This window comes from Streptomyces sp. NPDC003077 (assembly GCF_040611095.1).
GTDB lineage: Bacteria > Actinomycetota > Actinomycetes > Streptomycetales > Streptomycetaceae > Streptomyces.
Map to the genome: position 1 here is coordinate 1 of NZ_JBEXNM010000028.1, position 57,671 is coordinate 57,671.

Annotated in this window: 47 protein-coding genes and 2 pseudogenes; 32 read left to right on the plus strand and 17 right to left on the minus strand. The window is 68.7% G+C overall.

The features are described from left to right. Window positions 1–72: 72 nt before the first annotated feature. On the minus strand, window positions 73–1,113 hold the full coding sequence (locus ABZX96_RS19755) for a methyltransferase (RefSeq protein WP_355546074.1): 1,041 nt from the start codon (window positions 1,111–1,113) through the stop codon (window positions 73–75). 438 nt (window positions 1,114–1,551) lie between these two features. After that, window positions 1,552–2,679 (minus strand): hypothetical protein, encoded by a 1,128-nt coding sequence (locus ABZX96_RS19760; RefSeq protein ID WP_355546076.1) that lies wholly within the window; start codon window positions 2,677–2,679, stop codon window positions 1,552–1,554. A gap of 106 nt (window positions 2,680–2,785) precedes the next feature. On the opposite strand from ABZX96_RS19760, the gene ABZX96_RS19765 reads away from it, so the two are divergent. Beyond that, complete coding sequence (locus ABZX96_RS19765) at window positions 2,786–3,277, plus strand: MarR family transcriptional regulator (protein ID WP_355546078.1); 492 nt, start codon at window positions 2,786–2,788, stop codon at window positions 3,275–3,277. Window positions 3,278–3,550: 273 nt separating this feature from the next. Here ABZX96_RS19765 and ABZX96_RS19770 read toward each other — a convergent pair whose 3' ends face one another. Beyond that, window positions 3,551–3,982 carry a MerR family transcriptional regulator gene (locus tag ABZX96_RS19770; protein ID WP_355546211.1) on the minus strand — a complete coding sequence of 144 codons (432 nt, stop codon included), beginning with the start codon at window positions 3,980–3,982 and terminating at the stop codon, window positions 3,551–3,553. A gap of 59 nt (window positions 3,983–4,041) precedes the next feature. On the opposite strand from ABZX96_RS19770, the gene ABZX96_RS19775 reads away from it, so the two are divergent. Both ABZX96_RS19775 and ABZX96_RS19780 read left to right on the plus strand, forming a co-directional pair. Then, complete coding sequence (locus tag ABZX96_RS19775; RefSeq protein ID WP_355546080.1) at window positions 4,042–4,953, plus strand: NAD(P)-binding domain-containing protein; 912 nt, start codon at window positions 4,042–4,044, stop codon at window positions 4,951–4,953. Between the two features lie 184 nt (window positions 4,954–5,137). Beyond that, the gene (locus ABZX96_RS19780) at window positions 5,138–5,611 is read left to right on the plus strand and encodes a GNAT family N-acetyltransferase (protein ID WP_355546082.1); all 474 of its coding nucleotides are present in this window, start codon (window positions 5,138–5,140) and stop codon (window positions 5,609–5,611) included. A 109-nt stretch (window positions 5,612–5,720) separates the two neighbouring features. Here the strand turns inward: ABZX96_RS19780 and ABZX96_RS19785 are convergent, their stop codons facing one another. From ABZX96_RS19785 to ABZX96_RS19805, 5 genes are all read right to left on the minus strand, one after another. Then, the gene (locus tag ABZX96_RS19785) at window positions 5,721–6,791 is read right to left on the minus strand and encodes an NAD(P)-binding domain-containing protein (RefSeq protein ID WP_355546213.1); all 1,071 of its coding nucleotides are present in this window, start codon (window positions 6,789–6,791) and stop codon (window positions 5,721–5,723) included. A gap of 241 nt (window positions 6,792–7,032) precedes the next feature. Then, window positions 7,033–8,202, minus strand: coding sequence for an LLM class flavin-dependent oxidoreductase (locus tag ABZX96_RS19790; protein ID WP_355546215.1), 1,170 nt, complete (start codon window positions 8,200–8,202; stop codon window positions 7,033–7,035). Window position 8,203: 1 nt separating this feature from the next. Further along, window positions 8,204–9,271, minus strand: coding sequence for an ABC transporter substrate-binding protein (locus tag ABZX96_RS19795; protein WP_355546084.1), 1,068 nt, complete (start codon window positions 9,269–9,271; stop codon window positions 8,204–8,206). A 199-nt stretch (window positions 9,272–9,470) separates the two neighbouring features. After that, on the minus strand, window positions 9,471–10,268 hold the full coding sequence (locus ABZX96_RS19800) for an ABC transporter ATP-binding protein (protein ID WP_355546086.1): 798 nt from the start codon (window positions 10,266–10,268) through the stop codon (window positions 9,471–9,473). Further along, the gene (locus tag ABZX96_RS19805; protein ID WP_355546088.1) at window positions 10,241–11,152 is read right to left on the minus strand and encodes an ABC transporter permease; all 912 of its coding nucleotides are present in this window, start codon (window positions 11,150–11,152) and stop codon (window positions 10,241–10,243) included. The genes ABZX96_RS19800 and ABZX96_RS19805 overlap by 28 nt, the downstream gene beginning before the upstream one ends. A 537-nt stretch (window positions 11,153–11,689) precedes the next feature. Here ABZX96_RS19805 and ABZX96_RS19810 point away from each other — a divergent pair. After that, the gene (locus tag ABZX96_RS19810) at window positions 11,690–12,112 is read left to right on the plus strand and encodes a YjbQ family protein (RefSeq protein ID WP_355546090.1); all 423 of its coding nucleotides are present in this window, start codon (window positions 11,690–11,692) and stop codon (window positions 12,110–12,112) included. A 9-nt stretch (window positions 12,113–12,121) separates the two neighbouring features. Here the strand turns inward: ABZX96_RS19810 and ABZX96_RS19815 are convergent, their stop codons facing one another. Together ABZX96_RS19815 and ABZX96_RS19820 are read right to left on the minus strand one after the other, a co-directional pair. Beyond that, a complete protein-coding gene (locus tag ABZX96_RS19815; protein ID WP_355546092.1) occupies window positions 12,122–14,113 on the minus strand; it encodes a hypothetical protein in 1,992 nt (663 codons plus the stop codon). 8 nt (window positions 14,114–14,121) lie between these two features. Beyond that, window positions 14,122–15,330 carry a hypothetical protein gene (locus tag ABZX96_RS19820; RefSeq protein ID WP_355546094.1) on the minus strand — a complete coding sequence of 403 codons (1,209 nt, stop codon included), beginning with the start codon at window positions 15,328–15,330 and terminating at the stop codon, window positions 14,122–14,124. Between the two features lie 171 nt (window positions 15,331–15,501). On the opposite strand from ABZX96_RS19820, the gene ABZX96_RS19825 reads away from it, so the two are divergent. The 7 genes from ABZX96_RS19825 to ABZX96_RS19855 all read left to right on the plus strand — a co-directional run bounded on the left by ABZX96_RS19825 (window position 15,502) and on the right by ABZX96_RS19855 (window position 23,849). Continuing rightward, window positions 15,502–15,672 carry a hypothetical protein gene (locus tag ABZX96_RS19825; protein ID WP_355546096.1) on the plus strand — a complete coding sequence of 57 codons (171 nt, stop codon included), beginning with the start codon at window positions 15,502–15,504 and terminating at the stop codon, window positions 15,670–15,672. Between the two features lie 737 nt (window positions 15,673–16,409). Next, window positions 16,410–17,909: a type I-E CRISPR-associated protein Cse1/CasA gene (locus ABZX96_RS19830; RefSeq protein ID WP_355546098.1), complete on the plus strand. Its 1,500-nt coding sequence runs from the start codon at window positions 16,410–16,412 to the stop codon at window positions 17,907–17,909. Then, entirely contained in the window at window positions 17,906–18,457 is a 552-nt protein-coding gene (casB, locus tag ABZX96_RS19835) for a type I-E CRISPR-associated protein Cse2/CasB (protein ID WP_355546100.1), read from the plus strand. Before ABZX96_RS19830 ends, casB begins: the two co-directional genes overlap by 4 nt. Next, complete coding sequence (locus ABZX96_RS19840; protein ID WP_355546102.1) at window positions 18,454–19,803, plus strand: type I-E CRISPR-associated protein Cas7/Cse4/CasC; 1,350 nt, start codon at window positions 18,454–18,456, stop codon at window positions 19,801–19,803. The genes casB and ABZX96_RS19840 overlap by 4 nt, the downstream gene beginning before the upstream one ends. Continuing rightward, window positions 19,800–20,702, plus strand: coding sequence for a CRISPR-associated protein Cas5 (cas5, locus tag ABZX96_RS19845; RefSeq protein ID WP_355546104.1), 903 nt, complete (start codon window positions 19,800–19,802; stop codon window positions 20,700–20,702). The genes ABZX96_RS19840 and cas5 overlap by 4 nt, the downstream gene beginning before the upstream one ends. After that, a complete protein-coding gene (locus tag ABZX96_RS19850) occupies window positions 20,681–21,418 on the plus strand; it encodes a type I-E CRISPR-associated protein Cas6/Cse3/CasE (RefSeq protein ID WP_355546106.1) in 738 nt (245 codons plus the stop codon). Before cas5 ends, ABZX96_RS19850 begins: the two co-directional genes overlap by 22 nt. A 1,306-nt stretch (window positions 21,419–22,724) precedes the next feature. Next, on the plus strand, window positions 22,725–23,849 hold the full coding sequence (locus tag ABZX96_RS19855) for a hypothetical protein (RefSeq protein WP_355546108.1): 1,125 nt from the start codon (window positions 22,725–22,727) through the stop codon (window positions 23,847–23,849). An 86-nt stretch (window positions 23,850–23,935) separates the two neighbouring features. On the opposite strand, the gene ABZX96_RS19860 is transcribed toward ABZX96_RS19855, so the two are convergent. From ABZX96_RS19860 to ABZX96_RS19880, 5 genes are all read right to left on the minus strand, one after another. Further along, a complete protein-coding gene (locus ABZX96_RS19860) occupies window positions 23,936–25,156 on the minus strand; it encodes a DHHA1 domain-containing protein (RefSeq protein ID WP_355546110.1) in 1,221 nt (406 codons plus the stop codon). 90 nt (window positions 25,157–25,246) lie between these two features. Beyond that, the gene (locus ABZX96_RS19865; RefSeq protein WP_355546112.1) at window positions 25,247–27,460 is read right to left on the minus strand and encodes a hypothetical protein; all 2,214 of its coding nucleotides are present in this window, start codon (window positions 27,458–27,460) and stop codon (window positions 25,247–25,249) included. Between the two features lie 173 nt (window positions 27,461–27,633). Beyond that, window positions 27,634–31,401 carry an AAA domain-containing protein gene (locus ABZX96_RS19870; protein ID WP_355546113.1) on the minus strand — a complete coding sequence of 1,256 codons (3,768 nt, stop codon included), beginning with the start codon at window positions 31,399–31,401 and terminating at the stop codon, window positions 27,634–27,636. Beyond that, entirely contained in the window at window positions 31,398–31,871 is a 474-nt protein-coding gene (locus ABZX96_RS19875; protein ID WP_355546115.1) for a hypothetical protein, read from the minus strand. The genes ABZX96_RS19870 and ABZX96_RS19875 overlap by 4 nt, the downstream gene beginning before the upstream one ends. 296 nt (window positions 31,872–32,167) lie before the next feature. Continuing rightward, window positions 32,168–33,583, minus strand: a complete 1,416-nt coding sequence (locus ABZX96_RS19880; protein WP_355546117.1) for a hypothetical protein — start codon at window positions 33,581–33,583, stop codon at window positions 32,168–32,170. A 233-nt stretch (window positions 33,584–33,816) separates the two neighbouring features. On the opposite strand from ABZX96_RS19880, the gene ABZX96_RS19885 reads away from it, so the two are divergent. From ABZX96_RS19885 to ABZX96_RS19920, 8 genes and pseudogenes are all read left to right on the plus strand, one after another. Continuing rightward, window positions 33,817–34,044, plus strand: a complete 228-nt coding sequence (locus ABZX96_RS19885; protein WP_355546119.1) for a transposase — start codon at window positions 33,817–33,819, stop codon at window positions 34,042–34,044. Continuing rightward, window positions 34,044–34,703, plus strand: coding sequence for a transposase (locus tag ABZX96_RS19890; protein WP_355546121.1), 660 nt, complete (start codon window positions 34,044–34,046; stop codon window positions 34,701–34,703). The genes ABZX96_RS19885 and ABZX96_RS19890 overlap by 1 nt, the downstream gene beginning before the upstream one ends. Window positions 34,704–34,756: 53 nt before the next feature. Beyond that, complete coding sequence (locus ABZX96_RS19895; protein ID WP_355546123.1) at window positions 34,757–35,218, plus strand: hypothetical protein; 462 nt, start codon at window positions 34,757–34,759, stop codon at window positions 35,216–35,218. A gap of 286 nt (window positions 35,219–35,504) precedes the next feature. Then, window positions 35,505–35,930 (plus strand): DUF3592 domain-containing protein, encoded by a 426-nt coding sequence (locus tag ABZX96_RS19900; protein ID WP_355546125.1) that lies wholly within the window; start codon window positions 35,505–35,507, stop codon window positions 35,928–35,930. Between the two features lie 1,108 nt (window positions 35,931–37,038). After that, entirely contained in the window at window positions 37,039–38,208 is a 1,170-nt protein-coding gene (locus ABZX96_RS19905; RefSeq protein WP_355546127.1) for a hypothetical protein, read from the plus strand. Next, window positions 38,205–41,567, plus strand: a complete 3,363-nt coding sequence (locus ABZX96_RS19910; RefSeq protein WP_355546129.1) for a hypothetical protein — start codon at window positions 38,205–38,207, stop codon at window positions 41,565–41,567. The genes ABZX96_RS19905 and ABZX96_RS19910 overlap by 4 nt, the downstream gene beginning before the upstream one ends. Continuing rightward, entirely contained in the window at window positions 41,564–44,149 is a 2,586-nt protein-coding gene (locus ABZX96_RS19915; RefSeq protein ID WP_355546131.1) for an RNaseH domain-containing protein, read from the plus strand. The genes ABZX96_RS19910 and ABZX96_RS19915 overlap by 4 nt, the downstream gene beginning before the upstream one ends. 18 nt (window positions 44,150–44,167) lie before the next feature. Next, a pseudogene (locus tag ABZX96_RS19920) lies at window positions 44,168–44,461 on the plus strand (SAM-dependent methyltransferase); the annotation flags it as partial. An 88-nt stretch (window positions 44,462–44,549) separates the two neighbouring features. Here the strand turns inward: ABZX96_RS19920 and ABZX96_RS19925 are convergent. Continuing rightward, window positions 44,550–45,263 (minus strand): response regulator transcription factor, encoded by a 714-nt coding sequence (locus ABZX96_RS19925; RefSeq protein WP_355546133.1) that lies wholly within the window; start codon window positions 45,261–45,263, stop codon window positions 44,550–44,552. A gap of 706 nt (window positions 45,264–45,969) precedes the next feature. Here ABZX96_RS19925 and ABZX96_RS19930 point away from each other — a divergent pair. The 13 genes from ABZX96_RS19930 to ABZX96_RS19990 all read left to right on the plus strand — a co-directional run bounded on the left by ABZX96_RS19930 (window position 45,970) and on the right by ABZX96_RS19990 (window position 56,910). Continuing rightward, window positions 45,970–47,103 (plus strand): sensor histidine kinase, encoded by a 1,134-nt coding sequence (locus ABZX96_RS19930; RefSeq protein WP_355546135.1) that lies wholly within the window; start codon window positions 45,970–45,972, stop codon window positions 47,101–47,103. A gap of 146 nt (window positions 47,104–47,249) precedes the next feature. After that, complete coding sequence (locus ABZX96_RS19935) at window positions 47,250–48,152, plus strand: ABC transporter ATP-binding protein (RefSeq protein WP_355546137.1); 903 nt, start codon at window positions 47,250–47,252, stop codon at window positions 48,150–48,152. Further along, a complete protein-coding gene (locus ABZX96_RS19940; protein ID WP_355546139.1) occupies window positions 48,145–48,897 on the plus strand; it encodes an ABC transporter permease in 753 nt (250 codons plus the stop codon). The genes ABZX96_RS19935 and ABZX96_RS19940 overlap by 8 nt, the downstream gene beginning before the upstream one ends. A 112-nt stretch (window positions 48,898–49,009) precedes the next feature. Then, window positions 49,010–49,138 (plus strand): aborycin family tricyclic lasso peptide, encoded by a 129-nt coding sequence (locus tag ABZX96_RS19945; protein ID WP_355546141.1) that lies wholly within the window; start codon window positions 49,010–49,012, stop codon window positions 49,136–49,138. Between the two features lie 56 nt (window positions 49,139–49,194). Next, a complete protein-coding gene (locus ABZX96_RS19950; RefSeq protein ID WP_355546143.1) occupies window positions 49,195–51,018 on the plus strand; it encodes a lasso peptide isopeptide bond-forming cyclase in 1,824 nt (607 codons plus the stop codon). Beyond that, window positions 51,015–51,278, plus strand: coding sequence for a lasso peptide biosynthesis PqqD family chaperone (locus ABZX96_RS19955; RefSeq protein ID WP_355546145.1), 264 nt, complete (start codon window positions 51,015–51,017; stop codon window positions 51,276–51,278). The genes ABZX96_RS19950 and ABZX96_RS19955 overlap by 4 nt, the downstream gene beginning before the upstream one ends. Beyond that, window positions 51,275–51,706: a lasso peptide biosynthesis B2 protein gene (locus ABZX96_RS19960; RefSeq protein ID WP_355546147.1), complete on the plus strand. Its 432-nt coding sequence runs from the start codon at window positions 51,275–51,277 to the stop codon at window positions 51,704–51,706. The genes ABZX96_RS19955 and ABZX96_RS19960 overlap by 4 nt, the downstream gene beginning before the upstream one ends. After that, window positions 51,703–52,665, plus strand: a complete 963-nt coding sequence (locus ABZX96_RS19965) for an ATP-binding cassette domain-containing protein (RefSeq protein ID WP_355546149.1) — start codon at window positions 51,703–51,705, stop codon at window positions 52,663–52,665. Before ABZX96_RS19960 ends, ABZX96_RS19965 begins: the two co-directional genes overlap by 4 nt. Further along, window positions 52,662–53,534: an ABC transporter permease gene (locus tag ABZX96_RS19970; RefSeq protein WP_355546151.1), complete on the plus strand. Its 873-nt coding sequence runs from the start codon at window positions 52,662–52,664 to the stop codon at window positions 53,532–53,534. Before ABZX96_RS19965 ends, ABZX96_RS19970 begins: the two co-directional genes overlap by 4 nt. Before the next feature lie 52 nt (window positions 53,535–53,586). Further along, entirely contained in the window at window positions 53,587–54,039 is a 453-nt protein-coding gene (locus tag ABZX96_RS19975; protein WP_355546153.1) for a MauE/DoxX family redox-associated membrane protein, read from the plus strand. Between the two features lie 2 nt (window positions 54,040–54,041). Continuing rightward, a complete protein-coding gene (locus ABZX96_RS19980) occupies window positions 54,042–54,764 on the plus strand; it encodes a thioredoxin domain-containing protein (RefSeq protein ID WP_355546155.1) in 723 nt (240 codons plus the stop codon). Beyond that, entirely contained in the window at window positions 54,761–56,152 is a 1,392-nt protein-coding gene (mslH, locus tag ABZX96_RS19985) for a lasso peptide C-terminal Trp epimerase (protein ID WP_355546157.1), read from the plus strand. The genes ABZX96_RS19980 and mslH overlap by 4 nt, the downstream gene beginning before the upstream one ends. A gap of 83 nt (window positions 56,153–56,235) precedes the next feature. Further along, window positions 56,236–56,910, plus strand: a complete 675-nt coding sequence (locus tag ABZX96_RS19990; protein WP_355546217.1) for a response regulator transcription factor — start codon at window positions 56,236–56,238, stop codon at window positions 56,908–56,910. Between the two features lie 45 nt (window positions 56,911–56,955). On the opposite strand, the pseudogene ABZX96_RS19995 reads toward ABZX96_RS19990, so the two are convergent. Continuing rightward, a pseudogene (locus ABZX96_RS19995) lies at window positions 56,956–57,534 on the minus strand (IS5 family transposase); the annotation flags it as partial. Window positions 57,535–57,671 lie beyond the last annotated feature (137 nt).

A 57,671-nucleotide genomic window follows, 5' to 3' on the forward strand; every position in this document is an offset into this window, starting at 1 on the left:
GTCGCGGCGCTCACGCGCCCGCGACCGCCGCCCCACTTCCTCGCTTCCTCGCTTCCCGGCTCCCGCGCTTCCTCACTTCCGCGCGACTAACGCGCCGTTCGCGCCCGGCGCCTCGAAGGCGACCTTGCGGATGTCGGCGAACCCGGCGGCGGTCAGCCAGTTCGTGTACTCCCTGGCCGTGTAGTTCCGGCCGCCCTCGGTCTCGATCAGCATGTTGAGGCTCATCAGGGCGGCCGGGGCCGGGCCGGTCTCGTCGTCGTCCACCATCAGCTCGCTGATGATCAGCGTGCCGCCCGGCGGCAGCGCGGCGTGGCACTTGGTGAGCAGCGCGCGGCCGGTCTCCTCGTCCCAGTCGTGCAGGATCATCGACAGGATGATCACGTCGTGCCCGCCGGGCAACGCCTCGTCGGCCAGGAAGTCACCGGGATGGGTGCCGACGCGGTCGCCGAGTTCCGCCTCCCGGGCGTGCCGTTCCGCCACCGGGCACACCGACGGCAGGTCGTACACCGTGGCCTTGAGCTGCGGGAGGCGGCGGCACAGCTCGATGGCGTACGCGCCGGAGCCGCCGCCCACGTCCAGCAGGCGGGACGCGGTGCTCAGGTCGATCGCCTCGCCCAGCCGCCGCGCGGTCCACGAGGACAGCGCGTGCATCGCCTCCCAGAAGACGTCCAGCAGTTCCGGATCCTCGGTGGCGAACAGGTGCGGGTGCCGGTCGGGGTCCCAGGTGGTGGGCCGGTTGGTGCGCACGGCCTCGGCGAGCGGGGCCCAGCCGGGGTACAGCCGCCGGTCCAGCATCCGCACCCAGCCGCCGAAGTGGTACGGGCGGCCGGGCACCAGGTACGCGTCGGCGACCGCCGAGTTGACGTAGCGGCCGTCCGCCCGGCGACGCAGCAGGCCCAGCGCCGTGCAGGCGGTGAGCAGCATCCCGGCGGGCCGGACGCTGACCTCCAGCTCCTCGGCGCACTCCGCCGGCGTCGCGCCGCCCATCCGGTCGAGCAGTCCGAACAGCCCCAGCTCGTCGGCCGCGGCCAGGGCCTTGAACGCCCAGAAGCCGGTGGCCAGCCGCATCAGCGGCAGCGGTGAGACGTCGGGGGTGACGGGCGTGGACGTCATGTAGGTGGTCCTCCTGGATTCGGTGGTCGCCGCGGGCGGGCGGCGGGGTGGTCGCGTACGGCGTACGGACGCCGTTCCGGTACGGGCGCGGGCGCGCGTACGGACGGATGCGCGTACGCGGCGCGGGCGGTACCGGTACGGATCGCGTACGGGCACGGGGGCGCGCGGGAACGCGCCCCAGAGGACTTACCACCGGGGAAGGGGCGTCACACATGAGAGACGCCAGGAGTGCCACACATGAGAGGGGCGGGGGCTGTCAGGGAGGGCGGCGCGGGGCCGGGGCGAGGCTGGGAGGGGCCCGGACCGAAGTCCGTTCCTGGTCGGAGGGAGACCACTTCTGACCGGTGGCGGCCCGTTCCTCTTCCTTCAACGGCCGTAACCGGCGTCCGCGGGCCCGGGAGCGGACCGGTGGCGGCCCCGGCCCCTCGTCGTCCACGTCTACCCGCGGGCGCCGATCTGCGAGACGCCGCCTCCCTCGTCCAGCGGGGTGATGCGCTGCTGGGCGGCGAACGCCGCGGCCGGATACCGCGGGTCGGGCCGCAGCGCGTACTCCCGCAGGCACGCCTCGGTGAACTTGATGACGTGCTCGTCGCCGTGCTCCAGCGCCCGTGCGCTCAGCTCGGCCGCCGGTGGCACATCGGGCACCCGTTCCCGCCAGGCCGGGCCGTCCTCGTCGCGCCGGTCCGTGGTGAAGGCCAGCAGGAACGCGGTGTGCACCTGCCACAGCGCGGCCAGCGTCGGCTCGTACAACTCGTGCGGCAGGTGGGGCAGGACGAGGCGGACGGCGGCGGGCGCCGTGACGCCGTGGATCAGCGGGACCGGGAAGACCTCGGGGTGCCCCAGCGACACGTCGGCGAACCGCAGTGTCATCTCGCTCAGCAGCCGGGGCGCCTGTTCCGGGGCGAGCCAGTCCAACGCCTCCTGGTAGCCGGGTATCTCGTCGAGCGCCTTGAGGCGGCGCTGGGCGACGTGCGGTCCCATGGGGCCGTCCTCAGGAGCGCGGGGGAGGGCGGCGACGGCGGCGGCCAGTTCGTACGAACCCCGCAGCCGGGCCCGGCCGGGCAGCTCCGTCCAGCGCGCTGCCCAGTACGCCAGCCCCTTGGCGAGCTCGTCGATCTGGAGCCCGGTGGGGTCCGGCACGCCGTACAGGCCGCGTACGGCGTGCGCGGTGCGGATGACGCCGTGCGTCAGCCCGGCAAACAGGCCGGTGATCAGGCGGGGCCACCAGCGGACGAGCACCACGCGCCAATGGGCCTCGGCCAGCTCGCGGCGGAACAGCGCCTCCCAGTCCCCGGCCCGGTGGAAGGCCCCGAGCGCGGGCCGCCAGGAGGACTCGTCCGCGGGGTCGAGCGCGAACCGGGCGGCGGGCGGCTCGTGGTGGTCCATGGCGCGCCGGTACCGCTCCACCCAGCGGGCCACCTCGTCCCCGTGCCCGAGCACGGCCAGCGCCTCGGCGCCCATCGGGCCGTGATTGGCCAGGTCGACGCCCTGGCCGCGTTCGTATCCGAGGTCGGTCAGACGTTCCAGAGCGTCGTTCACCGCGTCGCGGTAGCCGGTCGTCGGCATGGGGGCTCCCTTTTTTGGGCGCGAGCGTCCATTTGATGAGTCCTCACCCGGTCCTCGCCTTGGAGAAACCAATGGTTTGGAGATCCGAACGATTTATACTCGCAGTATGCCGCACGAACACGAGGCCGGGAAGGCGCCCCGGACGCCGACTCCCGAAGAAGTCCGGGTCGTTGGCCTGGTGCCGTTGTTGGAGCCCTACTTCCGCAAGGGAGTGGTGCGGGAGCAGATGCCCGAGCGGCTGCGCGAGGCGATGGAGAGCAACGGCCTGACGCCCCGTCACGGAGCCGTGCTGCCGCAGCTTTTGGCCGGCCCGCCGCTGTCCGTCAGCGAACTCGCCGGCCGTCTGCACATCTCGCTGTCCACGGCGAGCGAGCTGGTCGGCGCCCTGAGCCGGGCCGGCATCGTGGAACGCAACGAGGACCCGGCCAACCGCCGCCGCACCCTGGTGTCCCTGGCCGCCCCGTACCGGCCCCTCCTGGAAACCTTCCTCGCCCGGCGGCTGGAACCCCTGCTGCGTGCCCTGGACGGACTCTCCCCGGCCGACCGGTCGGGCTTCCTGGCCGGACTTGAGGCGTGGGCGGCGGAGGTGCAGAAGTAGACGAGCCCGCGGCGGGGGGCGTGGGCCGTTCATGTGTGGCAGCGGACCGGTGGGGCGGGCGGGAGCTGGGGGCCGGGCGCTGTGGGGGCGGGTGTTGCGTCGGGCGGACGCGACACCGCCCGGTCCGTTCGTTCCTGTGAGCGGTCCTGTCTCGTTTCCGTGAGCGGTCCCGCCCCGTTCCTGTGAGCGGGCCCGCCTCGTTGTCGTGAGCGGACCCGCCTCGTTCCTGTGAGCGAGCCCGCCCTGTTGCCGTGAGCGGTCCCGCCCCGTGGGTCAATTCGTCCGCGTCTCCGGGCGATCCGCCGGTGCGGGGCCTTCCGCGAGGCAGAGCCCCGGGTCCTCGATCACGGCCTTGGGGGTGGTGGTGATGACGCGGTCCAACGCGCTGCGTGCCGTGAGGAGTTCGTCCACGGCCCGCGTGATCCGCTCGCGCTCCCGGTGCAGGCCGGCGAGGGTGCCGGAACACGCCGCCGCCAGGTCCTCCCCTTCATGGTGCTCCATGCACGGCAGGAGTTCCGCGATGGCCGCGGTGCCCAGCCCCGCCGCGAGCAAGGTGCGGATGTTCCGTACGACGTGCACGTCCTCCTCGCGGTATTCCCGATATCCGCTCGGCCGCCGTCGCGGAGATATCAGGCCCTGTTCCTCGTAGTAGCGCAGCAACCGCACGCTGACGCCGGTGCGTCGAGAAAGCGCACCGATGCGTATGTGATGACCGTCACGTGACGTTGACTCTCCCATGGATGTGAGAGTCTACCGTCATTCCCATGACGCATTCATCAACAACTGCGGGCGACCGCACGGCAGTTACCGTTGTCGGACTCGGGCCCATGGGCGTCGCGCTCGCCGAGGCATTCCTCCGGAAGGGACACCCCACCACGGTGTGGAACCGCTCTCCCGAAAAGGCGGACGCATTGGTCGGGAAAGGCGCCGTTCGCGCCGCGACCATCGCCGCGGCGGTGACCGCGAGTCCGCTGACGGTCGTCTGCCTCAAGGATTACGACGCGATGTACGCGGCCCTCGCCCCGGCCGGTGGCGCGCTCTCCGGCCGGGTGGTGCTGAACCACGGTTCCGGCACTCCGGCACAGGCCCGCGAGGCCGTGACCTGGGCGAAGCGGAACGGTGCGCACTATCTCGACGGTGCCGTCATGGTGCCGCCGTACGCCGTGGGGCTCCCCGATTCCGTATTCCTCTACAGCGGCCCGCGCACCGTATTCGACGCGCACGAAAAGACCTTGGCGAGTCTGGGCGGCTCCCGGTACCTCGGTGCCGATCCCGGCCTCGCCGTGCTGTACAACACGGCGCTGCTCGGCATGATGTACACGTCCCTGCAAGGCTTCCTGCACGCTTTGGCGCTGGTCGGCTCGGCGGACGTGAAGTTGACCGAATTCGCCGGCCTCGCCGTCGACTGGTTCCTTTCGGACGTGGTGAATCCGGCTCTCCTGCCGGCGGTGCCCGGGATCGAAAAGGGTGTCTATCCGGGCGATCACGGCACCATGGAGATGAACCTGACCGCGCTGGAACACATCGTCCACACCAGCCGGGAACAGGGCGTCGACACCGAAGTACCCGGGCAGATCATGCGGCTCGCCCAAAAGGCGATCGCCGCGGGACACGGCGGCGACAACTTCATGGCCGTCATCGAACTGCTGAAGAAGCGCGCGGAGCAAGCGGAGTAAGCGGAGCAAGCGAAGTAAGCGCGGAGTAAGCGGAGTAATCCGCCGTCGAGCCGGAACTCCGTGGGCGATCACCGTCCACGGACTTCCGGAACCATCGAAACGCCGCCGAAGCGGACCTTCGACGCCTTGTACGGGCACCGGAAACTCACTGGAGCGCGCCCTCGACGGCGTATAGGTTCCCGGCATGAGCGATGACGGCGAGACGCGGATCCGGCAGGCGCGAGAGGCGGACGCAGCCGTGATCGCGGACATCCACCTGTCCTCACGTGCGGCGACCATGCCCTACCTGCCCCCGCAGAGGCGCGATCACGAGCAGGTGACCCGATGGGTGCGGGACCTGGTGCTCAAGGAGTGCCGCACCTGGGTCGCCGTGCGGAACACGGAGGTCATCGGCTACGCGGCCCTCGACGGCGATGTGCTCGACCAGCTCTACCTGCGTCCGGACGTCCGCCGGCAGGGCGTCGGCACGCTCCTCCTCGACGAGATCAGGCGGCACAGCCCCGACGGGGTGTCCCTGCACGTGTTCCAGCAGAACACCGAGGCCCGCGCGTTCTACGAGAAGCACGATTTCACGGTCCTCGACACCAACGAGGGCGACCGCAATATGGAGGGCCTGCCTGATATGACCCTGCGCTGGACCCCGCAGCCCACGCGGTAGGGCGAACGAGCCGCCGGCGGAGGAGGACGACCGCGCCGGTTCAGCCCGGCGGCGCCGATCGCGGTGCGGCCTCGTTCCCCGCGCAACGGTGCCGACCACCACCGCGCAATCAGACGGACACGGCCCGCTCATGCTCCAGCAACCGGCGGATGTCCCGGACCGCCGCCCGCCCGGCCCGGTTGGCCCCGACGGTGCTCGCCGACGGCCCGTACCCGACCAGGTGCACGCGCGGGTCGCGCAGGGCGGCGGTGCCCGCCATCCGGATGCCGCCGCCCGGCTCGCGCAGCCGCAGCGGCGCGAGGTGGTCGATGGCGGCCCGGAACCCGGTCGCGTACAGGATGGTGTCCGCCTCCACCGTGCGGCCGTCCGCCCAGACCGCGCCGCCCGGGGTGATCCGCTCGAAGAGCGGCAGCCGCTCCAGGACACCGTTCGCGCGGGCCCGCCGCATCGCGTCCGTCATCGGCAGCCCCGTGACGCTGACCACGCTCTGCGGCGGCAGTCCCTGCCGGACCCGCTCCTCCACCAGGGCCACCGCGGCCCGCCCGCGTTCCTCGTCGAAGGGCCCCTCGCGGAAGACCGGTGGGCGCCGGGTCACCCAGGTCGTCCCGGCCGCGACCTCGGCGATCTCCATCAGGTGCTGCACGGCCGAGGTCCCGCCCCCGACGACGATCACCCGTTGCCCGGCGAAGTCGTCCGGCCCGGCGTACCGCGCGGTGTGCAGCTGCCGACCCCGGAACGTCTCCTGCCCCGGGAAGCGCGGCCAGAACGGGCGGTCCCACGTCCCGGTGGCGTTGATCAGGGCCCGGGTCGCGTACGTTCCGTCCGAGGTGGTGACCAGCAGCCGCCCCTCGTAACCCTCCCGCACGGCCGTCACGTCCACCGGACGGTGCACCGGCAGGCCGAAGGTCTGCTCGTAGGCGGCGAAGTACCGGCCGATGACCTCGGAGGACGGCCGGTCGGGGTCGGCGCCGGTCAGCTCCATGCCGGGGAGCTGGTGCATGCCGTGCACCCGCCCGTACGTCAGCGTCGGCCAGCGGAACTGCCAGGCGCCGCCGGGGGCGGGGGAGTGGTCCAGGACCACGAAGTCCCGCTCCGGCTCGTACCCCACCCGTCGCAGGTGGAAGGCCGCGGCCAGACCCGCCTGCCCGGCACCGATCACGACGACCTCGGTCTCGATCAGCGAGCCGTCGGTCTCGATCACCGAGCCGTCGATACCGATCACCGAGTCCCGGCCCCCGACCGGCTGTCCTCCGATGTGGTTCATAATTGTACGAACTCCGGGAGGATCGGATCTCTTCCCGCCCACCGCCCCAATGGAGACGGGCAGAGACGGGCCCCCGGGACGCCGCAGGCCACAGGCCACAGGCCGCAGGCCGCAGCCGGGAAGCCCCGTCCCCAGCTCAGGAAGACCCGCCCCCGGCTCAGGAAGCCCCCACCGCCACCCCCGCATCGGCCGACGTCGGACGACCGGCCGGAGGCGCGTCCAGCAGCCCCCGCGCGGCCAGCTCGGGACGCACGCCCTTCCCGAACCAGTACGCCTCCTCCAGATGCGGATAGCCCGACAGGACGAAGTGCTCGATCCCCAGCGCGTGGTACTCCTCGATCCGGTCAGCGACCTCCGCGTGGCTGCCGACCAGCGCCGTCCCCGCGCCGCCCCGGACCAGTCCCACCCCGGCCCACAGGTTCGGCGAGATCTCCAGCTTGTCGCGCGAGCCGCCGTGTAGCGCCAGCATCCGCTGCTGGCCCACCGACTCGCTGCGGCCCAGCGCCTGCTGCGCCGCGGCCACGGTCGCCGGGTCGAGGTCGTCCAGCAGCCGGTTCGCCGTGGCCCACGCCTCGCGCGAGGAGTCGCGGGAGATGGTGTGCAGGCGGATGCCGAACCGGACCCGGCGCCCCTGCTCCCGCGCCAGCCCGTCGATCCACTCGATCTTCCGCTTCACCTGCTCCGGCGGCTCGCCCCAGGTCAGGTACACATCGACGTTCCGCGCGGCCACCGGGCCCGCCGCGGCCGACGAGCCGCCGAAGAAGATCTGCGGCAGCGGGTCCGGCGGCAGCGCGGCCAGGCCGCCGTCCACCTGGTAGTGCTCCCCCCGGAAGTCGAACGGTGTGCCGCTCCACGCCCCGCGCACGATCTGGAGGAACTCGTCGGTACGGGCGTACCGCTGATTGTGGTCGAGGTGGTCGCCGAACCGCCGCTGCTCGGTCGAATCACCGCCCGTCACCACGTTCAGCAGCAGCCGCCCGCGCGAAACGCGCTGGTAGGTGGCGGCCATCTGCGCGGCCAGCACCGGCGATATCACCCCGGGCCGGAAGGCCACCAGGAACTTCAGCCGCTCGGTGACCTGGGTGAGCGCCATCGTCGTCAGCCACGCGTCCTCGCACCACGTGCCGGTCGGCGTGAGCACCGCCTCGAACCCCAACTGCTCGGCGGCCTTCGCGATCTGCGCCAGGTACTCGATGTCGGGCGCCCGTACGCCGCTGACCGGGGTGATCCGCTCGCGCCGGATGCCGCCGTCGGTATAGGCGTGCCGGTCGACCAGCGTGCGGCCGTCGCCCCCGGTGGGGAGGAACCAATGCAGGTGTACGGACATCTCAACCGGCCTTTCCATAGGTACTTCCATAGGTACGCGGCGCCGTGCTCGAAGGGGGCAGGCCGCCGTTGAAGCGGGTGTCGACGAAGGAGGAGAAGTCGACGCGGCGCGGGATCAGCCGCAGTTCGGCGAAGGTGTCGGCGATCCGCTGCTCGGAGGCGACGGCGGCCGGGTCCACGGCGACCGAGACCGCCGTGCCCCGCGAGCGCCGGACCGCTTCCCGGGTCACGTCCTCCGGCAGCCCGGTCTCCCGCGCCCACACCTTCGCCCAGGCGTCCGGGTGCCCGTGCACCCAGTCCTGCGCGCGCCGGACGCGGTCGATGTAGTCCTTGAGCGCCGCGGACTTCTCCTTGTCCGCGAGCGCCGCGGGTGCGGCGACCTGGAAGCCCAGCCCGTTGACGACGCCCTCGCCGGTGGCCAGCACCCGCGCGTCGGTTTGCGCGAGCGCCTGCGCGGTGTACGGGTCCCAGATGGCCCAGGCGTCCACCCGCCCCCGGCTGAACGCGGCCAGCGCGTCGGCGGGCTGGAGGTAGTTCAGCGTCACGTCCTTGATGGACAGACCCGCCTTCTTCAAAGTGGCGACGAGCTGGTAGTGCGCCGAGCTGCCCTGGGAGACCGCGACCGACTTGCCCTTCAGATCCTCCGGCCGGCTGAGCGGCGAGTCCTTCCGGACGAGGATCACCTCGCCCGCCGACGAGGAGTGCGAGCCGGCCACCACCTTGATCTTCGAGTTGGCCGCGGCGGCGAAGACCGGCGGCGTATTGCCCACCGAGCCGATGTCCACGGCCTGCGCGTTGACCGCCTCCAGCAGCGGCGGCCCGGAGGTGAACGTGGACCACTTGATCCGGTACGGGAGATCGTCCAGCTCCCCGGCGGCCCGCAGCAACGCCTCCGAACCGCCCTTCTGATCCCCGACGTTCAACGTCACGGACCCCTTCCCGTCCACACCGCTCTCCGCACCACCGGCCCCCCGCGCCGCCGACGAGCCCCCACACCCGGCCAGCAGCACGGCGAGCGGCAACAGGGCGAACGGCAGCAATCGGGGACGGGGCAGGCGCCGTCGTCTCATGGGGGGTGGTTCCTTTCGTTGTACTCGGGAGGGGGGTGATGGTCTTTGGTGCGGACGGACGTCAGCGGGCGGGGGAGGAGTCCGACGGAGCCGGCGCACCGGTCCCGGAATCGGCACCTTCCGCCGCCCGGACCCCGAGCCGGTCCAGCAGCCGGGCGCGCAACGCGCGAGGGGCGGTGGTCTCTGGTGCGGACGGACGTCAGCGGGCGGGGGAGGAGTCCGACGGAGCCGGCGCACCCGCCCCGGGATCGGCACCCTCCGCCGCCCGCACCCCGAGGCGGTCCAGCAACCGGGCGCGCAACGCGGCGAAGCGCGGATCGGAGACATCCCTCGGCCGGGGCAGGTCCACCGAGGTCTCGTACGCGATCACGCCGTTCTCCATCACCAGCACGCGATCGGCCAGCAGCACCGCCTCCTCCACGTCATGGGTGACCAGCAGCACCGCGCACCCGCGCCGCTGCCACAGCCGGGCCACCAGCCGCTGCGCCTTGACCCGGGTCAGCGCGTCCAGGGCGCCGAACGGTTCGTCCAGCAGCAGGAGTTCGGGATCGCGGACGAGGGCGCGAGCCAGCGACGCGCGCTGGGCCTCGCCGCCGGACAGCGTCTTCGGCCAGGCGTCCGCGCGCTGCCCGAGCCCGACCTCCTCCAGGGCCCGCAGCGCCGAAGCCCGTTCGGGCCGGCCCGGCAGCCCGAGCAGGACGTTGCGCCACACCCGCTTCCACGGCATCAGCCGCGGCGCCTGGAAGGCCACCGCCTTGCGGCGCGGCACCAGCACCGTCCCCGCGATCTCCCGGTCGAGCCCGGCCAGTACCCGCAGCAACGTGGACTTCCCGCAGCCGCTGCGCCCCAGCAGCACCACGAACTCGCCCGGCCGAATCTCCAGCCGCAGCCCGTCGAGGACGGCACGGTCCCCGAAGGCACGCGTCAGCCCGTCGACCCGCACGGCGGCCCGATCCGCCGCTGCACTCGTCACCGGCCGGTGAACGTCGGTCGCCATTGCAGCAACTGCCTTTCCAGAGTGCGGACGAGGAAGTCGGCGAGCAGCCCGAGGGCCGCGTACACCACCAGGCACACCACGATCACGTCGGTGCGGAAGAACTCCCGGGCCTGGTTCATCAGGAAGCCGACCCCGTCGTCGGCGTTGATCTGCTCGCCGAAGACCAGCGCGAGCCAGGCGGTGGCCAGCGCGTAGCGCAGCCCCGTCATGGCGCCCGGCAACGCACCGGGCAGCACCACGTGCCGGACCAGCCCCCACCGCCCGAGCCCGAGAACCGTCCCCGCCTCGACGAGTTGCGCGTCCACGCCCCGAATCCCGGCGTACACATTGAGGTACAGGTGGAACGCCACACCGACCGAAATCAACGCGATCTTCGGAGCCTCGCCGATCCCCAGCCAGATGATGAACAGCGGAATGACGCCCACCCACGGGATGGACCGCAACATCTGCACCGTCGCGTCGACCAGGTCCTCCCCCAGCCGCGACAGCCCGGACAGCAACGCCAGCGCCGTCCCCACCACGCCACCCAACGCCAGCCCCACCACGACACGTTGGACGGACACCACCATGGCGGAGGGCAACGTCCCGTCGGCCACCATGTCCCGCCCCGTCCGCGCGATATCCCCCGGCGAGGCCAGCGTCCCGGCCTCCAGCACCCCCGTCGCGCTCAACACCTGCCACAACACCAGCAGCAACACGGGCCCCGAGGCCCGCCGCAGCCATCGCGGCACGGCCTGCCGGCGCTTGGAGACGGGCACGACGGGGACGAGTTCCGGCGCGGCGGGGGAGGGGGTGGTCCGGGGTGGCGTGGCGGCGGTCTTATCAACTGTTAAAGGGGATACTTCCGGTGGTGCATGGCCCGTAACGGCCTGATCGGTACTCATCAACGCTCCACGGCGAGGAGACCACGCACGCGCCTACGACACACGCCGACAGAAGGGCGCGCGGTTCGCGGCACATACGTAGGAACAGCTGGGGACGGAGAAGGAAAAAAACCCGAAAACGGAGAAAGAAGAAGGCAGAGAAGGCAGAGAAGGCAAGGAGAACGAGCGTCCCGGCCCGGAAAAACGTCAGCGACAGCCGCGGCAACAGGCGGCAGAGGCCACCCGCAGCAGGTCGATATGACCACGCGTGGTGAGCAGAGCTGACATAGACATGCCGCCGAACGTAGCGATCCGAACCCGCTCGGTCAATCTTTGTCTTACCTGGTGGTCCTTTGTTGCGGGGGTGTTGCGGTGCCCTTCACTTTCGCGATCCCGCTGCTGACGAATCCGGCTCCTCGGGTGCGCGCCGGCGTGGCGCCGCAGGCGCGGCAGCCTGCCCCGGACACACCACAGAACCGCCCGCGTGACGAAGTACAGGGACAGCCCCGACCGCTTGCTTGTGCGGTTTTGTCGCCCATGTCTGAGAAGATCTGTCACATGGCTGACAGCTTCACGACACGAGTGATCGACGTAAGGACGGGTTCGCAGGAAACGGTCTACGACCTGACCCGCGAGTGCACCTCGTTCCTGCGGGACGCGGCCCAAGGCCGGGACGGCCTCCTGAACGTCTTCGCCCCACACGCCACGACGGGCATCGCCCTCATCGAAACCGGCGCCGGAAGCGACGACGACCTCCTGACCGCCCTCCGCGACCTCCTCCCGCCAGACAACCGCTGGCGCCACCAACACGGCAGCCCCGGCCACGGCCGCGACCACGTCCTGCCCGCTTTCGTCCCCCCGCACGCCACGCTGCCCGTGGTCGGGGGCGAGCTCGCTCTGGGGACGTGGCAGTCGGTGTGTCTAGTCGATACGAACGGGGACAATCCGGAGCGGCAGGTGCGGTTGAGTTTCCTGGGATAGGAGCGCCCCTCACCTCGACCGTGGGGGGTGCGCGTCGGTCCCGTCCGGCGGGGCGTTCCAACGGCCGCTCTGGCGCACCGCTTCCACTACGCCGAGGACGGCATCGACCGCTTCCGGAATGACCTGGGCGAGCATCGGCAGGGCGCGGTGCCAGGTGGCGGTTTCGAGGAGGTCATAAGCCATGGCTCGCACGAGAAGGTCCACCAGTAGCGGGTCGGCCGGCGCGGGGCGGAGCGGGCGCGCGAGGGCGCACAGGACCGTCAGCGTCCAGTCGTCGGCCTGCGCCGTCACGTCGAGGACCACGGGCGTGCCGGCGAGGTGGCCGGCCACAGCGGCCAGAGTCTGGCCACGTGCCTCGGAATCCGCGATGTCGGTGATCGTCGCGTACGCCTGCTCCGGGTCGCCGAGGGTGGCTTGCAGCAGCGCGAGAGCGGCGAGCAGCAGGGGCTGTGTCCCGAGGCGGGCGCGAGCGGAGCTCTCCACGGCGGTGAGTCGGGCCTCCGTCGGGACGCCGGCGGCGTGGTCCGCCAGGACGCCGACCACGTCAACGGTGAACGCGTCGTTCCCAGCGGCCCCCGGCAGGCCGGAATCCGTCGAGGTGAGGACTGTCTGTGGGTCGAGCAGCGCCTCCACGGCCAGCGCCGCCCGCCTGTACAGACCTCCGAGGCGCCCGATTGGCCTGCGGCCGTCCGCGGGCGCCGCCCAATGGCGGGCTCGCGCGGCGTCTCCCGCGTGCGCGAACGCCTGGGCGACCAGGCTCCTCGCCACCGGCAACTGGGCGGCAGGCACGCGCTGCGCGGCCTCCGCTGCCTTCTCCGCGGAGCGGAGGGCAGAGTCTGGACGCCGCGAAGGGGCCATGGCGGCCGAGGTCCATGCGCGTACCGTGAACAACGGGTCGCGCGTCCCGATCGCCAGTAGGCCCCGTTCGCCGAGGTGGCCGAGCCAGTCGGGGGGCGTTTCCGGGACGGTGACGCGTTGCATGAAGCGGTCGACCTGGAGGCGCAGTTCGGGACCGGATCCCCGTGCGGACAGGCGGCGAGCCTCTTCGCGCAGCTCGTCGTAGACGTTCGGCCCGTCGGGTTCGGGGTGCTGCTCCCAGGCCGTGCCCGTCGGGTCGACGGAGGGCTCGTCAGTTTCCGGTTCGGTCGCGTCGGCCACCGTGGGGAGGCGGTCCAGTCGCTGCCGACACGCTTCGGCCCGCGAAGGGTCGGCTTTGGCCACCTCCGTCCAGATCTCCCGCGCGACGACGAGGCGCCCCTCGGGGGAGTCCGCCTGGTACTCCGCTTCCAGCAGCAGTTCGTCCAGGAACGCGTCCGCGAGGTGGGGCTCGGTGGCGCGGAGCGAGGAGGCGACCTCGGCCGCCGGGGCCGCCAACTCCCGTCGGCAGAAGTCGACCGACCTCAGCAGCCGAGCGGCGTCCTGGGGCAGGTCGGCCCTGGCGAGGGCCACGGCGACCCGCGCGATCACCGACTCGGTGCGACCAACGGCCCGGTCGCCCAGCGGGTTCTGGTAGCGGGCTCGCTCCGCCCACTCGGCGGCCTCCGACGCGAACCGCCGCGCCGCGTCGAGCGCCCGCGGTTCTGCCGCGAGCAGGGTGGGGACGACCTCGATGAGCCGGAGGGCCTTGGCGGCCGGGTCGGGGGTGGCAAGCGCGAGTGAGCGAGCCCGTGCGGCGTCACCGACCGCGGCCAGCGCCCGCAACACCTCGGGCGGCACGTGTGCGCCCCCGCCTTCCAGAAGGGAGCGAGCGGCGGTGGCCGACGCGAGGACGGCGGGCGTCCGACGCGTGCGGGTGGCTTGTTCGAGCGAGGCGATCCCGAGATCGGCACGGCCGAGATCGGCGAGGCGCAGCAGCCTCCGGGTGTCGAGCGCGAAGTCGAGGAATCGATCGAGATCGGGGTCGTCACGGGAGCGGACCAGCTCGGGATAGTGCTGGAGCAGGAACGCGGGTGAGGACGCGGGCCAGTTCCTGGCCCGCCACCCGTCGGCCCAGGCGTCCATGCGCGCGCTCAGGTCTGCGAGGTACTCCTCTCCGCACAGGTCGCGTGCGGTGTCGTGCAGCGTCGAGGCGCCTCTACGTCGTAGGGAAGGGGTTCGATGCGGTTTCCGGAGCTGATGAGACGGGCCAGGTCCTGGTAGCCGAGCCCGCCGCGGGTGGCGAGGGTGAGGAACCCGAGGGCTTCGCGTCCCGGGCCACCGACATCGTCGAAGAGCCGCTTGAGCTCCTGGAAGGCCGTGTCCCGCAGGGCGATCGCCGTGGGAGAGGGACGGAACTCGGGAATCTGCTCCGCGTCGCGCACGGGATGCCCTGCCGGGACGTCGCTGGGCAGCGGTGGGTACGGGCGCATGCTGACCAGCACGGTGAGCCCGGTGATCAGACGCTGGGGGAGCAGGGACGCGATGCTGGGCGCGGCGGTGCCTGCTCCAGTGTCCTCGTCCAGCCCGTCGATGACCAGCAGCAGTTTCCGGCCCCGGGCAACGCTCTCCTCCGCCGCCTTCGCGTACAGCGAGGTGAACGGGGCCTTCCCCTCCCGGCCGGAGGCTGTCTTCCTCCCGGCGAGCTGGGTCAGCGGTCCCCTGATGGTCCCTTCGAAGTCCTGCGCGTTCTGAGCCGTGGTGCCCTGCCGTACGAAGAAGGCGACGACGTCCGTGTCGTCCGGTACGTGTGAGGGTGCGGTGAGCCAGGTTGCGAGGAAAGCGGTCTTCCCCGCCCAGGGCGGCGCCACGAGGGTCAGATACCCCGGCGTCACGGACCTCGCCCGCAGAAGGGAGGTGAGCCGTTCGAGATCCTGCTCCCGACCGGCGAGGTCGGCGGGACACCAGTCCCGGGCCGTATGGAGGAAGGGAGGGGGAGGGGCCGTTCGGGAACTGGGCCGCGAGGGCGGTCGCCCGCCCTTCCGGCTGCTTCTCTCGGCCTGCGCCTTGGCGAACGCGTCTAGCCATGTCCGCTTCGGGGCCCACCGACGACCGAGCTTTTTCTCCAGGGCTTCCACCACCCTGAGGAACTCATCTCGATCACTGGGCGCGGTGCGTCCCTGGAGCCAGGACCCGAGTTTCGTCTTCCAGGACCCGAGTTCCTTCTCACCGTGGATCCCGACGGCGATTCCGATCTTTGTGTAGGAGAGATTGGGATCGGCGCGCTTCGCCTCGGCGTGCAGGCCTGCGAGGAGGCGGGAGAGGTTTCGCAGTGCCGGCCGGTCCGCCGTCTCGTCGTCCATGAAGCCCCACCTCTAGCCCTTACCCACCTGACGGGAATCCTCCCGGCCATGACCAGCTCCGCATCATCTTCTCGGCCCTCGGCCAAGTCGCATGAAACCCACCTGACGAAGGACAACGGGTCCACCGCCGCCCGATATTCCGTCGGGTGGCCCTCCAGGAGGGAACCCGTCGTGCACACAGTCCTCACCGACGCCACGGCACTGGCCGCTACCACCGGTCTCACCTACGCCGGAACGCTGCTCGGCGTCGCCTTCGTGTCCGTCGTGTCGCGTGACCCCGAGCGGCGCAAGGACGCCCGGGCGACCCTGATGATCCTCGTCCGGCGCCGTACGCAGCGCTGACCGCAGTCAACGCCAGTGCAAGGGGGCTCAACCGTCAACACCGAACCAGTCCTGGTTAGTTGGAGCACTACCCAAACCATCTACTGACGTGTCAGACTCCAGTCCTCGACAGCGTCGGGTGCACCTCTCGGTGCTCTGCGGACTGGGATCCCCCCCAGTCCGGAGAGCACAGGAGGAAGATGATGGGCGAACGCTCGTGGCGCTGGTTGAGGCCGCTACTCAAGGTGAGGGGGTGGTGTGGCGAGCATCGGGACGCCCTGGCGTTGATGGTGATCGAAATCGTCACTGCCGCTGTCGTCACCTGGTTGCTAGCGGGTATATGAGGTCTCTCCCGGGAGCAATCCGGGAGAGACCTCACAGGCCACGGCCGGTACGTCCAGTTGCTGAGAGGCGGCTCGTCCCGGTCGTGGCAGTCAAACGGGGCATCCGTCAGGACGATAACAGGAAGCCGTCGACCTGGGGATCCCCGCCTCGCGCTCGCGAGGATTGCCCGCAGCTAGCGTTCGTTGGTCATTCCGGGCGCATCTCCTCCCCGCGTCGCGGGGATCACGCACCACCTCTCACGCACCGATGCCCATCCGCCGTCCTCCGTTCGGCGGTGGGCGATCCGCAGGACAGCGAGGCCACGGACCATGCGAGCAACCGATGTAGAGAGCGCCCCGAACGGGCGTACCACGGGCGTCCGTTGGGACCCGCGTCTTCACTCCTGCGTCCGGGCGTTGGCGCTGGACGGCACGGTGCTCGCACTGAACCTGGTGGATCTGTTCCGCCGAGCCGAGTCGCTTCGCGACATCGACGGGGCCACCCCTGGCGAGAAGGTCGCCCTCATCGAGTTCCTGCTGGCGCTTTGTTACGCCTCCGGTACGCATCCGTCCTCGCCCGGAGAGTGGGACCGATGGGTGGGGGAGGGGGCCTCCCTGGAAGGGGTCGGGACCTGGCTGGCCGGGCAGTCAGACGAGGACTGGAACCTCTTCCACCCGACGCGGCCCCTGGGTCAGAACGCGCTCCTGGCGCCGTTCCTGGAGGAGTACGGCACCGGTCCGGCCCAGCTCGTCATCGAACGCGCCGGTGACTACGCTCAGTTCGCCGATCACCACCACCTCGACCACGAGGCTCCGCTGCCCGCGGCCGAGGCGTTCCGGGTCATGCTGACCCAGCACTGCTTCGGCCTGTCCGGCCGGGCACGCATCTCCGGCAAGGCGACGCTCGGCCCCGCCATCACCAATCTGGCCACCGGCCGCCTCGGCGGCCGGGTCAGGGTGCTCGCGCTGGGGAGAACCCTCGGGCACACGCTGCGCCTCAACCTCACGCCCACCGCCGACGAGCCGCGGGTGCTCAACCTCACCTGGACGGAGGGGCCGATCCAGCGGCGGAGCTTCACCGCGAAGCCTCCGCCGCGGCCGGTCGCGGGCTTCGCCGATCTGCACAGCTCGTTGGGCAGATCGGTGTTGCTGCGGCCGAAGGCCGGACTCGACGGTGAGCGTGCCGCCGTGGACCGGGTGCTGATCGGCGCGGGCGAACTGCTCGACCTCGATCCCGCCGTACACCTCCAGGACGCCGTCATATCGGAGACGCGGACGGGCGTGAGCAAGCCCCTGTGGCCGTCGCCCACCCGGGACCTCTGGCGGGAGGCGCATGCGCTCTACGCCGCGGTGGAGAAGAGGGCTGGCGGCCTCTACGCACGGTTGGCGCGCCTGCCGAAGGAGCAGGGGCGCCACGGCCGGAGCTGCGACCTCCTCGCCGTCGGGCTGCTCGCCAACAAGACCGCCGCTACCTGCTGGGTGACCAGCGTGTCCCCCTTCGCGCCAGGGCGGGCGTCCGAACTCCACCGGGCATCGGAGCGAGGGTCCGCTGTGGCCGAGCACATCGCCCGCAGCCTGGACAGTGCCGCGTTCGCCGCGTGGAAGGTCGCCTATCCGAACCCCAAGCCTGCGGATAAGAAGAATCAGATCGCCCGTTTCGACGCACGGGGCGAGCAGTGGAAGGCGACCGAACATCCCTTCCACACCCTTCTCGACGATGTAGCGGACGGAGCCGATGTCGCGGAGTGCATGCCGGGATACGTCGAGTGGCTGGTGGAGATGGCCCGGAAGTTCCTCGACAAGCGCCTGGATTCGCTGCCGCCGAACGGGCAGGGACTGCAGGTGCGAGCGGCTGCCCGTGCCCGCTTCGAGCAGGAACTCCTCAGCCCGCGGGCGCCCAAGGAGTTCGCCACCCTCGTGGACGGAGAAGCATGACCGACGCGTTGCCACCTGATATCCCGTCGAATGGACCGGAGTTGCTCACCGACTGGCTCGTGTCGCTCGTGCGCAACCGGCGCTACGGCGACCTGGCGAATCTGCGGCGTCCCTCGGCGCCCACCAGGACGCTCATGGAGGCCGGCTCGTACGCGCCGACTGGCGCGGACCGAGAGGTCTACGAATACGTGGCCTTCCTTTTCGCCATCTACCACCGCGGGGTGCAACGACCGACGCGCGGCCATGGGAGCTTCGGGGCGGCGGCGCGGCGGATCGGCGGCCCGGCGGGACGAGGACCGGACGATCCGGGCGCCGTCCGGCTCTTCGACCTGATCGTCTCCAGCAGGAGAATCCCCCGTCGGCACCTCCAGCACGCTGTCGCACGCCTGCGGGCGGGCGAGCAGCAACCACCCTCCTGGGCCGGACTGGTCGAGGACCTCGGACGGTGGAACGACCGCACGGCACGCATCGCCTACCGCTGGGCGGTCGACTTCCACGAGCCGCGTAGCAACAGGGGCAAGACCTCGCAGAAGGGCAGCAGCACATGACCGAAGGCAGCACCGAGCGGAGTCAGTTCCTCTCCCTCCATCTTCTGGAGACCCTGGCCGCGGTCCTGCCCGTACGGGACGAGAACGGCGCGCCGAAGACCATCGTCTACGGCGGCGTCGAACGGCACATGATCACCAGTCAGGCGCGGCGGCGAGCCGAGCGGATGTACGCCCGCAGGCGGGCCAACGCCGGGACCGGCCCGCTTGCGGGCCGGACGACAGGACTGCGGACGCGCGAGTGGGCGCTCATCGTGGCGCGGGTGCTGGAGTCGGCCCACGGCTGGGGGCGCGACGACGCGGTGATCATGGCGCGGGCCGTTCTGGAGGCCACCGGGCTGAAGTTCGGCGATCCCGCCAAGAAGACCGTCGCCAACCTCACCAAGGTGCTCCTGTTCGCCCCCGAGGACGCCGGGGAACGGATCGCCGCGTACATCGACGAGCACGCGGCGGAGCTGACCGGCTGGCGCGATGAGTACCTCGCCGCGCAGCAGGCGGCGGCGAAGTCGAGGCGGGGCGGGCGCAAGGCGTCCGATGAAGCCGAGGTGACCGACGGGGCGGAGGGCGGGAGCACGACGGACGGCAAGGACCTGCCTCCGCTGCCGAAGGAGGCCCGGACCCTGGTCCTCACCGCGCTGGCCCCCCGCGACGCCATCGACATCGCGCTCTACGGCAGGTTCCTCGCGGAGATCGCCGATTCTCCCAACGTCGACGGCGCCGTGCAGAGCGCACACGCCTTCACCATCCATGAAGCGGAACGCATCGACGACTTCTACGCCGCAGCTGACGACGCGAAACTGGAGCGCAAGCGAAACGCACTCGACTTTCTGGACGCAGCGGACGACGGCGGCGCGGGCATGACGGGGTACCAGTCGTTGATCTCCGGCACCTTCTACCGGCACACCGTGCTGGACCGACACCAGCTGAGGGTCAACCTGCGCGCGGCCGGTATGACCGAGGCGGAGGCGGAGGAGGCCGCGATCGCCGCCGAGCACGAGCTGGTGAACGCGTTCGTCGAAGCGTTCCCCGAGGCGAAGAAGAACTCGACGGCCTCCACCGGGTCGCTGCCCGCCCTGGTGCTGGCCTTCGAGGGCGATCGCCCGTACAGCTACGCGGCGGCCTTCCAGCGGCCTGTCGTGGAGGATCCCCGCTACAAGGACAGCAAAGGTCCGGCCGGGCCCGCTGGTGTGGCGCGGTTGCTCCGGCACCATGATGTCGTCAGCAGGCGGAGGCCCGACATCCGCGCGACGCGGATGCTCACGTACGACGCCGAGATCGATGCCCTCCTCGACGAGTCCGGTGTACCGGACAGCCTTCGGGTGGACTCCATCGAGGACCTGGTCCCGTGAGCCACGTTCTGCTCCTCAGGCTGGCGGCACCCCTGCAGTCTTGGGGCGTGACCTCCCATTTCGCGCCGCGCCGCGACTCGCAGGGACGCCCCACGAAGTCGGCCGTCATCGGCATGTGCGCCGCGGCGCTCGGGCTGCCGAGGGAGCCCCCGGCGGCGGAGTCAGGAGCCCCGCGGGAGGCGCGCGAGGCGGCCCACACCCTCTTCGGGGAGCTCGTCCGCACCGTCTTCGCCGTGCGTGCCGACCATCCGGGCGTGCCCGTCCGGGACTACCAGACCGTCGGCGCCGGGCGGTATCCGCTGCGTCCCCGTGACCTCATCACCGACCACCGGCGGGCCGCCGCCGTGTCGGCCTCCCTCGACGAGGCCACGGGAGACCGGTTCGGCGAGCACCGGCTCAGCGGTTGGTACGGCGCCCCAAAAAAGATCGCCGCCGATCCCGTCTCCGGCGCGCTGGTCTCGGGCGAGCTGTACCGCTCCGCCCTCACCACCGAGCGGTGGTACCTCGCGGACGCCACCTTCCTCGTGGCGCTCCAGCACGAGGACCGGCAGTTCCTGGAGTCGGTGGGCGCGGCGCTGGAGCGTCCCCGGAGGCTGCTGTGGCTGGGCCGCAAGTCCTGCCCGCCGTCCGGCACCCTGTACCTCGGAGTCGTCCCGGGGGACGCAGAGACGGCCTTCCGAACCCGTGCGCTCCTGCCGGGGCCGGAGAACGCCTCAGGCGGAGGGCGTCGGCTGTGGGCGTGGTTCCAAGTGCCTCCCTTGGAACGAGACGCCATGCCGGTGCAGGACCAACCAGTCGGATTCCACGCGCTGGGACCAGAGCACACCACCCGCTGGGAGGCGCGCCGGAGGATCACTCTCGAACCGAACCCCGCCGAATGGGAAGAGATCATCCTGTGAGCGATTCCCCGCCGCGGAGCGGCACTGCCACGACGGCGGCCCGATTCGTCGCGACCCACTCCGTCCTGACCCTGGACGCCCGCCATCCGTACGTCGCCAAGTCTCTGATCGATGCCCAGGAGATGCACCGCACCGTCATGAGCGGGTTCCAAGGATGGGTGGCGGAAGGCGCTCCGGAGGCGCGCGCTCAGATGGGCGTGCTGTCGACCTGGACCGTCGACCTCAAGGCGGCGGCCCTTGTGCTCGTCGTCCAGTCGAAGGTCGCGGCGGACTGGGCGCACATCCCGAGGGCCGCCCTTCGAGACGCCCCGCACCTCATCACCGTCGACCGGACGTTCCGGACCGGTGAAGCAGTGGAATTCCGGGCGGTGGTCAACCCCACCTACAGCCGACCCCGGATCGGCCCCGACGGGGAACCGGTGCGGGGCAAGCGGGTGGCGCACACGACTCGTGCCGGCATGCAGAAGTGGTGCGCGCATCACTTCGGACACGGAGAGACCCCGGGAAGAGCCGGGGTGATCGCGGGCCCCGATGCCCTGTCCGTGCATCCGCTGCCGACGGTCTCCAGCGCTCATCCCGGCAAGGCCGTGCGAATCGCACGGGCCGAAGTGCGAGGCCTGGTCACTGTGACCGACCCCGCCACCTTCGTCAGGACGCTTTCCGACGGTGTGGGCCGTGGGCGCGCTTACAGCTGCGGGCTTGTGCTGACACGCTGACCCGAAATCTCGGCGCACAGGCGGGTGTCCTCGCGGAGGTTGGCGGACATGAACGTCGACAATCTGGAGCGTCAGGTGCGGCTGCCGTTTCACGGTAGGGATTGCTGCGGGACCGTAGGCGGGATTCCCGGTCACACCTACTGATGGTCCTGTGAGTGCCTCTGTGTGCCTGAGAGTCATGCGGCTTGCGGGCGACCGGGTTCAGAATTTGTCGATGAAGTAATCCCGGCGCTGGAGAGACTTTGGAAGTCGTCACGGCTCCCGCGGGTCTGCCGCCACCCGAGGTAGCGACTCTGGACACCCCCTTGCGGTCCTGGCCCAGTCCACTCCGGGATCGTGCGGAAGCGCGCGTGGCATTTTGCCGCTGCATGCGTCGTCGTCACCAGCTTTCGATGCCGCGCAGGGGTGCCGCTGGCCCGCGTGGTCGTGCGGAGCATGCGGCCACCGCTGGTGTGTGGCCGAGATGCCATGCACCTGTGCCCGGCGACGGCTACCTCAGTGCTGCGGTTCGGCGGGTCCAAGCGCGCCTAGGTCTGCTCCGACGAACAACTCTCCTGCTCCTTCCTCAACCACACAGGACTGACCATCCAGACCCACCCACAGAACTAACGGAAAACTCAGTAGGTTTTCGGACTGGTGTGCGAGCGAGGGGGGTAAGGGGGCAACCGGCGAGGGACGCCTGGAACGTGCTTTGGCCGGCCTGCATGAGCATTGCCCGGCCAGGGGTCGCGGCGCCGGTGGCCGACGACCAGGAATGTTGGTCCGGTGGCCTGGCGCATCGCGAGGCCCGCACTTTGGAAGCTGCTGCGGCTCAGGCGTCCGCATCGGCCTCGGCCGCTTCGTATGAGTAAGCTGTGGGAGCCAGGTCCGGACTCCCGGTAGCACCGGGGGAACCAGCCGAGTGCACCCAGTCTTCACCGTCCGGAGGCGCGTCAGCAGCGTGCCCACCAGCGGAACTCCACTCGCTTCCACGCACAGTCTTCCGTGCGCGCACACGTTCGGAGTCCTCCGTATGTCCCCAACCCTGGCTACGCTCCGCAGCTTCCACTGCGAGCACACACCCAGCAAGAGCCGCATCCTGGCTCTCGTACACCACCGCGAAGGTCCCGCCTCTTTGCATGCGGTTCTCACCTGTCGGCAGCCGGAAATCGCACAACAGGCAGTGGGCATCCTGCAGCAGGCCATCCGCTCTACCTCCGGCACCTGGAAGCCCGAGCCGTTGGAAGCGCTGTGCGCTCAGCTGCCGGATGCCCCAGCCTCCTCGCTCCGCAGCGCCGCACGGCATGCAGTCGCCGGCGTTTGGCCCATGCCTCCCGGCAGCTACCTCAAGTGGGATCAGATCGCTGACGGCGCCGACGAGGGCGCTGACGAGGACACTGACACGGAGGCGGTTGCGCGCACCCTGCGCACTCCGGACGATGCGCGGCTCGCGGACCTGGCGGGCCCGGTGGTCCGGGTAGAGGTGCTCCGCGAGTTCCATGTGCATGATGCACAGGCCGTGCTGAAGGCCGCCAGGAGCGCGGGCTGGCCGCTGCCGGACGACGAACCCGAGGACGATGACCCACAGGACCTCGTCGATGCCGTGATGTGGCTTGGGGAGACGGACAGAGAAATCAAGGGCGCGGACACGGTCACGGACGCCTGCCAGGGAATGAGGCTACGTCCCGAGAACGGACACGAAGTCGCCGACTGGAGCGAGGATCCGGTGATCGCCGACTTCGGCCCGGGCTGGCGGCGCAAGGCGGCTGCCCGCCAAGTCGAGTCGGCGAAGCCGTCTACCAAGGAGAAGAGCCCGGACTTCGCCGCGCTGTTCGAGGTGCAGCCACCGCACTGTGAGGACCCGGAGTGCGAGGACGAGCGGTGTCGGTGGCAGCTCACCCCTCGAACGGCCGATGTCTTGTACACGGAGCTGTGCGTGCTCGCCGATCAGGCGTACGACGACTGTGAGGAACTGGGCGACAAGCCCGTGGTGCCCGACGAGCACGAGGGCCTCTGGGGAGTGTTCACCTCGCTCCCGAAGCTGACCTTCACAGCCGATCTGCGGTGGCGCCGTCGGTTCGCCCGGGCCGCCGACGACCTTGCCGGCGACCTCGAACGCGGGCAGTGGCCGGAGCCCACCTGCACGGCGGAGGAACTCGCCCTCCACCTCGCCGTCCGTTACGCCCGTGATAGGGGGGATGAGGACCATGTCGTGGGTGAGCACGGAAGCCTGCCCACCCACCGGGATGACTACGACTTCGAGATGTGTGCCGAGGTCTTCTTCCAGGACACCGATGTGCTGATGTTGTACAGCGCTCGCTTCGACGGCATCGAGGACCCGGACGACGAGACGAACCAGTACATGGGTATCGGTGATCTGCGTGCCGCGGCCTGGTTCGAGCCGTTCGGGAACGTCCCTGCCCGTGATCCCCACCGCGGGTTCCGCCGCTGACTGCCCGGTAGCGCCGCGTTGGAGCCTGACCGTGATCGCTCAGCGGCCAAACTCTTTATCGGGTTATTCGGGACAGGGCCGAGGCGTCAGGCGGATTCGTTGCACGTCTGACAGCGGCGGGTTGCCACGCGGGCCGTGTTGCCCGCGGTGGCTCGCACGGGACGGCTGGAGGAGATCCTTGCCCACGTGCCTGTGGCGACGGTGGTCCAGCCCCATCTCGGGGCTTTGGTCTCGCTCTCGGACAGGTGCGTGCAGCCGGGGAGGTGGGCGTACTGGGTCGGCGAGATCAGGATGGTGTTCGGGTCCCAGTTCCCCCGGTCGGGATGGGCGGCGATCTTGCGCTGTGGCGGTTGCGGCGAACATGCGCAGCCTGCTCCGATGATCAGGTCACAGTGATCGCAGCGGCTGATGGTCATCGGCGGGCATCCTTCGGCGCGGGAACGATCTGCCGTGCATTCTCGTGGAGGGCGATCGCCTCTCGCCACCACAGAGATACGTCGAGCGAGAGGCATTGCCGAGAGTCGTGAATCCCGGTAGCGGGCGGCGCTCGGACCTGTTGCGGATGGCTTGTTGGTAGGGGGCTTGTCAGCAAGTCCCCGCCACTCTGCACTCACTGGCCATCGAGCAGGCGGGTCGCTGCCGCCGGAGCCGCCGCCGACGCCGCGTGCGGCTTCGGCGAGGAGCTGGCTGGCGTGGGTGCCGCCCTGGTGGAGGTCCGGCGAGATCGCGGCGGCGAGGAGGGCCTTGCCCTCGTGTTCGGTGCCCAGGATCACGATGGCCGGGTTCTGGCCGAGCCAGGCGAGGGTGTCGGCGGCGAGACCACGGAGTTCGTCCGGGGCCATGCCGGTGACGCGCTGGACGACCAACTGCCCGTGACCGGTCCGCTGGGCCTGGGCGGCGAGGTGTCCGGCCTGGTGCCGCAGTTCCTCGGCCCGGAGCTGGGACAGTTTCTCCTGGGCGGCGGCGAGGGCGTCCAGGCGCTTGCGCAGGGCGTCGGGGGCCTCGGTGGGGCGGGTGCCGAGCAGGCCGGCGAGCTCGTTCAGCAGCTGTCGCCCGGTGTCGAGGTGGCGGAGGGTGCTGTGCCCGGTGAGGGCTTCGACGCGGCGGAGGTTGGGGCCGATCGAGGACTCGGACAGCAGGAGGAAGGTGCCGACCTGGGAGCCGTGGGCGACGTGGGTGCCGCCGCACAGCCCGCGGGAGAAGCCGCCGATGTCGACGATGCGGACGCGCTCGCCGTACTTCTCTCCGAACAGCGCGATGGCCCCGGCGGCCTCGGCCTCCGCCCGGTCGGCATGCCCGGCCCGCACTTCCGGGTCGTCGAGGACGTGCCTGTTGACGGTCGCTTCGACGGCGGTGAGCTGCTCGGGGACGAGGGCGGTGAAGTGCGCGAAAATGAGTCAGGGCGTGTCCCTGAGCTTGCGCATCAGCTCGGTGACCAGCGCGCAATCACGCGCTTTATCGGAACGCTCGGCCGGTTCCCACTGGGCCTGATACGGCCGGAGCCTCTCGTTTCCCTCGGCAACTCGGGTTGTTCTCACCCGCTCGGCACGGTCCTGTACGGCGGCGAACTCCTTCGGCAGCTCATCCTCGGCTTCCTGATCCCAGAGAAAGTTCAACAGCTCTGTCATCAGTTCCAGATTCGCGGCATGCGGCTCCTGCTCCGGCTCGGCGGCCAATCGGCGTAGCTCCTGCAAGGCGCACCGCACGAGGGCTGGGGTGACCGGCTCACGGTCCGATGCCGACGGTATCGACTGCAGCTGGTCGTACAGAGTGCTGGACCGGTACCAGTCACCGACTTCGGCGCTCACCAGCAGTTCGGCTCGGATCCGGTCGGCCAGTTCCTCGACGAACCACTCCGCGTGTTCCTGCGGCACCAGCGGGCTTACGCTAAGCGAGTTGGCCAGACTCACCAAGTGGGAGATGGGCGAAAAGTGCGTAAACGAGGGGAGCGTTTTCTCGGTCACGTACGCGGCCAGTGATGCCGAGTCGATCAACTCGGCTGCACCTAGGGTCCACTCCAGATGGGTTGACAAGCTCTCGTCCTCAACGAACAACCCCATCTCGAGGTCGTCTTCCACCTGACGGGCGGCAGCGGTCACGGCCAGCTCGTGCTCCCTGAGTCTGGTCAGTGTCCCTTCGCCGTCGGCCATGCGTGCCGCCGCGACCAGTCGGCGCAACTGTTCTCCCTGGACGATGGCCCTGACCAGCTTCAGGAAATGGGCTCGGCCGGCGTTGAGGTGAAAGCGAACGTAGTCCTCGATCGATGGGCTGTGGAACGCGACCCGTCCCTGCTCGATAGTGACCATCGTGCCGTCCAGCAGTTGCAGCGCCCTACGGTACGTCCGGCCGTCCGCCGCTTGGTCCATCTCCTCGCGGTACCAGTGCCACGACTCCTCAAGATCCTCCAGCGGTGCGGACCTGAAGGTGAACAGCACCTCCAGCATGTGTACGGCCTCGTCCGACAGCTCGCTCTCCACGATGCGCTCCCAGACGCGGCACGGATCGTCCAGGTTCTCCAGCATCGCTGCGCCGACGTCCTGACCCTGGCGCGCGGACAACCGGAGGGTCTTCTCGATCAGACGCGGATTGAAGTTCCTGTGCTGGACCACCGGACGCCAGACCGTCGGATCGGCGAACCGGCGCTTGTCATTCGGCGGCAGGGAAGAGTGGTGGACGTGGTTATAGAGGATCTGGCTCCGTACTTGCAGATCCAGGTCGGTCAGCCGGATCACACTGACCATGTTCGGTACGTCCGGCTCCGCCAACCGGTCGTACCGAAAACGGGCGTGCTCCAGCAGGTAGTCGCGAGTCGTCATCACCAGCGCCTTTCCGGGCGTCTCCTGGATCTCCCGGATCACTGACAGCAGGCGATTGTCCTCGTTCTTGTTCAACGGCATATCAAGGGTCGTACTCCCCAGGAAGTCGTCGTACAGGAACACTCGCCGTGTGCCGTCGCGCCAAAGGGTGCCGATCTCGTCGATGTCCTGGGAGATCTCGTGGACCTCGTAGTTGTTGCCCATCAGCCAGGCCGCGAGCATCAGCGCCACAGTCGTCTTGCCCACCCCAGGGATGCCAGCGATGACACAGACCTGCTGGATGTCCTCCAGAAGCTGCTTGGCTCGCTCGAAGCCCTCGTGCGGGACGAAGGTGTCGGCGACGCCTGGTAGCCGCTTCTGAAGCCATGACGAGCGCAGGTACCGGTCCTGGTTCAGCACGGTCTGAAGGACGGAGGTGCTGCTCAGCCAGAGCCGGAAGTGCCGCCGGACCAGGCCCGGACGGCGCAGCAGCTCGGCGTCGATCTCATCCACGCCGTACAGGTCGCCAATGTCGCGCACGTACGGGACGAAGGCACGGCAGAGCTTTTCATTGCCATCGACGGTCAGACCGACCGTCGTGGCGATGATGTAACGGTCGGGCGCCAGCGCGCGGACCTTGGCCAGTTCATTCTTGATCAGGTGCCTGATCAGCGTCGTCTGGGTCGCGCGCGGCCGGTGCTTGCACTGCACGACGGTCGTCCCGTAGGGACCGGTGTACCGCAGGTTCGATGCCACGATCCCGGCCGCGCGGGAAGAGTTCCAGCGGGATACCGAGAACGTCACGGAACAGATCACGGCAGACGACCTCGAAGTCATGGTCCGTCAACCGCCCCAGGTCGAAGGAGTCCAAGCCGAAGCCGTCTTCACCCCATAAATACCGCCACCGGCCTCCATACTCCCCGCAACCATCCGAGTGCTGGCCAGAGGGGGGCAGGTTCTCCTCTAGAGCCTCTCCGGAACCATGTTGCTCACGCTTGCTGTTCGTCTGTCTCGTACAGCCTCCAAGCCGGCCATCGAACGGCTTCGACTTTTCCGTCCTCGCTGCCCAGCAGGTTCCTGCGGTGCAGCATGAGCCGCAGGTGGCGGGCCGCGTCGGAGCCCTCGTCGATTCCCCTGTCGAGTAGGACAGCCCTGGGCGCGGTAGCGCCGACGCCTCTCACCAGAGCGTCCGCCGAGTGTCCGTGAACGGTCTCACCCAGCGTGACGGTGCCTTCCTCAGTACGGGAGAGGGTCCGGTACAGGCGTTTGAGCAGCACATCCTCGTCTTTGTCACCGGGGGGTACGCCGTCCCGTTCCGCGGCCTCCAGCAGCGCGGCGCCCACGCCTCCCCGCTTCCGCCAGAGCTCCTTGTCCCCCACCACGATGAGGTGGCCGCGTGCCCGGGTGATGGCGACGTTCCACAGGTTCAGCTGTCCGCCGACCCACTCGACGGCGCCAGGATGCATGCCTTCTGCGGCGACGAGCGAGAACACCATGACATCGCGTTCTCCGCCTTGGAAGGTGTGCACCGTACCGATGCGCAGACGCTCCTCGTCGTACGGCCGCAGCCGCTTGCGCAGCGTTTCGGCCTGCGCCGTGAAGGGAGTGACAACGCCGACGGTGGCCTCGGGCGGGAGTTGTTCCAGCAGATAGCGGACGCTGTCGAGCACTTTGCGGATCTCGTCCTCGTTGACCCAGGAGCCGCCGAACGGAGGGCGGGCGGCCCGCCCGGTCACACCCGTCCAGATGACAGCTGGGCGGTGCGCCAGAGCGGGACGGCCGCGGGTGTCAGTCAGCACGGTCAGCCCGCCGTCGTAGAAGAAATCGTTGGAGATCCCGGCGATGTGCGGATGACAGCGGAAGTGCTCATCGAGAAGCAATGTGCCACCCGCGGACTGCTCGGCCGCGTGGAAGGCGGAGTGGCGCCGGTAGGCGAGATGGTGCTTCTCCAGCCAGTCGGACCGCAGCCCGTTCCCGCGCCGGATGAGAGCCTCGCGGTGCGGGCTGGTCTGCGTGATGTGCGTGAGCTGCATGGGGTCGCCAATGACCAGGGCGCGCCGCGCCCGGAACAGCAGCGGCAGGACGTGGGGGATGGAGCACTGACTGGCCTCGTCGACGACGACGAGATCGAACAGGGCCGGGCCCGGCGGGAACCGCCGGGCGGAAAGGCTGGTGACAGCCCATCCGGCCGCGGCGGGCGCGTCCGTGGAACCGCTTGAGCGACCCAGAACTTTCCGCATCTGCGGCCAGTCGCTGCGTTTGCCGTCCCGAGCCATCAACAGGTCGATAATGCGGCGGCGCCCGGCCCAGGCAGCGGCTTGGACCGTGGTGGCGAGGAGCGTGCGTGAAGCGTCCTGGACGGTGCTTTCCGCATCGCGGAGGGTACGCGTGAGTGCTGTGTCGTCAACAGCCGCCGCTTGCTCGCGCCCGTCACGCCATTCAGCCTCAGCCTTGGTGAAGCCGGCGAGAGCGAGGCATCCCGTGGCGGGATCACCGGCGTACTCCTTCAGACCGGTCGTGCGCAGGAATCGGGTTCGGCGCCACGATCCGAGGAAGCGCGTGTGGGCGAGGCGGCGTGCCTTGTTCTCCAGCTCCCTCCACCGGGATGTGCCACCAAGCAGGTTCTGGAGTTCGGTGACGGTGGTCCTGAGCTGTTCCGCGTGGTGAGCACGGGCTTCGCCTGCCCGGCGAAGCCGCGCCTCGGTCTCCGCGAGGTGTGCCAGCCCTTGCCGTACTTCTGCCAGGCTGTCGGTGGCCAGCGCGGTGGCCATGAATGCCGTGGCCACCGTGGTGGACGGCTCCGGGCCGGTACGCAGCGCGTGCAGCGCGGCGGCCTCGTGCTCCGCGTTGCTCTTGCCGTTCTTCCGCGTCGAGCCGGTGCGCACGACGCTGCCGGGCACCAGCTTGTCGCAGCGGCGCCAGACTTCGTCCACGGCGTCGTTGTTGGTGGACGCGACGAGTACGGTCTGACCTGCCGCGATCGCCGTGGCCACGAGATTGGCGACCAGCTGGCTCTTACCGGTGCCGGGCGGGCCCGTGGCCACTGTGAGGCGGCGGGTCATGGCCGACCGGAGAACCGCCGCCTGGGCTTCGTTGCAGGGCAGCGGTGTCACAAGGCGCGCCGGTCCGCGGTCCTCGTGGGCGTGTGACCGAGCCCGCTGCGAGGCGTCGGGCGCCAGTGCGCCGAGGGCGGTCTTTCCGATCTGGTTCGCCTGTTCGGCGATGTCGGCGAAGTCGTTGAGAAGCCCCTTCGTGAAGCCTGTCTGGGGATGCGCCGCGAACAGGACCGCGGTGTTGCGGGCCCCGTGGCCGGGCGTGCGGACGTCGATGCGGTCGGTGAGCTGGTCGGGACGGAGCTCCTGCACACACGGCAGTTCGAATTCCTGCGTGAGGAGGTTGCGCACCTCCACCGCCATACGGTCGTGCTGTCCGCGGTGCCAGGACGGCTGAAACGTGTCGATGAGCTGGTTGGCCTCCTCCTCGCCCAGCCAGTCGTGCGCCAGCTGAGGATGTGGCTGGACCGGGCCATACGGTTTGAGTCGCACCTCGCCCTCGTCTTGAACGATCTCGACGCGGCGTACCAGCAGCGGCGCGAACTTCGGCTGCCGCCAGGGGCGCCCAGCGCGAGGCCCGGTGAGGACCACGGCCGGGTAGCCCGCCCAGAGCTCGGCGTCCTCCTCGGCTGCCGAGTCCACCAGTGGGGCCGCTTCCTCGGGAAGCGCGACGCAGCCGTCATCGTCGACGTCGCCGGAGATGAACTTCTCCCCGCCATCCAGGCACACGTACGACGTGTCCTGATGGCCCACGTCCATCAGAGGTGTCTCGGCGCTCTCGGCCAGGACGCATTCACGGTAGTAGTCCAGCAGGTTGCCCCAGGTGGGTCGCGCGTTGGCGGATTTCGCGGCACGCGGTTGTGGCGCTTCTCCAGCGGGGGTCCGGGGCCGGGAGCGCAGAGGATCGAGGATGGGGGCCCGGCCGAACGGGCTGTCCGCGATGACGATGCGATCGTCGACGCCGTGTGTGGACTGCACCGGCACCTGGCGCCCGCCGTCCAGGGCACGCATGCGCCGGTTGACGTAGTGGAACAGGTCGCTGACCGTTACCGCGCTGCCGCTGTCCTTGCTGACTTTTCCCGTGCGCAGCGCCTCGATGACCTCGCCGGTGAACGCCGATGGCTTGACGTCCTCGCCGTCGCCCGCGTCCGCATACGAGTCCTCCCCGGCCCGCGAGGACGACAGGACGTACACGCCCCTGCTGGTCAGCGGGGGCTGCTCGCCGGACTTGGACACAGAGTTCTCAGGCCGTCGGTCCGATGTGCGCAGGCCCATGGCGAACCCACCGCTGCGGCAGCAGTCGATCATCACGATCTTCTGCGGGGCGACGCACTCTTCCAAAGTGTCGTTGAGGAACCCGGCACTGACAGCGGTCGAGGCCACCCGGTCGTAGTCGGTGTCCTTGGCGACGAAGTGGAACTCGCCACCGTCGCGTACGGTGCGCACACCGTGCCCGGATATGTACACGAGCGCGAGTTCGTCCTCGTCGCGCTCCTGAAGGAACTCGCCGATGACCGCCCGCATGTCGTCGGAGGTGAGATCGGATTCGGTCTGGACGGAGACGAAGTTACCGATGTTGCGGTGCTTCAGTACCTGGGTGAGCCCCCACACATCCGCCCGTACGGAGGCCAGCGGAGAGAAGCGGCTGTCGTCGTAGTGCTCATTGCCGATCAGGAGGGCCCGGCGCTTGTGGAAGCGAGTCATACTGCGCCGTCATCCGGTTCGGGGCCGCCCTCGTCGGCGATCCGGTCCTGGAACTCGCGGACCATGCGCTCCTGTGCGGCATCCGGACGGCCAGTGATCTCTATGGAGTCGTCCCCGACGGTGACCACGACCTTGCGGTGCCGCTCCTTGGCGCACCACTCCTTGATCAGGGTGATCAGGACCTGAGACGTCGGGCGGGCGACAGCGGCGGTGCCGGCGACCCAGAGAGCCACCTCACCCACACCGGCACCCTTATGGCCCGGTTGCGTGGGCTCGTCCGCATCATGAAAGTCGACGACGAGACCGTCCGTCGCGTGCAGGGTGGCGTGCAAATCCCGGGTGAGACGCTCCTGCCGAAGTGTGTCGCCGCCTGTGGGCACGACGAGTGTCCACGGCGTTCCCCCGTTGCGCATGTGCTGCTCCTTGCGTTCACGTATGTGCTTGTACGGGCCGTCCGGCGACTCTGGCACGCGGGCCGCTGTAAGAGACAGCCGAGGCTGAACGGAAGGGACGGCATCCGGCCACCTCTGAGCGCCGAAGGAGAGGTGTCCAACCTGATACCCGGCCCGCTCCCGGTCTCCCTCGGGCCGGCTCGAACTGGTCCAGAATGTCGCTCCCACAGCTGTGCCGGCTGCTTCCCGGTCCAGAAGTACGTCCGCTGGTATGCCGGGATCTGGGACTGCTGGGCTCGTCTCCGCACCAAGTTGGTAACGTCATTTCTCACCCGCAGGTTGGTGCCCGCTTTCTCCATCGTCAGTGACATGGGTCACCGCAGGGACCGGTCATCGGGCAATGTCCTCGTCGGCACCACCCGTATCGCGAGCGCAGTGCCGTCGGACCGGAAGGAACTCGCACCCCAGTCGTCGATGTCGTCCGGCTCGGGCCAGTCGTTCCGCCGTTCGTACGCCCGGCGACGGTACTCCTCCACCTTGCCCTCTGCGAGCAGGTCGTAGAGATCTGTGGCGATGCCGGAGAACGCTTCAACGCGCGTGCCGTTGATACGGAAGACGTGGTCAGTACCGACGTATCGCTCCTCCGCGAAACAGACCTCCGCGTCGTGGACACTGGCAGTCCCGGCGAAGGCCGTTTCGCTGAAGTGCTTGCGGCCCTGCTCATCGATCAGATACCGGCCGACCGTCCCTCCGCCACCGGCTAGTGAAAGCTGCCCGGCGGCGTGGGCCCGGGCAATCACTTGGCCGAACCAGGAGAACTGCCGTTCAGGGATCAAGAAGGCGTTGTGCCGTTCCTCCCCACGTGCCGTCGGAATGGCCACGGAGTCCACGTACGGCAGAGTGCGGCGCCCGATAGTCATATCGGCTGAACCCGCACCGGAGCTCGGCCGTACCGGGAGCTCGACACCTCCTTTTGTGTGCAGCATGTGCACCGTCACCCCGGCAGTCGCCAAGAACTCGGTCGATGTCATGAGCGTGGGAGTTTCGTTCCGCTGCCCCAGATGGAGCCGCTCCACGCGCTCACTGCCCCGATCCAGTTGTCTGTATGTCGTGCGAGAGCTCGCGGAGGTCTTCGGCCTCACCGTTTGGTGGTTGCCGTTCACGGTCACCACGAAGATCCGGGAAGCCTCCCCGGGACGCCATACCTCCAGCAGGAAGTCCGGCCGCGGTCTCCCGCCGAGAGTCCCAGCCGGCTTGGTCCGCGCGAAGCCGGGAAGCAAAACGGTTTCCGCGTCGACGATGCTGATCAGGCGATCCGGATACCGTTCGCGAAGCACCCGCTCTGCGACAGCGAGCCCAAACGCCCGGCCCAGCTCCCTTGCCTGCATACCCCGATAGGACAGCTCGGGAGCCTTCCCTTCATCGGTGAGGTGCAGGCTTCCGTGCCGGTCGGCGGCAAAGGCCCGGCAGTATTTCAGACCCTGCCAGTGCTCAGCCAGCCCCCTGCCTCGTCCTTGCCGGGCAAGGGTCGTAGCGCGTGCGAACGTCGCGAGCAGGTCCCACGGAGTCGTCCGTAGAGGGGCACGCTCGGCGAGGGGGAGTGGACGCAGGTCCGGCTTGCGGGGGCCATGGCTTTCATTTCTGGTGTTCTTTGTCTTCTTTTTCGCTCGTTCACGGTCGACGGAAGTGGCTGCTTTCTCCACTCCGGCGAAGAGCTCGGGTGATGAGTTCACCTGCACGGTCAGGAGGTCACCGAGTCGCCTGATCACGTCGAAGGCTGCGGAGTCCATGCACGGGGACAGTAAGAATTGCGGATATCGACGACAAGGGTGTGATTCAGGCCATGACGGTGCAGCTGCCCGTCTCCATGAAGCGCTGGACGGTGTATGTCGAGTCGTTGTCCTAGAGGGTGTCTGAGAAGCCCTCTTCAGGGCAGTCGAGCTGGTGGTCCTGGCCGGGGGAGGCCGGAATGGCCGGGCCGCGTCGTGCATACCCAACGGATCTTTCGGACGCGGACTGGGCGGTGCTTGAGCCGCCGAACCCGCGTCGCGCGATCATCAACGCCCTCGCCTACTGGGTGCGGGCCGGCTGTGCCTGGCGGCTGCTGCCACACGATGTCCCGCCGTACCAGACCGTCTGCCACGACTGGCCGCAGTGGCGGATCGAGGGCCGCTGGGAGGAGATGCTCGCGGCCTGCGGGCCCGGAAACGCGCCGGCCAGGGGCGGGAGCCGACGCCGAGCGCCGGGATAGTGGACAGCCAGAGCGTCCGGGCCACCGAGCGCGGAGGTCGGCACGGGTACGACGGCGGCAAGAAGGGGGTGGGCATCAAGCGACACTTCGTGGTCGACACCCTCGGCCTGGTGCTCGCGGCCTGCGCCAGCCCGGCCGATGGCGGTGACCGGCACGGCGCCGCCGTGCTGCTGGCCCGCTGCGCGCACGAGTTCCCGCGGCTGCGGCACCTGTGGGCCGATCAGGGCTATCGCGGCCGGGACTTTCTGGACTGGGCTAGCAAGAAGATGGAGATCACCCTCCAGATCGTCTTGCGCAAGGACGGCGGCTTCCGTGGCACATGGGCCAAGGCCGACGCTTCACCACGCGTGGTGCCGCTGTTTGCGGCGGTTCCCCGCCGTTGGGTGATCAAGGGGAGTTTCGCCTGGCTGGGCCGCTATCGGCGACCGTCGAAAGACTACGAGCACCTGGCCGACAGCCAGGAGAACGCCATCTACCTGGCCACCGTGATGCTCCTGCTGAACCGCGTCCGAAGATCGCTGCGCCGAACGGGGCTTCTCAGACACCCTCCAGCTGCGGGGCGCCGCCCGGTACACCAGATTACCCCGCCCCTACATGGGCCCTTTGCCCCTGTTCCAGGCCCCGCTCCTCAGGCGGTATCCACCCGCGCGGCAATATGATCTACGGTCTTTACCGCACCAGCACTGATCTTCAGCAACGGGGAATGACGCACATGCGCAAGACAGCAACCCTCACCATCAGTCTGCTCGCGACGGCACTCCTGGCGACCGGGTGCGGCAGCGAGAAGAAGGACGACAGCCCGGTGAAGACGAGCAAGGCCTCGCCGAGCACCTCGGCGGGCAGCGAGGCGAAGGGCTCGTCCTTGGGGAAGAAGGGTGTTCCGCACCAGGTGGCCTTCGAGGTGGGCGGCGCGGGCGCGGCCCAGGTCATGTGGAACGGGAACAGCCACCACTTCGAACAGGTGACGCTGCCCTGGACCAAGACAGAGACCGTGCAGCTGGAGGGCGCCGAGCTGAAGGTCGGCGTCACGGTGTCGGTGGTGCCCGGCTCGGTCAGGGGCCCGGACGGGATGCTCAAGCCGGCCCCGTGCACGATCAAGGTCGACGGCAAGCGGGTCGCTGACAACCAGGACGGCAAGTCGCCCAAGCTATGCCAGTACAAGCTTAAGGACTGACGGCCGGTCCCGCCCTCCGCCTCGCCCCGGCGCGGCATTCACGCATGCCCTGCCGTACCACCGTCCAGTATCCGCGGTGCGGCGAAGCCAGCCGGCCCCGTCCCTCGAGCACGCAGTCGGCGTCCAGCGGGGTTCCCCACCACGCCGGCCGACCGGGCGGCGTTCAGCAACGGCCTGTAGCACGGCACTGATCTGTGGCAAGGGCCATGCGCCTGCTCGCGAGCGGCCGGCAGGCGGGGACACCTGCCGTAGCAACCAATGAAGTCACTCAGACGTCGGACACCACATGGAACGCGAATGGCTCTTCTCGCTCATACCGTTGTTGATCGGGGTGAGCTTCCTTTGCGTTGGCGTGTACGGACTGCGCCGCGCCAGCGCGCTTCGTCGCAGCGGAATCACCGCAGTGGGGCGAGTCGTGCGTCATGACACCAGGCGGGACGACGACGGAGTCAAGTACCACCACCCGGTCGTCGCCTGGACAGCCCGGGACGGACGTGAGTACACGTACCCCTCCGTGTTGGGGCGCGGCACAGTTCTCCCGGGTTTCGGCACCGGTAAGTCCGTCACGGTCCTGTACGACCCGGCCAATCCCCGCCGCTTCGAGATCCGAGGCTGGGATTCCAAGACGTTCTACCTGGTATTCGCCGGGGTGGGGACCGTGCTCACAGCAGGCACGTTGTTGGCCCTCCTCACCTTGATGATCATACTTTGACCATCCGGGGTTCCTCGCGAACCCGCGGTCCCGGGGCAGGCGGGCACCGGTGCAGAAAACTCGTTGGCTTCGGCTGCCACGCCGCAGACATCCCACACACCTGTAGCAGGTGACAAAGGACTCGAAGCGGGAGTTGCACGCGACCCACACCTTCACCTCGGTACACGTCGCGGCAGCAGCAGGGCCTTCGCACGGCCGACAGGGCCGTCTCCCTGGTCGCCATGCGTCAGGTGGCCACGAGCGAATCCGAAGAGACGGCCCGAGCCGAGCTGACGGACACCGAGCACCTCATCCCGACGCCCACGCCCGCACAGAACCGAGGCGCGGCGCGGATCCTCGACGCGCTCATCGCCGCCTACGGCCATCACCGCCCTACCCTCATCGGTGGCCCGTCCGGCATCCGTAGCCTCACTTCCCGCCCTGACGATCTGGTGGCGCGGTCGCGTCCGCCCATCTGGACCGGTGGATCGATCAGGCCGACTCCCGCTCCGGTCCTGCCGACTCGGTGCGTTGTTTGATCGAGTTCCTGGCAAGGGAGTCGTGATGTCAGCGAGGCGGACCAGCCAAGCCCAGCTTCTGCACGCCTCGTTGGTGCTCCTGATGTCCGTCGCAATCCGGATAGCCTGGGGTTGTCTTAACGGAGGTTGGTGGACACCAACGGGGACAATCCGAGCCGTCAGGTCCGGCTGAGCTTCCTGGGATAGGACGCCGACTCGGTGCGGACCAAAGCGAGCTGGCGCAGCGTCAAGTTGGTTCGTCAGCACGCGGTGACCAGCAGCACTCGGTCCTCCAGCAGCAGCCCTCACGACCGGACCTGCCGCACCTCATCGGCGTCCTCACTGCGCAGCGTGGTCACCAGCTTGCCGAAACAGCGCGGGCTCAACTCGCATACTTGCCCACTACACCGGTCGTCAATTCGACACGGCATCGTTCACTGACCCTGATGAATTCCACTTGCGCCGGATGCGCCGTCATGCCGCAGTTGTGGCAGGTCAGCGCCTGACGTGGTGTGTCGTGACTCCGTCGGGGCGGCGGCGGATGCTGGCATCATCCCGTCATCACAGAGAGCTCTGTCGTGGTCACTTAATGATGTGAGATGGAGAGCCGGATGACGCTGTCGTCTGACGTACTGCAGTATCACCGCCGGGTGCTCACCAGCGCGGCCGTCCGTGCCGGGTACGCGCACACCTGCCGCTACGAGGAGCCGGCCGCCCGCCGGGAGATCGCCCGCATGACCGGCGTCGTCATGTCCGTGTGCGGCCCGGGCCGAGGCCCGAACACGCCGACCATGCTTGTCGAGGCGTTGCATCATCCCCTTGCGCAGATCGCTCCAGGGCTCTTCGCCGACAGCACGATGGGCTCGCTGACGGTTCTCGACGGCGGCGAGCTCAGCGACGACGTGTACGCCGAGGGCTGCGAGGACATCGTCGAGTTGTTGAGCGGAGGTGTGGACCCAGCGCGCCGCTGGCTTCCCTCGTGGGCGTGGATGCACGGCGAATTGGTGGAGCGTGAAGCATTTCAGCAGATCAATGAGGGGGCGAGCGAGAAGGAGTACACCGCGCACCGGTATTTCGTGGTGAAGCACCCCGCCGGTGAGGAGCGGCAGCTGGCGGAGCTGTTCAGTCAGGCGGTCGGCATGCGTAAGTCCGTGCGCTACGTGCCGATCCCGGCCGATCAGGTGTTCCGGGGAAGGTTCTGGTGGCCGTGTCCGGTGTGCCGGTGGCCGATGCACGTCGACGGCTCGCAGGTGCGCTGCCGCTTCCCTCTGCACAACGCGGCGTACTTCGTGCGCGCAGACTCCGCCAAAGGGCGCCCGATGCTGCAGCGACGCGACGGTGGCGTGCCCCAGCAACCGGCCGCCCGGTCCTTTCACCGTGAAGGGCCGAAGCGAAGCATCTGCGTGGAGACTGCGGTGTGGCGCCACATCGTCATCTCCGGGGTGTCCGAGGTCTACCTCTTCGAGAGGCTGGACGGGCTCAGGGAACGGGGCGTCGAGGTCCAACTCTGGCCAGGAAAGGACCGCTACGACCTGCTGGTCCGCGTCCCCGCGACAGGCTGGGAGCTGCGGATCGATGTAAAGGACTACAAATGCGCGGTGTCACTGGCTGACCAGTTGCGCAGGAAGCCGCCAGCGGCACGCACCATCGTCATTCCCGACTACCGGGGCGAAGCACAGCAGGACGAGCTGGCCGAACAGCTGCCGAACCTGGCGGTCCTGCTGGTGAGCGAGGTCCTCAAGGCGGCCAAGGCTGAGGTTCGAAAGGCCGGTCGGCGATGACGGTGCAGCTGGTGGAGAAGGACACCGAGCTGGACCGGCGGATTCTGCCGAAGGTCATCGCCTGCGCGTGCGCACTAGCGCAACAGCACTTTCCGCTGCAGACGGCGGACGGCAGCGCCGGCACCGACCTACAGCGCGTGGCCTACCTCCTCACGGGGCGGTACGACGCATGGACCGAGTATCCGCAGCTCTCGGGCGACGAGCAGCGGCGAATCAGCCGCATGCTGCGCCAGCGCCCCAACCGGCTGAGTAACAAGGAGTCGCTGCGTACGGACGCGGAGCGGTTCCTGGCCACGGGGGCGATCTGTGAGTACGTCTTGCAGGACGATGACGTGCTCGCCGCTCGCCACGGCATGTTGCCCGTGGAGCTGGCCGACGTGCTACTGGAGGAGATCGACCGGCTGCGAGCCGAGAACTCCGGCGCGCTGTCCGACGCCGAGCCCGGCGACTACGTGACCACCCTGCGGGTGCCGATCGCCGGTCACGACTCCACGTGGGCCGTTCAGGCCCACTACACGCTGGAGGAGCGGCATGCGGCACCGGAGGCCGAGCCTGTCACGGTACGCACCGCGCCGGCGGCCGGGCAGTTGACCCTCAAGGTGAACGAGTTCCTCGCCCTCAACAGGGAGCTGGACCAGCAAGCCGGTGAGTCTTTCCGTACCGAGTCCCTCGAGCCGCTGTTTGCTGAGCTACGCACTGGCGACGACGTTGGGCTCGGTGAACTGCTGCGAGTCGAGGCAGGGAACCTGCAGGTGCTCCAGGCCCCGACCGGGTTCGGCAAGAGCGTGCTGATGCGCAGCCTGGGCTCCTGGGCCCATGCGGAGGGCGTCACACTGGGGCTGGCCGTTCCCACCACCATGGCCGCGCTGAAGATGGCCTACGGCATCGAGAAGGACCTGCGCTCGCGCGGAGTTGAGCGTCCCGAGCAGCTGGTCGTGCCGCTGATGTCGCCGAACAGCATGATGGTCGCCCTGGATCAAGCGGCAGCGGAGTCGAGGGACCGGGCCTTCATCAAGTGGGCGGAGGACCGGCTCGGCTACGGTTGTGCCCTGCCGTCGCTGGCCACCGTCGACGACGAGGTCGATGCGTGGGTACCCGGTCATGAGGCCTGCATGTCCCTGGTCCCGTATCGGCCCGTCGGTGTCCCGGAATCAGGCCGGGGCTCGAAGGCGCGGCGGCTTGGGACCTGCGCCTGCCCTTTCCGTGCGGTGTGTGGGAAGTTCCGTCTGGCCCGGCAGGCCTGTACCGCGCACATCATCGTCACCACGCACGCGAACTTTTATCAGGGGCATCTGCACATCCCGGTCCAGGTCGACTCCGGTGCCATCGTCGAGCGGATGACGGTGGAGGAGCTGATCATGCGGCGCTGCCAGTTCACCGCTCTGGACGAAGTGGACGCCTTCCAGTCCTTCGTCCTGGGCCGGGCCGGCAGGGGACTCACTCTGGCCTGGGGCAACCGCCAGGACCAGCGCCCTCTGCTGAGACTCGACGGTGAGTTCATCCAGGCTTTCGGACGGGTGCGGCCGGCCCTGGACGAGAGCATGCGCAACACGCTGATGCGCACCCGATGGCTCGCCGAGACCTACACCAGCCACCTCGCCCACGGCGCTCTCGGCCCCAGCAACCGCAAAGTGACGAAGAAGAGAAGCCGTAGTCCCAAGAAGTCGGGGCGTCCGGCTCAGGAACGACGGTGGATCATTCCGCAGCGCTGGGACGGGTGGATCAGTACCCAGCTGCGTGCCCTGTTCGCCAACGACGACCAGCAGGTGACCACGCAAGAGCGCGGCTTCTCGCCGGATACGGCGGAGCGTGGTCTCTTCGCCGCCCTGTACGAGCGCAAGACCAAGATGACGGCGTTGCCCGAGCACCTGCACCCATTCGCCCAGCTCCTGCGGGACGTCATCGACCCTGATGCGGATGCCGGATCCCTGGCCCACGTACGCAAGCAGCTGGAGCAGCGGCTTGCTCCGTGGGTTCCCAATCAGCAGGTCCGGGCTGACGTGCTCGACCGGATGCTGCGCCGAGCCTTCCTCGAACCGCTGCGGCTGCTGCTGTACCGCTTCGTCCACAACGCGCAGCAGCTCAAGTTGGCCGGCGTCGAGGCGGCGCGGGACATCGCCGACGTGCTCGGGCCCTTCAGCGCGTGGCGGGCCATCCCGCACGGTCCGCAGGGACGGCTCATGTTCGCCTTCACCGAGGACGTCAGGACCGGGGTGCCGGAAGACACCCGGCTGAGCGTGGCGGCCTTCGGCGGGGACCCGCACACCTACGTCACCACCCTGGGCCAGATCACCGCCCTGGCACACAGCGGTCACAAGCGTGTCGTACTGGGCCTGTCCGCCACCGCGTACGCGCCCGGTGCACACCGTCACCACGTGCACGCAGTTCCCACCTGGTGGGTACCCGATGACGTCGATCACGGCGTCAGCATCGAGGCCGAGCTATTCCCCGGCCTGGGAGAAGAGATGCTGAGGATCTCTGGCATCACGGGCAAGGACCGGATCGAGGCCACGCGGCTTCTCGGCCGACGCATGTGGCCCAGGCTGCGTGGCGAGCTGAAGGCTCTCGGAGCTCTGAGCAAGCGCCGTGTTCAGGACTCCATCCTGCTCGTCACCACCTCCTACGACAGCTGCCAGCACCTGCGCGACGGCCTGCTGGCCGCCGGAGCCGAACCCGGTCTCATCGCGGTCGCCGTCAGACCCCGACCGGATGACGAACCCGTGGCCCGCCATGACGAGACCGGCGAACCGCTCTGGCACGAGATCCCCGGCGACCAGCTGGAATCGTTCACCCGGCTACCCAAAGCCCGGATCCTGATCGCGCCGCTGGGCCGGGCCGAACGAGGTCTGAACATCCTCGCGCCGCAGTCCAACAAGTCAGCGATCGGCTCCATCTGGCTCGCCATCCGCCCCGTCCCGCTGGTCGACGAACCCGACGAACTCCTCGCCCACGTCGGTGCCCGCGCCCTGGACGAGAAGGAGACCAGCAGTGAGCCCTGGACCGAGCTCGAGCGACGCCGCACGGTAGCCGGCCACTACTTCGAAAAGCTGATCACCAGCGAACGCTACTTCCGCTCCCTGCCGCCCCGCGCCAAGAGAGCCATCGCAGCCGAGCTCATCATCAGCCTCGTCCAACTTGTCGGCCGCGCCCGACGCGGAGGCACACCGGGCCGCATCAAACTCGTCGACGCCGCCTTCCTGGACACAAGCGGCAACTCCGACCTGCCCTACCTCATCCGCGAGCTGCGCACCCAATGGGCCCGGAGCGACGAGTTGCCACTCATGAGTCGCTACTACGGCACCACTCTGAACGCCTTCTTCCGCTTCGCCGACCACCACATCCGGGAGACCACCCGATGATCAGTACCCTGGCCTTCCTCTTCCCGTACAGCGGGCTCGGAAAGATCACGCTCTATCCCCTGAATCGCGAGTTCGGGGAGGCGTGGAGCTCCCTGCCCAGCTACGGCGACGCCAAGAACGGAAAGCCGCGCCGCCCTCCGTATGCAGGGCTGGCCGCTGCGCTCAGCGCGGTGTCGGGCCAGCCTGTCGTTCTGATGCCGCACAGTTACGAGCCTGTCGACGACGAATTCGCCCAACCCGCCGTCGCCGTGACCACTCGACCCTTCGACCCCTGGATCTTGTTCACTGCGGTCAGCGAGTGGGAGCGGTGTGTACGCAAGGGTGAGCACACAAACACGCTTGCCCCCCTGCTGGCTGCCGCCGAAGTCGAACACCCGGATCTAGCCTCTTATGTCCGCGGTGCCGAGGATGGCACCCCGCACGCCCCGGGCTGGTTCTACCGCGTCGCGGCCTGGAACTTCGCGCAGCGCCTGGCCCGCACCTCCCTGCCCGCCCCGGACGGCTCCCGGACGCGCCGAATCCGTTGGCGCATGGACACCCAGGGCAGCCTCATCAGCTGGGACGACGTCACGAAGAGGATGACCCTGAAGCCCAAGCGCACCGGATACGCCCTGCACAAACTGGACTTCCGTGTCGTCACCCAGCCCGGCGAGCCCCTGTTCGCCCTCCACGCGTTGCCCACGTTCAGTCGCCTGGCCACCCACTGGGCCAGCACCCGCACCGCCTTCATCGAGCACGGCACAAACAAGAACACGCTGCTGCGGATGCCGATCGGCCACACCAAGAACAGCGACGGCGAGTGGGTGCCCTACGCCCGCAACTACGCCGCCGAAGTCCTCGACGCCTGCGGCATGGACTTCACCGCCTGGCCCACCAACGACGATCTCGCCGAGCTCCGAGGCCAGATGCGCGCCCTCATTCCAGGTCCCGTGCCCCACGTCCTCGGCAAAGGTGTCGGAACCCGCTTCAACAAGATCCTCGCCGACCACATCAATGAGACTTTCAAGCGACCCAAGATCATCCAAGTCGGCTTCGAGCCGACCCCCATTGAGCTGACCCGCCCGACCAAGGGCTCGATCACCCGCGCCGATCTCGACCACGCCCTCGCCGCCACCGGCAGCGAAGCCGTTCGCATCATCGCCCTCTACAGCGACGGCACGACGCGCCGGAGGATGACCGAGGCCCTAGCCCCCTACACGAACACCTCCGACCAGCCGCTGGACTGCAGCGACCACAACGACCACCGCCTCAGCGAACGGCTCTTCGTCCGCTTCCACCGCCTGCCCTCCCTCGACCGCGCCGACCGCGTCGACTGGCACGACGAACTCGCCTTCCTGGACCAACTCGAGGCCGGCACCACTCTGAACGGCGCCTGGGTCGAGACCATCTGGAATCCGAAGCCAACCAAGCGCGAACGCGAAGCGGGTCAGCACCGCCACGACCACAAACGCGACCTGCGCCGTGCCCTGTACGAGCGCGGCATCGTCTCCCAGTTCTTGGCCCGCCAGACGACGCCCGAACCCGAGGACGTGGCGGAAACAGAAGCGCACGACGAGGCCGAACCTCCCAAGGACTACAAGGCGATCAACGCCCTGCGGGATCTCGTGTTCCGGCTCGGCTGTGTGGACGATCGTCTCCGCCACGTCACCGACCTGGCCGATGAACCCATCCTGGTCGGTATCCACCTACGCCAACAGCGCATCAGCAATCGCCGGCCCGGCGCCGCCGACCGCACGCAGATGGTCGAAGTCCTCACAGCGCTCCACACCAGCAGGGATCCAGACCGCCCGTGGCACATGGAGTCTTACGACCACAGCACCCATGACTGGCGGCCCCAGGCCGCAGCAGAAGCGGCCTTCGGCCGGGGCGCGATCGGCCGCGAGGGGCACGCGCGTCACGAAGAGGGCGCTTTGCTGGCGCGTCAGCACATCGATTCCGCCCTGAAGATCCTTCCCTCCGATCGCCCGTTGATCATCTTCGTGGACACGGAAGCCTGCCGCACAATCTGGCCCGGCCTCCAAAACGTCCACTTCGGCAGGGGGCCGCTGCCGGGGGATGACCTGCGCACCCCCACGCGGTCCGTCGCCGTGATCGCCATCAACACCTCCTACGGTGAAGTGCCCACCCCGGTGGAGAACACCGCCAGCCCCCGCAAGAGCCCCAAACGCCCACCCAAGCCCCAAGACCGCCTCTACAAGCGCACGACCAGCACCGGCCTCACCAGCTGGTACATCGCTCAGGCGTCCCGTACCTACGAGGGCTTTGGACAAGCCGGCAGTATCGGCGGCGTCTACACCCGCTTCACCCTTCCCAAGGACGACTGGGCCCTCCAGCGCAAGGACTGGCACAGTTTCACAGCCGCCCAGCTTGCCATTCCTCATGCCGGAGGCCGGGATCCGCAACAACTCGCCTCCCTTGCGGCACAGTTGTGTCACCAGTCCCTGGCCTGGGACGCGCGAACCCGCCACCCGTTCCCGCTGCATGTCGCCGGCGCCATGGACCGCGCCCACCCCGAATACCGAGGCCCCAGCATCGAGCCGAGCGTCACGACCGAGGCCGAGGAAACACAGCACGACGTGTAACGCCATCGGACAGTCGGCCCGCACACCGCCCGGATATGGAACTGCTGGACCGGCGGCAAGGACAACTACCCGGTCGACCGGGAGGCCGACGACCGGATCCGCGCTTTGTACCCTGGGATCGGGGAGTACGCGAAGGCGGACCGGCTGTTCCTGGGGAGGGCGGTGCGGCACTTGGCCGAGCAGGAGGGCATCCGGCAGTTCCTGAACATCGGCACGAGGCTGCCGAGCGCCGACAACACGCACGAGGTCGCCCAGCGTGTCGTCCCCGACGCGCGCGTCATGGACGTCGACAGCGATCCGCTCGTGCTCGCCCGCGCCCCACTGGCTAGCCTGGGATTGTCTTAACGGAGTTTGGTGGACCGGAGCTTCGTCATCCGCGGAAGGCGCTGTTCGGAAGGCGTCACGCCACGTCTGACGTGAATTGCTGCTTCACAACGCTGACTTTTCCCGTCTCGGCGCAGAGGCCGGCGTCGCGTGCCAGCATCGCCGCAGAGGCCCGATCATGCACCTCCAGTTTCATGAAGATCCGCGATACATAGTTGCGGACCGTCTTTTCTGCCAGAAAGAGCCGACGCGCGATCTCTCGATTATTTAAACCACATGCGATCAGTTCCAGTATTTCGAGTTCTCTGCTCGTCAGCTCGGAGAGTTCCGTCAGCTCCGGCAGGACCTGTACCGTCGAAAAATGTCGGCTGAGTCGGGAAGCTACGGTCCGGCTGAAGGCGGCACCCCCCTTGGCTACTATCCTGATGGACTGGATCAGTTCCTCGGGTGATCTGATGCGTGCGAGATACCCGCTGACCCCGACGCGCAGGGCGGCGAAGACCGCGTCGTCGTCATCGCACTGCGAGATCACGAGCATTCTGGGCCGTGATTTATCGTGGCGATATCTTGACTCTATCTGCTGGGCGCACTCGTGAATGGATCTCTTCGACGGCGGCTCGCCGAGGACGATGACGTGCGGTTGTAATGCGGTCTTCTCGAGACATCGCATGGCGTCAGAGTTGCACACCGCCTGCCCGATCAGGGTGAATTTTTCTTCCTGCTCAATGATCGTTTCCAGCCCGGCGAGAGAAACCGGGTTGTCACTGATGGCGAACAGGTTAATCTGCATTTACCTGAATCTCCTGGATTTTCGCCCGGTGTGGCGCTGAATTGCTTCGAATGCCGTCGGTATACCTTGCTTTCGAAGCCGACTCCTTCATTATTGCGAGCGGGAGTGCAAAATATGGAATGGCTGTATGACCCTTGTGCAGCACTTTCCGTGCTCTATCATTCATAGCGCCTGATGTGGCGAAAATGAATGAGTGAAGTGTGGCCGAGACGGCGTCTCCCGAGGTCGCCCGGTCCCCTTCGTGCACCGTTCATTTGTAGGTGATGTGCAGAAGGCGGGGAGAATGCATGGCACTCATGTGAGTATGTGTAGGTGATCGACTGGAACGCAAGTTCACTTCTTAAGTGAAAGATGTCCGTTCCGCATAGTGAGCGATTATCGGTCATGGATATGCCTTGGTGGCAGGGCGTGGTTCGATGGCTGTTCCCATCCCCCGAAACCGTCCGGCAGCCCGCGATCACCTGCGGTTTCGTGCCTGACGCGGGTGTGTACCCGGACGACCGCCCCGCAGTCCGGACGCCGTTCGGACACGGCGAGCCAGTGACTCAAATGGGAAGGCCGATGGCTGACTTCGGTGATCGGACGCCTGCTGGGTGAGATGAGCGCAGTTGTCCCCGCGTCACAGACGGTTCACGACACATGCCGAATACGCCCCGGTCCACGCCCGCATTGGACGTGCGTTGAATCGGCCCCATACGTTCGGAGCATGGGTGATATCTCTCGTCGACGCCTGATCACGCTCGATGCGCTGGCCTCGTTCTGCTTCCTCCTGCTCCCGCAGGTGTCGGTGCTTCGGATAGCCGCCGGCGATGAGGTGAGCGGTACCGCTTTGTGGTTGCTGTCCCTGAGCGCCGCGCTGCCGCTGGCCGTACGGCGGCTGTGGCCCGTTCCGGTCTTCGGATTCGTGCTGACCGCCGCCTGCGTGGCGCTGGCTGCGGGGGCCGGACCGACGCCCTTCCTCGCTACCGCGTACGCCCTCTATGTGGTGGCCACGACCAGGAGGCGGCGGTCAGGACTGTCCGTTGTCCTCGTCGCCGCACTGTGCGCGTCAGGCGCCATCTTCATCACAGTGTCCGGCGGACAGGGCTACCAGGGCGGAAGCAAGGCCGTACAGATCATCTTCGCTCTGCTCGTCCTCGGCGCCACGTGGGCGATGGGGGCCGCCGTCCGGGAACGGCGGGAGGGCCTGCGGCGCGCCATCGAGCACGCGGCCGAGCAGGCGAAGGCCGAGGAACGCCTGCGCATCGCCCGCGACATCCACGACGTCGTCACCCACAACGTGGGCCTGATCGTGATCAAGGCTGGAGTTGCCAACCATGTGATTGCCACCCGCCCCGAGGAGGCGAGGGAGGCGCTGACGGTGATCGAGGACGTCAGCCGCCGGGCGTTGCGCGACATGCGGGCCACTCTCAAGGTGCTGCGCCGGGAGCAGGACAGCGGTGCGGGCGACCTGCAGCCGATCCAGGGACTGGCGGACCTGTCGGCCCTGGTGAACACGGCCGAGGCGGCCGGGGTACGCGTCGACCTGAGGACCCGGTACGTGGAGGAACCTCCCGGCGGTGTCGCGCTGTCCGCGTTCCGGATCGTCCAAGAGGCGCTGACCAACGTTGTCAGACACGCCGCGCCCACTCGCTGTCAGGTCCGTCTCACCGCGGAACAGGGCACGTTGACGATCGACGTCACCGACGAGGGTCCCGGCCCGGGACACCGGCCGACCGTGTCCGGCGGCGGCATGGGCCTGATCGGCATGAAGGAGCGGGTCGCCGCGCACGGGGGCGCCTTCAGCGCCGGACCGCGCACGGGCGGCGGCTTCCGGATCCTCGCGACACTGCCCTACTGAGCCGTACACACGCCCTACCGAGCCGCGTGCACCGCCGTACGCTGCCGGACTCATCCGCAAGTATGGGTTCGGCCCGCCCGGGCCGTCCCGGAGATCCAGACTTCGGACCGATGTGCCCTGAGGACACGCCCGACGACACTCGTCACGTGATTGACGTCCAGAACTTGACCAAGCGGTACGGGCACACCACCGTCGTGGACAGCCTCAGCTTCACGGTGCGGTCGGGAGCCGTCACCGGATTCCTGGGTCCCAACGGTGCCGGTAAGTCCACGACGATGCGGATGATGCTCGGCCTCACCCGCCCGGACGCCGGGTCCGCCCGCATCAGCGGTCACGCCTATCACGAACTGCGGTATCCCGTCCGCCAGGTTGGCGCCCTGCTGGAGACAGCGGCCCCGCACCGCAGCCTGACCGCGACCGACCATCTGCGCTGGCTTGCGCAGAGCAACCGGATCGCTCGGAGACGCGTCGCGGAGGTCCTGGAGACGGTCGGCCTGACGGGAGCGGCCCAGCGGCGGATCAGTACGTTCTCCCTGGGCATGGGACAGCGGCTCGGCCTAGCCGCGGCTCTCCTTGGCGACCCGTCCGTCCTGGTGCTCGACGAACCGCTCAACGGCCTGGACACGGAGGGCATCCGGTGGCTGCGCGAACTGCTGCGCTCGATGGCCGCCGAGGGCAGGACGGTCCTCGTCTCCAGCCACCTGATGACCGAGATGTCCATGGTCGCGGACCACCTGATCGTCATCAGCCGCGGACAGCTGCTCGCGGAGACCAGCATGTCGGAGTTCATCCGGCGCCACGGACGGACGTACGTACGCGTGCGGACCTCCCAGCCACTGCGCCTGCACGAGGAACTGGAACGGAAGGGAGCCTCCCTGCGCTTCGTGCAGGACGGCAGCATGGAGGTCGACGGCATGACGCCGGCTGAGATCAACCGGCTGGCTGCGGCAAACGGTCTCTCGCTCGAAGAGCTGAGCACCCACACGGGATCGCTTGAGGACACCTTCCTCAAGCTCATCGGCAACGGAGGAAGCACTACTCATGTCTGAGACGGCCGCCGCTCTGCGTGCCGAGTTCACCAAACTGCGAGGTGTCCGCGGTACGTTCGTCGCCCTGCTGCTGTTTGCGCCCGCCAGCCTCCTCATCGCCGTCCTGGGTGGCTGGTCGGCGCGGGGCGCGATCGAGGCCGACAGCCCTGGACTCCGCGACGACTTCACCCCCGAGCAGGCGGGGCTGGACGGCATCCTCTACGGTCAGCTCGCCCTGATCGTGTTCGCAGTGCTCATCGTCTCCAGCGAGTACACATCGGGCATGATGCGGGTTTCGCTGCTCGCAGTGCCCCGGCGGGGCCGGCTCTACGCGGCAAAGGTGGCTGTCACCGCAGTCACCGCGGCGGCCGTCGCGCTCCCCGTCACCGTCGTGGGCTATCTGATCACGCAATTCGCCCTAGGACCCCACGGCGCCGACATCGATGCGAGCGGCGTCCCCCGTGCCCTCGCCGGCGCCGTGGTCTACCTGACGCTGATGAGTCTGTTCGCGGCCGGTGTGGCCGCGATGGCTCGCAGCGCCGTCATCCCGCTTGCCATCCTGCTCCCAATGGTGCTCGCCGGATCCCAGATCCTGTCCATCATCGGAGCGACCAAGGAGATGGTCCGGTACTTCCCCGATCGGGCCGGCATGCGGATGCTCACCGTCGACGCGGACGACGCGTTCGCCGGATTCGCCGTGCTGCTCGCGTGGACCGTTGCCGCGCTGGCCCTCGGCTACCTGCGCCACCGGCGGTGGGACGCGTGACGGGACGGGCATGAGGCATCTGCCCCATGCCCGTGGGACATGCCGCCCCGTAGGTTCCCAGACAGGTCACGGGCCGAACAGGTCGGCCCGATCTGATCCTCTGGGAGGAATCATGTCCGCGATCTACGAGCCCCCGGCCCTTCAGGAAGTCGGCGACTTCGACGAGCTCACCAAGTGCCTCGGCATCGGAAGCTGTGAGGATTTCGCCGGCTGCGGCTACGCCGTCGTCTGCTTCTTCTGATGACACCGGTGCCGGTGCGCTCAGGCGCACCGGCACCACCCGGGGAACGAGGCGACATGGAATTCGTAGTTCTTCCGGACGGCCCGGCCGGCACCGAAGTAGCCGGGCGGCTCCGCGCGACGCACCGGATCGACCACACGTCCGGGCGGCCCTGGATTGTCGGTGACTGGCGCCAGGACGAGGTGACGGTGCTCGAAGCCGGTCCCCGGCGCCTAGTGCTGCTGGGACACACCCGGCTGGATGCAACGGCCACGACGGCCACACTCGGGCGGACGCGCTCGCTCAGTGACCTGGACACGGTCGCGTCCCGCCTGCCAGGGCTCTTCCATCTGACGGCTTCGATGGACGGCAAAGTCCGGGTCCAAGGCTCGGTCGCCGGCGTACGGCAGATTTTCACCGCCGTGGTGGACGGGGTGACGGTAGCGGCGAGCGGCATGGAACCGCTGCTTCGGCTCACCGGCACGAGCCTCGACGAGACGGTGCTGGCCGCTCGCCTGCTGGCACCCGGCGGAGCTCCTTGGCCGCTGAACCTGCGCCCGGTCCGCCAGGGCATCGACGCGCTCGGCACCGGACACTGGCTCGAACTGGACACCGATGGCCGGGCTCGGCAGATACGCTGGTGGAAGCTGCCCGAGGCCCGTCTCTCGCTCGCGGAGGGCGCGCAGGCCGTGCGCTCGGCGCTGTCCGAGGCGATAGCCACCCGGGTCCGCCCAAACCGGACGATCAGCGCCGACCTGTCCGGCGGTTTGGACTCCACCTCACTGTGCTTCCTCGCTGACGCGGCCGGCGCTGACCTGGTCACCTACCACGTCATGCCCCTCGACAGCGCCAACGAGGACACCGCCTGGGCGCGCAAGGCGGCCGACCTGCTCTCAGCGGCCCGGCACCACACCCTGACCGCGGATCGCGCCGAGAACCTTCTCGACGTCGGCTACACCGACGAGTACACGAACCTGGCCCCCGAAGGACCCGCGACCTGGGCCTCCGGACTCGCACATGTCGGGGACCTGGCCCAACGGGCCACCAACGAGGGTGCGTCCCTGCACCTGACCGGCTTCGGTGGGGACGAACTGTTCGGGCGGATGCCCGCCTGTGCCTGGTCCCTGGCACGAGCCCACCCAGTGGGCGGCCTTAAACTGGTCAACCGCTACCGGCTCGCCAACCGCTGGTCGTGGACCGCCACCGTGCGCGCGCTCGCGGACCGGTCGACATTCGCCCAGAACCTCGCCGCGGTCGCCGCGCGCATCAGCGCGCCGCCACCGCCGCTCGATGAGCCCGACTTCGGCTGGGTGTTCGCGCCCCGCTTGCCCGCCTGGGCCACACCGGACGCCGTGGCGGCCGTCCGGAATCTGCTCACCACCGCGGCCCGCGAGACCCCCGTACCACTTGACGCGGACCGGGCCCGGCACCAGGCGCTTGCCTCGATCGTCTTCGAGGGGAAGACGATCCGCCAGGTCAACACCATCGTCGCTGGGACAGGCATCGCCTGGGACGCTCCTTTCCTCGACGACCGCGTCCTGGAGGCGGCGCTGTCTACCCAGATCGACCAGCGGCTGGCGACCGGGCGGTTCAAGCCGTTACTGACCTCCGCCGTGCGGGGGCTCGTGCCCGGCGACATCCTCGATCGCCGCGACAAGGGCGAGTTCAGTGCCGAGGCGTTCCGAGGCCTCGCCCGCAATCGGGCCCGGATCCTGGAACTCTGTGAGGACTCGCACCTCGCCCAGCTCGGCCTCATCGACCCGGCCAAGTTCCGGGCCGCGGTGCTCAATCCCGGGCCGATGTCCCATCACCTCCAGCCGATCGAGACCACCCTGGCGTGCGAGAGCTGGCTGCGGACGCACCGCCAGCCCCACCCCCAGGACACGGGAGACCGCAGATGAAGCTGAGCCTTGCCCGCGACGTCACTCTCACCCCCCTCGACTCCGGGGCCGTCCTCCTTGACGGACGCCGAGGCCGCTACTGGCAGCTGAACGAGTCTGGCTCCACCATTCTGCGCAAGCTGCTCGACGGGGACACGCCGGACACAGCCGCCGCGGGCCTGTCCGCCGCCGCCCCCGTGAGCGAGGCTCAGGCACACAAGGATGTGATGGCCCTTGTCGACGCACTGAGCGCGGCCAACCTCGTGGAGGTCTCACGGTGACAACCCCCGCCGTAGCCGAGCAGGCACCGCGCCTTCGATTGCACCGGCAGATCGCGCCCAGATGCGCGGCCGGCGTGGCCCGCCTGCTGGTCCGGCTGCCCCCCGCCCGGCTCCAGCGGGTACTGCGCGTGGTCAGCAGAGGAACCCGGCCCGCCGGGTATGCCGAGGCGGCACGGGCCCGAAGGGCGGTCGTCTCGGTTAGCACGCGCTGCGCCGGCCTCGGTTGCCTCCAGCGGTCCGTCGCCACCGTCCTGCTGTGCCGCGCCCGGGGCAAGTGGGCCGACTGGTGCACCGGGTTCCGCACCCAGCCCTTCGGTGCGCACGCCTGGGTCGAGGTCGAGGGACGGCCGGTGGACGAACCAGGCGAACTGAGCGTATTCCGGACCGTACTGGCCGTGCGTCACCCCGAAGGGAGCGACCGCTCATGACGGCGATCTGGACCGAGGGCCTCTACGCGTACTACGGCACCACCGCGGCCGTCAACGGCCTCGACCTGACGGTCGCCGACGGCACGACGTTCGGCTTCCTGGGGCCCAACGGCGCCGGCAAGACGACCACCATCAGCATGCTGACGACCCTGCTCAAGCCCACGGCGGGCCGGGCGGAGGTGGCCGGCTTCGACGTGGTAACCCAGCCCACCGAGGTACGTCGCCGGATCGGCATCGTCTTCCAGGAGTCGACGCTCGACCTGGATCTCACCGCAGCCGAGAACCTCCGTTTCCAGGCCGACCTGTGCGGACTCGGCCGCCTTGAGGCACGCGGCACGATCGCCGAGATGCTCGACATGATGGACCTGTCCGCGCGCAGCAACATCCCCGTACGGCAGTTCTCCACCGGTCTGCGCCGCCGCCTGGAGATCGCCCGGGGCCTGCTCGGCGCCCCTCGGATCCTTTTCCTCGACGAGCCGACCACCGGTCTCGACGCGCAGACCCGCGCTGCCGTCTGGGATTACCTGGGCAGGCTGCGGCAGGAACGGGGCATCACCGTCTTCTTCACCACGCACCAGCTGGAGGAAGCGGAGCACTGCGACCGAATCGCGATCTTCGACAAGGGCAAGGTGGTCACCGAGGGAACGCCCGCGGAACTGAAGTCCATCATCGGAGCAGACCTCGTCGTCCTGCACACCGAGGACGACCCGCGTGCGGTGGAGAACCTGTCCGGCCGCTTCGGCCTGACGGCGGAACTCGCGCCCCACGGGCTGCGCCTCAGGGTCTCCAACGGCCCCGCCCTGGTGCCACAGCTATGCACCGGACTGGGCGTGACTGTGCGCTCGGTGACCATCACCTCGCCGACCCTCGACGACGTCTTCCTGCACCACACCGGATTCGAGATCAGGGACAGCACGAGCGCGCGCACACTCAGCAATATCGGAGAGGGACTGCGATGAGTGGCCTGGACACCGTAATGGAGGCTCCCGGCCGCAAGACGGCCCCGGCAGGCCCGCCCACCGGCCGGTCGAGGTTCGCCCTCAAACCGTACGCGCTGCTGTGGCGGCGGGAGATGACACGCCTGCGGCACAACCCGATACGCCTCGCCATGGGTCTGGTGACGCCGCTGCTGTTCCTCGTCGTCCTGGGCACCGGCCTTGACGCGGCCTCCTCCAACCTCGGGAAGGCGCAGCTGAACGACTACCGGGCCTTTCTGTTCCCCGGCACGCTGATCCTGTCCGTGCAGGCCCCGGCGATTGCGGTGGGCATCTCGCTCGTGTGGGACCGCAGGCTCGGCATGCTCCGGCAGATGCTCGTCTCGCCATTCCCGCGATCCAGCATCGTGCTCGGCCTCGCGCTCGGCGGAGCCACCACCGGCGCGGTCTACGGCCTTTTGCTCCTGTCGGTCGGAGGCATCGCGGGAATTCGGTACACGCCGATGCTGCTGGTCGTTGTACTGGAGATGCTACTCGTCTCGCTTATGTTTACTTCGGTCGGACTGCTCGCCGCAGTCACGATCCGGCAGGTTGAGACATTCCAGATCGTTGTGAACCTCAGCTTGATGCCGCTGATGTTCTTCTCTGGCGCGATGTTCCCGCCGAACGGGCTGCCAGGCTGGCTCGACATCGTAGTCAAGCTGAATCCGCTCACCTACGGCGTCGACGCGATCCGCCGCACCCTGCCGGGGCCCGACATCCTCACCTCGGAGCAGACCCGCCTGTTGCTGGGGGACTGGCAGCCGCCCGTGGTCGTGGAGCTGGGGCTGATGGCGGCCATCACCGCCGCCGCTCTCGGACTGGCCACGTACCGGTTCTCGCGATCGCAGTGAGCGGACAGTGAACGGAAGGGAACTTCATGCGGTGCGTGGCACGAAGGTATGGATGGGGACCGCAGCACGGATATTTCTGGCGGCGATCCTCGGCTACGCGGGCCTGGTGAAGATCCAGGACCTCACGGAGGCTGGCCGTACGGTCGCCCTGTACCAGATCGTGCCCGAGGGCTACGCCCAGCTCGTTGGGGGCGTTGTGCCGCTCGTCGAGGTGGCGCTCGCCCTTCTTCTGGTCATCGGGCTGGCCACCAGGGCGGTGGCGGCCGCAGCGGGCGTCCTGATGACGGTGTACATCGCCGCCATCACCTCAGTGTGGGTACGGGGGCTGTCCATCGACTGCGGCTGCTTTAGCAGCGGAGGCATCGTTACGAGCGGAGCCGAGCGCGGCTATGCCATCGACATCGCCCGTGACCTGGTCTTCCTCGGAGCGGCCGTCTTCCTGTACCGGAATCCGCGAACTCGGTATGCGCTCGACCACTGGGCCCTGGACTCGAAGGAGCGATAGGCATGCAGGACACGGACGTCTTGGTGCGGGAGATGGTGCAGAAACGGCACCGCCGACGGCGCACCCTACTGGTGTCGCTGGTGGCCGTGGTCGTGGTGGCCGGGGCCGCGCTGGTCGGCGCCGGCCTGGTCCGGGCGAATAACACTGCGCCGGACGAGGCGCCCAGCCGCATCCCCGCCGGCGCGACCGAAGACAAGGCGGGGCTGCTCGCCTCCATCGGCGAGGTGCGCATCGACCTCTACCTCGATTACCTCTGTCCCGAATGCCGCAACACGGAGAAGGCACTGGCCGACGCGTTGGAAACACTGAAGACGAGCGGCGAAGTGAGCGTCGTCTACCATCCGGTCACCTTCCTCGACGGCCGCAGCAGCCCCGAGGGCTACTCGACCCGGGCGGCTTCCGCCGCGGCTTGCGCCGCGCAGCAGGGCAGGTTTGAGCAGTACTCCACGGTGCTGTTCGACCGGCAGCCCGCCGAGCGCGGGCCGGGACTCACTGAGGCTCAGTTGATCGCGGCGGGCCGGGACGCCGGAATCACCGGCGACGCCTTTGAGAAGTGCGTCCGGGCCGAGACGTACGCACCCTGGGTGCGGTACGTCTCCGATGTCGCCGCGTCCCGCGAGGTCGCGCTGACCCCGACCGCCATGGTGAATGGTGAACGCATCGAGGTCACCGGATCGGACGCGGCTGCCTCGCTCACTCGCGCGGTAACGGAGGCCCGCGGATGACACGGCTGACCGTGGCGCTCTCCGGGGACTGCATGGCCACCCGGGGAGCACTGATCACGTCCGACCCGGCCGCCGTCGAACTGCGTGAGACACTGCGCGCCGCGGACTTCGCCTTCACCAACCTGGAAGTCGTCCCCGCCACCGGACGGGGACACCCGGTGCACAATGCGGCGGGCGGCGGCTGCCTGATCGCGGACCCTGGCGTGGTCAATGAGATCACCGCGGCGGGCTTTACCGTGCTCGGCTGCGCGAACAACCACGCGCTGGACATGGGAACCGACGGTGTGCTCGGCACGGTGGACCTGCTGCGCGCGAAGGGCATCCCGTTCGCCGGGATCGGCGCCGACCTTGCCGCCGCGCGCCGACCGGTCTACGTCGACCGTCCCGGCGGCAGCTTGGCCGTGATCTCGTGCAGTTCGACGTTCCTGTCTGGGCAGGAAGCGGCCGCCCCGTCACCGGATCTGCCGGGTCGGCCCGGGCTGAACCCCCTGCGGCACGGCGCGACGCTGCGGGTGACGTCAGCACAGATGGAGGTACTGAGGCAGATCGACGGTGAGACGGGGTTACGGGCCCGGCGGGCCGAGGCACGTACCCTGCTCGGGTTCGATCCTGCCATGTCATCGGCCGACCGCCTCACCCTGTTCGGTACGCGCTTCCAGACTGCGGACACACCGGGCTTCACCACCCGGTGCGATCCGAGGGATCTCGACGGGATCTCCTTGTGGGTGGCCGAGGCCCGGAGCCGAGCGGATCTCGTCCTGGTCAGCGTGCACTCCCACGAGCCTGGGCCGACCCCGGAGACACCCGGCGAGTTCCTCTGCGAGTTCGCCCATCGGATGATCGACGAAGGCGCCGACATGGTGGTCGGACACGGCCCGCACCTTCTGCGTGGTGTGGAGATCTACCAGGGGAAGCCAATCTTCTACAGCTTGGGAAACATCGTCAGCCAGATCGAACTCGCCGACCACGTCCCGGCCGAAGACTACGCCAAGGTCGCCGCCCGCGAACAGCTCACGCCGGGCAGCTACTTCGCAGAGATCAGCGCCCACGGCCGCCGGATGTTCGCCCCGCACCGCCGGTACTGGCAGTCGATCGTGCCGGTGCTCACCTTCGACGATGGCTCGCTGGTGGGTGCCCGGCTCCACGCGGTCGACCTGGGGTTCGGCCGACCGGTCCACCACCGGGGCCGACCGCGGCTGGCGAACTCGGTCGACGCCAAGGAGATCTTCACCGACTTTGCTCGGCTTGCGGAGCCGCACGGCACCGCCGTGAAGGTTGGGAACACCGGAACGGGCGAGCTGCTGCTCGACGGCCATGACGGCCCGCAACACGGCCTCAACAGGTCACCTCAGTCAGGTCCCCAAAGGCGTGAGAACAAGGGCATCTGAGGAAGCGAAACCGGCGGTGCTGCTAAAATCCCGGTCTTCGAGTGCCTGTTGAGCAGTTGACGATCCATTGCGAGGAATGCGGGATGGCAGAGGCGGTCCGGGTGCTGATCGTGGACGACCAGGCGTTGTTGCGCGGGAGCTTCCGTGTCCTCATAGACTCGACATCGGGAATGGAGACGGTCGGCGAGGCCGGTGATGGCGCGAGGGCCGTGGAACTGGCGCGGGAACTCAAGCCGGACGTTGTCCTGATGGATCTGCGTATGCCCGTCATGGACGGTATCGCGGCCACCCGGGAGATCTGCTCCGATGAGGCCATGGTCGGCGTGCGCGTACTGGCCCTGACGATGTTCGACATGGACGAGTACATCTACCCGGCCCTCCAGGCGGGCGCGAGCGGCTTCATGCTCAAAGACGCCTCGCCCTCGGACCTGGTCGCAGGTATCCGCGTCATCGCGACCGGTGAAGGTGTTCTGGCGCCCACGGTCACGCGTCGCCTCATCGAGAACTTCTCTCGCGGCAGTGAATCGGCTCGGCCGGCTCCGCGACTCGTCGGGCTCACCAGGCGGGAACAAGAGGTGCTCGTGTTGATTGCGAACGGGCTGTCCAACACCGAGATCGCCCAGCACCTGATGGTCAGCCTGCCCACGGTGAAGACTCATGTGAGCAGTCTCCTGTCCAAGTTGAGTGCCCGCGACCGTGCTCAACTGGTCATCATCGCCTACGAGAGTGGTCTTGCCGAGCCCGGGATGCCGGCCTGATTCTGCTCACCGGGCCATGATGGCTCGACGCTGCGTGACCGCAGGGTCGTGGTCATACCCGCGATCGGCATACAGCGCCCGAGGCCGGCGCCGCGGCCGGCCGCGCACCGCCGCCAGGCCGTCGACCAACGGCAACAGCTGGGTGACGTCGTTGCGGTGGCCGCCGGTGAGCGACACCCGCAACGGAATACCACCCCTGTCGGTCAGCACATGGTGCTTGGAGCCCGGCCGCGCCCGGTCAACCGGACTCGGACCGACTTTTGGGTGGCCGCGCCCCCGCTTGGCCTGCACATGGGAGGCGTCGATGGTGGCCCGGGAGAAGTCCAGCCGGTCCGCCGCCCGCAGCCGGTCCGGCAGCACCCGCTGCAGTTCCTCCCACACGCCGGCCTGCTGCCACTCGGCCAGGCGCCGCCAGCAGGTCGAACCCGAGCCGAAGCCCAGCTCCTGCGGCAGGAACTCCCGCTGGATGCCGGTGTAAAGGACGAACAAAATGCCCTGCGACGTCTTGCGGTCCTCGATGCGCTTGCGGCCCGGATACCGGTAACGGCGCGGATGCCGGGGCAGCAATGGCTCGATCACCGCCCACAACCCGGCACTGACCTCCCAGGGCTTACGCCGGTCCATCCTCACTCCCAAGGAACGAGACCACCTGCCCTTCCACCGTGCCCCACCAAGATCTTTCTGCAAGGACTCCTTAACAGAGATTGGTGGATACGAACCGGGATAATTCGGGGCGGGCGGGTGCGATTGTCGTTTCTTGG

Bases quoted from the DNA above. Each gene is read 5' to 3' on its own strand.
- ABZX96_RS19755 (WP_355546074.1), bottom strand. From the start codon at position 1,113: ATGACGTCCACGCCCGTCACCCCCGACGTCTCACCGCTGCCGCTGATG.
- ABZX96_RS19760 (WP_355546076.1), bottom strand. From the start codon at position 2,679: ATGCCGACGACCGGCTACCGCGACGCGGTGAACGACGCTCTGGAACGT.
- ABZX96_RS19765 (WP_355546078.1), top strand. From the start codon at position 2,786: ATGCCGCACGAACACGAGGCCGGGAAGGCGCCCCGGACGCCGACTCCC.
- ABZX96_RS19775 (WP_355546080.1), top strand. From the start codon at position 4,042: ATGACGCATTCATCAACAACTGCGGGCGACCGCACGGCAGTTACCGTT.
- ABZX96_RS19780 (WP_355546082.1), top strand. From the start codon at position 5,138: ATGAGCGATGACGGCGAGACGCGGATCCGGCAGGCGCGAGAGGCGGAC.
- ABZX96_RS19790 (WP_355546215.1), bottom strand. From the start codon at position 8,202: ATGTCCGTACACCTGCATTGGTTCCTCCCCACCGGGGGCGACGGCCGC.
- ABZX96_RS19795 (WP_355546084.1), bottom strand. From the start codon at position 9,271: ATGAGACGACGGCGCCTGCCCCGTCCCCGATTGCTGCCGTTCGCCCTG.
- ABZX96_RS19800 (WP_355546086.1), bottom strand. From the start codon at position 10,268: ATGGCGACCGACGTTCACCGGCCGGTGACGAGTGCAGCGGCGGATCGG.
- ABZX96_RS19805 (WP_355546088.1), bottom strand. From the start codon at position 11,152: ATGAGTACCGATCAGGCCGTTACGGGCCATGCACCACCGGAAGTATCC.
- ABZX96_RS19810 (WP_355546090.1), top strand. From the start codon at position 11,690: ATGGCTGACAGCTTCACGACACGAGTGATCGACGTAAGGACGGGTTCG.
- ABZX96_RS19815 (WP_355546092.1), bottom strand. From the start codon at position 14,113: ATGGACGCCTGGGCCGACGGGTGGCGGGCCAGGAACTGGCCCGCGTCC.
- ABZX96_RS19820 (WP_355546094.1), bottom strand. From the start codon at position 15,330: ATGGACGACGAGACGGCGGACCGGCCGGCACTGCGAAACCTCTCCCGC.
- casB (WP_355546100.1), top strand. From the start codon at position 17,906: ATGACCGACGCGTTGCCACCTGATATCCCGTCGAATGGACCGGAGTTG.
- ABZX96_RS19840 (WP_355546102.1), top strand. From the start codon at position 18,454: ATGACCGAAGGCAGCACCGAGCGGAGTCAGTTCCTCTCCCTCCATCTT.
- ABZX96_RS19850 (WP_355546106.1), top strand. From the start codon at position 20,681: ATGGGAAGAGATCATCCTGTGAGCGATTCCCCGCCGCGGAGCGGCACT.
- ABZX96_RS19855 (WP_355546108.1), top strand. From the start codon at position 22,725: ATGCCTCCCGGCAGCTACCTCAAGTGGGATCAGATCGCTGACGGCGCC.
- ABZX96_RS19870 (WP_355546113.1), bottom strand. From the start codon at position 31,401: ATGACTCGCTTCCACAAGCGCCGGGCCCTCCTGATCGGCAATGAGCAC.
- ABZX96_RS19880 (WP_355546117.1), bottom strand. From the start codon at position 33,583: ATGGACTCCGCAGCCTTCGACGTGATCAGGCGACTCGGTGACCTCCTG.
- ABZX96_RS19895 (WP_355546123.1), top strand. From the start codon at position 34,757: ATGCGCAAGACAGCAACCCTCACCATCAGTCTGCTCGCGACGGCACTC.
- ABZX96_RS19900 (WP_355546125.1), top strand. From the start codon at position 35,505: ATGGAACGCGAATGGCTCTTCTCGCTCATACCGTTGTTGATCGGGGTG.
- ABZX96_RS19905 (WP_355546127.1), top strand. From the start codon at position 37,039: ATGACGCTGTCGTCTGACGTACTGCAGTATCACCGCCGGGTGCTCACC.
- ABZX96_RS19910 (WP_355546129.1), top strand. From the start codon at position 38,205: ATGACGGTGCAGCTGGTGGAGAAGGACACCGAGCTGGACCGGCGGATT.
- ABZX96_RS19915 (WP_355546131.1), top strand. From the start codon at position 41,564: ATGATCAGTACCCTGGCCTTCCTCTTCCCGTACAGCGGGCTCGGAAAG.
- ABZX96_RS19925 (WP_355546133.1), bottom strand. From the start codon at position 45,263: ATGCAGATTAACCTGTTCGCCATCAGTGACAACCCGGTTTCTCTCGCC.
- ABZX96_RS19930 (WP_355546135.1), top strand. From the start codon at position 45,970: ATGGGTGATATCTCTCGTCGACGCCTGATCACGCTCGATGCGCTGGCC.
- ABZX96_RS19940 (WP_355546139.1), top strand. From the start codon at position 48,145: ATGTCTGAGACGGCCGCCGCTCTGCGTGCCGAGTTCACCAAACTGCGA.
- ABZX96_RS19945 (WP_355546141.1), top strand. From the start codon at position 49,010: ATGTCCGCGATCTACGAGCCCCCGGCCCTTCAGGAAGTCGGCGACTTC.
- ABZX96_RS19950 (WP_355546143.1), top strand. From the start codon at position 49,195: ATGGAATTCGTAGTTCTTCCGGACGGCCCGGCCGGCACCGAAGTAGCC.
- ABZX96_RS19955 (WP_355546145.1), top strand. From the start codon at position 51,015: ATGAAGCTGAGCCTTGCCCGCGACGTCACTCTCACCCCCCTCGACTCC.
- ABZX96_RS19965 (WP_355546149.1), top strand. From the start codon at position 51,703: ATGACGGCGATCTGGACCGAGGGCCTCTACGCGTACTACGGCACCACC.
- ABZX96_RS19970 (WP_355546151.1), top strand. From the start codon at position 52,662: ATGAGTGGCCTGGACACCGTAATGGAGGCTCCCGGCCGCAAGACGGCC.
- ABZX96_RS19975 (WP_355546153.1), top strand. From the start codon at position 53,587: ATGGGGACCGCAGCACGGATATTTCTGGCGGCGATCCTCGGCTACGCG.
- ABZX96_RS19980 (WP_355546155.1), top strand. From the start codon at position 54,042: ATGCAGGACACGGACGTCTTGGTGCGGGAGATGGTGCAGAAACGGCAC.
- mslH (WP_355546157.1), top strand. From the start codon at position 54,761: ATGACACGGCTGACCGTGGCGCTCTCCGGGGACTGCATGGCCACCCGG.
- ABZX96_RS19990 (WP_355546217.1), top strand. From the start codon at position 56,236: ATGGCAGAGGCGGTCCGGGTGCTGATCGTGGACGACCAGGCGTTGTTG.